At 60.7% G+C, this 57,260-nt stretch carries 52 protein-coding genes (2 of these 52 only partly in view); 26 read left to right on the top strand and 26 right to left on the bottom strand.

Annotation, left to right across the window (positions count from 1 at the left end):
* From KX729_RS10860 to KX729_RS10815, 10 genes are all read right to left on the bottom strand, one after another.
* On the bottom strand, positions 1–842 hold the 5' portion of the coding sequence (locus KX729_RS10860) for a glycosyltransferase family 4 protein (RefSeq protein ID WP_219742551.1). Its footprint begins 283 nt before the window's first position; only the first 842 of its 1,125 coding nucleotides appear in the window; its start codon is at positions 840–842; its stop codon lies beyond the left edge, outside the window.
* A 423-nt stretch (positions 843–1,265) separates the two neighbouring features.
* Positions 1,266–2,516, bottom strand: coding sequence for a glycosyltransferase family 4 protein (locus KX729_RS10855; protein ID WP_219742438.1), 1,251 nt, complete (start codon positions 2,514–2,516; stop codon positions 1,266–1,268).
* Positions 2,513–3,334: a polysaccharide deacetylase family protein gene (locus KX729_RS10850; RefSeq protein ID WP_219742437.1), complete on the bottom strand. Its 822-nt coding sequence runs from the start codon at positions 3,332–3,334 to the stop codon at positions 2,513–2,515. Before KX729_RS10850 ends, KX729_RS10855 begins: the two co-directional genes overlap by 4 nt.
* Entirely contained in the window at positions 3,279–4,631 is a 1,353-nt protein-coding gene (locus KX729_RS10845; protein ID WP_219742436.1) for an O-antigen ligase family protein, read from the bottom strand. The genes KX729_RS10850 and KX729_RS10845 overlap by 56 nt, the downstream gene beginning before the upstream one ends.
* An 11-nt stretch (positions 4,632–4,642) precedes the next feature.
* The gene (locus tag KX729_RS10840) at positions 4,643–6,505 is read right to left on the bottom strand and encodes a GumC family protein (RefSeq protein WP_246617510.1); all 1,863 of its coding nucleotides are present in this window, start codon (positions 6,503–6,505) and stop codon (positions 4,643–4,645) included.
* 102 nt (positions 6,506–6,607) lie between these two features.
* Positions 6,608–7,759, bottom strand: coding sequence for a GNAT family N-acetyltransferase (locus KX729_RS10835; protein ID WP_246617509.1), 1,152 nt, complete (start codon positions 7,757–7,759; stop codon positions 6,608–6,610).
* A complete protein-coding gene (locus KX729_RS10830; RefSeq protein ID WP_246617550.1) occupies positions 7,756–9,069 on the bottom strand; it encodes a lipopolysaccharide biosynthesis protein in 1,314 nt (437 codons plus the stop codon). The genes KX729_RS10835 and KX729_RS10830 overlap by 4 nt, the downstream gene beginning before the upstream one ends.
* A 2-nt stretch (positions 9,070–9,071) precedes the next feature.
* Positions 9,072–11,039 carry an asparagine synthase (glutamine-hydrolyzing) gene (gene asnB, locus KX729_RS10825; RefSeq protein ID WP_219742435.1) on the bottom strand — a complete coding sequence of 656 codons (1,968 nt, stop codon included), beginning with the start codon at positions 11,037–11,039 and terminating at the stop codon, positions 9,072–9,074.
* A gap of 103 nt (positions 11,040–11,142) precedes the next feature.
* Positions 11,143–12,510, bottom strand: coding sequence for an FAD-containing oxidoreductase (locus KX729_RS10820; protein ID WP_219742434.1), 1,368 nt, complete (start codon positions 12,508–12,510; stop codon positions 11,143–11,145).
* Entirely contained in the window at positions 12,507–12,983 is a 477-nt protein-coding gene (locus KX729_RS10815; protein WP_219742433.1) for a DUF4126 family protein, read from the bottom strand. Before KX729_RS10815 ends, KX729_RS10820 begins: the two co-directional genes overlap by 4 nt.
* Positions 12,984–13,211: 228 nt before the next feature.
* Between KX729_RS10815 and KX729_RS10810 the strand changes: the two genes are divergently transcribed.
* Together KX729_RS10810 and KX729_RS10805 are read left to right on the top strand one after the other, a co-directional pair.
* Positions 13,212–15,041 carry a sensor histidine kinase gene (locus KX729_RS10810; protein ID WP_246617508.1) on the top strand — a complete coding sequence of 610 codons (1,830 nt, stop codon included), beginning with the start codon at positions 13,212–13,214 and terminating at the stop codon, positions 15,039–15,041.
* A gap of 13 nt (positions 15,042–15,054) precedes the next feature.
* Complete coding sequence (locus KX729_RS10805; RefSeq protein WP_219742431.1) at positions 15,055–16,437, top strand: sigma-54-dependent transcriptional regulator; 1,383 nt, start codon at positions 15,055–15,057, stop codon at positions 16,435–16,437.
* A gap of 4 nt (positions 16,438–16,441) precedes the next feature.
* On the opposite strand, the gene KX729_RS10800 is transcribed toward KX729_RS10805, so the two are convergent.
* Complete coding sequence (locus KX729_RS10800) at positions 16,442–17,815, bottom strand: FAD-dependent oxidoreductase (protein WP_312990751.1); 1,374 nt, start codon at positions 17,813–17,815, stop codon at positions 16,442–16,444.
* A 328-nt stretch (positions 17,816–18,143) separates the two neighbouring features.
* Between KX729_RS10800 and KX729_RS10795 the strand changes: the two genes are divergently transcribed.
* From KX729_RS10795 to KX729_RS10785, 3 genes are all read left to right on the top strand, one after another.
* A complete protein-coding gene (locus KX729_RS10795) occupies positions 18,144–19,127 on the top strand; it encodes a tripartite tricarboxylate transporter substrate-binding protein (RefSeq protein WP_219742430.1) in 984 nt (327 codons plus the stop codon).
* A 201-nt stretch (positions 19,128–19,328) separates the two neighbouring features.
* Positions 19,329–19,790, top strand: coding sequence for a tripartite tricarboxylate transporter TctB family protein (locus KX729_RS10790; RefSeq protein WP_219742429.1), 462 nt, complete (start codon positions 19,329–19,331; stop codon positions 19,788–19,790).
* A 25-nt stretch (positions 19,791–19,815) separates the two neighbouring features.
* Positions 19,816–21,321 (top strand): tripartite tricarboxylate transporter permease, encoded by a 1,506-nt coding sequence (locus KX729_RS10785; protein ID WP_219742428.1) that lies wholly within the window; start codon positions 19,816–19,818, stop codon positions 21,319–21,321.
* 176 nt (positions 21,322–21,497) lie between these two features.
* Here the strand turns inward: KX729_RS10785 and KX729_RS10780 are convergent, their stop codons facing one another.
* Positions 21,498–22,562 (bottom strand): LacI family transcriptional regulator, encoded by a 1,065-nt coding sequence (locus tag KX729_RS10780; RefSeq protein ID WP_219742427.1) that lies wholly within the window; start codon positions 22,560–22,562, stop codon positions 21,498–21,500.
* Between the two features lie 265 nt (positions 22,563–22,827).
* On the opposite strand from KX729_RS10780, the gene KX729_RS10775 reads away from it, so the two are divergent.
* From KX729_RS10775 to KX729_RS10735, 9 genes are all read left to right on the top strand, one after another.
* Positions 22,828–24,078: an ABC transporter substrate-binding protein gene (locus tag KX729_RS10775; RefSeq protein WP_219742546.1), complete on the top strand. Its 1,251-nt coding sequence runs from the start codon at positions 22,828–22,830 to the stop codon at positions 24,076–24,078.
* Positions 24,079–24,170: 92 nt separating this feature from the next.
* Entirely contained in the window at positions 24,171–25,100 is a 930-nt protein-coding gene (locus tag KX729_RS10770) for a carbohydrate ABC transporter permease (RefSeq protein ID WP_376775950.1), read from the top strand.
* On the top strand, positions 25,097–25,978 hold the full coding sequence (locus tag KX729_RS10765) for a carbohydrate ABC transporter permease (protein WP_219742425.1): 882 nt from the start codon (positions 25,097–25,099) through the stop codon (positions 25,976–25,978). The genes KX729_RS10770 and KX729_RS10765 overlap by 4 nt, the downstream gene beginning before the upstream one ends.
* Before the next feature lie 6 nt (positions 25,979–25,984).
* Positions 25,985–27,079 (top strand): ABC transporter ATP-binding protein, encoded by a 1,095-nt coding sequence (locus KX729_RS10760; protein WP_219742424.1) that lies wholly within the window; start codon positions 25,985–25,987, stop codon positions 27,077–27,079.
* A gap of 124 nt (positions 27,080–27,203) precedes the next feature.
* A complete protein-coding gene (gene treZ, locus KX729_RS10755) occupies positions 27,204–29,072 on the top strand; it encodes a malto-oligosyltrehalose trehalohydrolase (RefSeq protein WP_219742423.1) in 1,869 nt (622 codons plus the stop codon).
* Between the two features lie 88 nt (positions 29,073–29,160).
* Positions 29,161–29,958: a BON domain-containing protein gene (locus KX729_RS10750; RefSeq protein WP_219742422.1), complete on the top strand. Its 798-nt coding sequence runs from the start codon at positions 29,161–29,163 to the stop codon at positions 29,956–29,958.
* A gap of 63 nt (positions 29,959–30,021) precedes the next feature.
* Positions 30,022–30,237, top strand: a complete 216-nt coding sequence (locus tag KX729_RS10745; RefSeq protein ID WP_219742421.1) for a hypothetical protein — start codon at positions 30,022–30,024, stop codon at positions 30,235–30,237.
* A 230-nt stretch (positions 30,238–30,467) separates the two neighbouring features.
* Positions 30,468–32,171 carry a sensor histidine kinase gene (locus KX729_RS10740; protein ID WP_219742420.1) on the top strand — a complete coding sequence of 568 codons (1,704 nt, stop codon included), beginning with the start codon at positions 30,468–30,470 and terminating at the stop codon, positions 32,169–32,171.
* 83 nt (positions 32,172–32,254) lie between these two features.
* Positions 32,255–33,274 (top strand): DNA topoisomerase IB, encoded by a 1,020-nt coding sequence (locus KX729_RS10735; protein WP_219742545.1) that lies wholly within the window; start codon positions 32,255–32,257, stop codon positions 33,272–33,274.
* Between the two features lie 106 nt (positions 33,275–33,380).
* Here KX729_RS10735 and KX729_RS10730 read toward each other — a convergent pair whose 3' ends face one another.
* Together KX729_RS10730 and KX729_RS10725 are read right to left on the bottom strand one after the other, a co-directional pair.
* Complete coding sequence (locus KX729_RS10730) at positions 33,381–33,941, bottom strand: type 1 glutamine amidotransferase domain-containing protein (RefSeq protein ID WP_219742419.1); 561 nt, start codon at positions 33,939–33,941, stop codon at positions 33,381–33,383.
* A gap of 36 nt (positions 33,942–33,977) precedes the next feature.
* A complete protein-coding gene (locus KX729_RS10725; protein WP_219742418.1) occupies positions 33,978–34,175 on the bottom strand; it encodes a hypothetical protein in 198 nt (65 codons plus the stop codon).
* Positions 34,176–34,367: 192 nt separating this feature from the next.
* On the opposite strand from KX729_RS10725, the gene coxB reads away from it, so the two are divergent.
* From coxB to KX729_RS10700, 5 genes are read left to right on the top strand one after another with little or no spacing between them, the layout of a single operon-like run.
* Positions 34,368–35,432 (top strand): cytochrome c oxidase subunit II, encoded by a 1,065-nt coding sequence (gene coxB / locus KX729_RS10720; protein WP_219742417.1) that lies wholly within the window; start codon positions 34,368–34,370, stop codon positions 35,430–35,432.
* Positions 35,429–37,945, top strand: coding sequence for a cytochrome c oxidase subunit I (gene ctaD / locus KX729_RS10715; RefSeq protein WP_219742416.1), 2,517 nt, complete (start codon positions 35,429–35,431; stop codon positions 37,943–37,945). Before coxB ends, ctaD begins: the two co-directional genes overlap by 4 nt.
* Positions 37,942–38,325 carry a hypothetical protein gene (locus tag KX729_RS10710; protein ID WP_219742415.1) on the top strand — a complete coding sequence of 128 codons (384 nt, stop codon included), beginning with the start codon at positions 37,942–37,944 and terminating at the stop codon, positions 38,323–38,325. Before ctaD ends, KX729_RS10710 begins: the two co-directional genes overlap by 4 nt.
* Positions 38,326–38,381: 56 nt before the next feature.
* Complete coding sequence (locus tag KX729_RS10705; protein ID WP_219742544.1) at positions 38,382–39,167, top strand: cytochrome c oxidase assembly protein; 786 nt, start codon at positions 38,382–38,384, stop codon at positions 39,165–39,167.
* 12 nt (positions 39,168–39,179) lie between these two features.
* A complete protein-coding gene (locus tag KX729_RS10700; RefSeq protein ID WP_219742414.1) occupies positions 39,180–40,247 on the top strand; it encodes a c-type cytochrome in 1,068 nt (355 codons plus the stop codon).
* A gap of 234 nt (positions 40,248–40,481) precedes the next feature.
* Here KX729_RS10700 and KX729_RS10695 read toward each other — a convergent pair whose 3' ends face one another.
* Positions 40,482–40,748 carry a hypothetical protein gene (locus KX729_RS10695; RefSeq protein WP_219742413.1) on the bottom strand — a complete coding sequence of 89 codons (267 nt, stop codon included), beginning with the start codon at positions 40,746–40,748 and terminating at the stop codon, positions 40,482–40,484.
* A gap of 122 nt (positions 40,749–40,870) precedes the next feature.
* Here KX729_RS10695 and KX729_RS10690 point away from each other — a divergent pair, with 122 nt between their 5' ends.
* Positions 40,871–41,167 (top strand): hypothetical protein, encoded by a 297-nt coding sequence (locus tag KX729_RS10690; RefSeq protein WP_312990745.1) that lies wholly within the window; start codon positions 40,871–40,873, stop codon positions 41,165–41,167.
* Positions 41,168–41,262: 95 nt separating this feature from the next.
* Complete coding sequence (glgX, locus tag KX729_RS10685) at positions 41,263–43,341, top strand: glycogen debranching protein GlgX (RefSeq protein ID WP_219742411.1); 2,079 nt, start codon at positions 41,263–41,265, stop codon at positions 43,339–43,341.
* A gap of 68 nt (positions 43,342–43,409) precedes the next feature.
* On the opposite strand, the gene glgA is transcribed toward glgX, so the two are convergent.
* A complete protein-coding gene (glgA, locus tag KX729_RS10680) occupies positions 43,410–44,891 on the bottom strand; it encodes a glycogen synthase GlgA (protein ID WP_219742543.1) in 1,482 nt (493 codons plus the stop codon).
* Between the two features lie 289 nt (positions 44,892–45,180).
* Entirely contained in the window at positions 45,181–45,555 is a 375-nt protein-coding gene (locus tag KX729_RS10675) for a DUF2934 domain-containing protein (RefSeq protein WP_219742410.1), read from the bottom strand.
* 177 nt (positions 45,556–45,732) lie between these two features.
* Here KX729_RS10675 and KX729_RS10670 point away from each other — a divergent pair, with 177 nt between their 5' ends.
* On the top strand, positions 45,733–45,981 hold the full coding sequence (locus tag KX729_RS10670; protein ID WP_219742409.1) for a hypothetical protein: 249 nt from the start codon (positions 45,733–45,735) through the stop codon (positions 45,979–45,981).
* Positions 45,982–46,171: 190 nt separating this feature from the next.
* Here KX729_RS10670 and KX729_RS10665 read toward each other — a convergent pair whose 3' ends face one another.
* Both KX729_RS10665 and KX729_RS10660 read right to left on the bottom strand, forming a co-directional pair.
* Positions 46,172–46,669: a YciE/YciF ferroxidase family protein gene (locus KX729_RS10665; RefSeq protein WP_025554325.1), complete on the bottom strand. Its 498-nt coding sequence runs from the start codon at positions 46,667–46,669 to the stop codon at positions 46,172–46,174.
* Positions 46,670–46,758: 89 nt separating this feature from the next.
* Positions 46,759–47,145 carry a BON domain-containing protein gene (locus KX729_RS10660; RefSeq protein WP_219742408.1) on the bottom strand — a complete coding sequence of 129 codons (387 nt, stop codon included), beginning with the start codon at positions 47,143–47,145 and terminating at the stop codon, positions 46,759–46,761.
* Between the two features lie 154 nt (positions 47,146–47,299).
* Between KX729_RS10660 and KX729_RS10655 the strand changes: the two genes are divergently transcribed.
* Positions 47,300–47,629 (top strand): hypothetical protein, encoded by a 330-nt coding sequence (locus KX729_RS10655; RefSeq protein WP_219742407.1) that lies wholly within the window; start codon positions 47,300–47,302, stop codon positions 47,627–47,629.
* A gap of 33 nt (positions 47,630–47,662) precedes the next feature.
* On the opposite strand, the gene KX729_RS10650 is transcribed toward KX729_RS10655, so the two are convergent.
* Both KX729_RS10650 and KX729_RS10645 read right to left on the bottom strand, forming a co-directional pair.
* The gene (locus tag KX729_RS10650) at positions 47,663–47,839 is read right to left on the bottom strand and encodes a hypothetical protein (RefSeq protein ID WP_219742557.1); all 177 of its coding nucleotides are present in this window, start codon (positions 47,837–47,839) and stop codon (positions 47,663–47,665) included.
* Between the two features lie 191 nt (positions 47,840–48,030).
* On the bottom strand, positions 48,031–48,234 hold the full coding sequence (locus tag KX729_RS10645; RefSeq protein WP_219742406.1) for a hypothetical protein: 204 nt from the start codon (positions 48,232–48,234) through the stop codon (positions 48,031–48,033).
* Positions 48,235–48,359: 125 nt separating this feature from the next.
* Here KX729_RS10645 and ku (KX729_RS10640) point away from each other — a divergent pair, with 125 nt between their 5' ends.
* Positions 48,360–49,163, top strand: a complete 804-nt coding sequence (ku, locus tag KX729_RS10640) for a non-homologous end joining protein Ku (RefSeq protein WP_219742405.1) — start codon at positions 48,360–48,362, stop codon at positions 49,161–49,163.
* 159 nt (positions 49,164–49,322) lie between these two features.
* Here ku (KX729_RS10640) and ligD read toward each other — a convergent pair whose 3' ends face one another.
* On the bottom strand, positions 49,323–51,824 hold the full coding sequence (ligD, locus tag KX729_RS10635; protein ID WP_219742404.1) for a DNA ligase D: 2,502 nt from the start codon (positions 51,822–51,824) through the stop codon (positions 49,323–49,325).
* 2 nt (positions 51,825–51,826) lie between these two features.
* Positions 51,827–52,693: a non-homologous end joining protein Ku gene (gene ku / locus KX729_RS10630; RefSeq protein WP_312990797.1), complete on the bottom strand. Its 867-nt coding sequence runs from the start codon at positions 52,691–52,693 to the stop codon at positions 51,827–51,829.
* A gap of 187 nt (positions 52,694–52,880) precedes the next feature.
* Between ku (KX729_RS10630) and KX729_RS10625 the strand changes: the two genes are divergently transcribed.
* Complete coding sequence (locus KX729_RS10625; RefSeq protein ID WP_312990739.1) at positions 52,881–53,387, top strand: sigma-70 family RNA polymerase sigma factor; 507 nt, start codon at positions 52,881–52,883, stop codon at positions 53,385–53,387.
* A gap of 145 nt (positions 53,388–53,532) precedes the next feature.
* Here the strand turns inward: KX729_RS10625 and KX729_RS10620 are convergent, their stop codons facing one another.
* Positions 53,533–54,258 (bottom strand): glutathione S-transferase, encoded by a 726-nt coding sequence (locus KX729_RS10620; RefSeq protein WP_219742402.1) that lies wholly within the window; start codon positions 54,256–54,258, stop codon positions 53,533–53,535.
* Positions 54,259–54,452: 194 nt separating this feature from the next.
* Here KX729_RS10620 and KX729_RS10615 point away from each other — a divergent pair, with 194 nt between their 5' ends.
* Entirely contained in the window at positions 54,453–56,795 is a 2,343-nt protein-coding gene (locus KX729_RS10615) for a glucose/quinate/shikimate family membrane-bound PQQ-dependent dehydrogenase (protein ID WP_219742401.1), read from the top strand.
* A gap of 78 nt (positions 56,796–56,873) precedes the next feature.
* Here the strand turns inward: KX729_RS10615 and KX729_RS10610 are convergent, their stop codons facing one another.
* Entirely contained in the window at positions 56,874–57,176 is a 303-nt protein-coding gene (locus tag KX729_RS10610; RefSeq protein WP_219742400.1) for a BON domain-containing protein, read from the bottom strand.
* 54 nt (positions 57,177–57,230) lie between these two features.
* On the bottom strand, positions 57,231–57,260 hold the final stretch of the coding sequence (locus KX729_RS10605) for a hybrid sensor histidine kinase/response regulator (RefSeq protein ID WP_219742399.1). It continues 1,911 nt past the right edge of the window; the window shows 30 of its 1,941 coding nt (coding positions 1,912–1,941); its start codon lies beyond the right edge, outside the window; the stop codon is at positions 57,231–57,233.

The raw sequence follows: 57,260 nt of genomic DNA, 5'->3' as shown, positions 1-57,260 counted from the left end.
ATCGGCATGCCTTCATGGAGCGAAGGCAGCACGAAAAGGCCGGCCTGCGAGAAGAGCGCCGCCAGATCCTCGCCGCTCTGGAAACCGGTCAGCACGACATTCGGCACGCGGGCCGCCATCGTCTCGATTTCCTTGGCATAGGCGGTGCGCTGATGATCGGCGCCGCCGACAAGAACGAGCTTCCAATCCGGCCGGTTGAGCTTCTCGAAGGCGGCGATCAGGTCCGTCTGGCGCTTTTCCGGCACGAAACGGGCAACCATGACGATATAGCGGCGGCGTTGCAGCTCGAAACGGTTCAGCGTGTCCTTGCCGACAAGGCTCGGCCGCACGGTGACGCCGTTCGGGATATGCGCGACGCTGCTGCCGTAACGGTTCTTCATCGTATCGGTGACGTCGCGGGACACGGCGATGCGGCCGTTCGCAAACATCATCGACAGGCGTTCGCCAAGCCGCAGGATGCGCTTCGCCAACGGGCTCCACTTTTCACGGTCGTAATCGTAGCCGTGATGGGTGATGATGACCTTCAGGCCGAACAACCGGGCGAAGGGCGCCAGAAGGCCGGGACCGATCGCGTGGATGTGCAGCACATCCGGCCGGTGGACCGCCGCATGCAGCACGCCCATGAACGTATGCGCGATCGCCTCGAACAGGATGGATTTCGGCGCCCATAGCGGAGTAACGCGGATGCCGCGCCAGACGATCGACTTGGTCTTTTCCGGCAGATATTGCCGGCGGCCGAGGACTTCGACATCCCAGCCGCGCACCGCGAGTTCCTGGCCCAGCATTTCCACATGCTTCTCGATGCCGCCCTGCAGGTTCGGGACACCGCGCAGGCCGAGCATCATGACACGGCGGCGGACGGCATCCCGGCCGATGATTTCGACCGGCGGAGCGATTTCGGGAAGATGTGGAGAAAGGCGGGGCGTCTGGCTGAGGATGACGCGCTCGACGCGTTCCGCGCCGGCCTGGTTGGCATGCGGCAGAGGCTGTGCCTGCTGCAGAGGCGAATGGATAGGTTCCAGCGACCCCAAATTGCCGGGGAGCTTCCGCGCAGATTGCGGATGCCTTTTCTTCGAAACGTGGGTTTTCTTTTGCATATCTGCGGTGCCCAGAAATCATTTCCTGGGTACCGGTTCTACGGAAGGAACCTTCCTGCACTCGTAAGTAATTCGGTAGGATTTTATCGAAGCTGTTCGGTTATTGGGCAAACGGTTAGAAAAATTTGCGGACACCCGACCTATTTCGGGAATCCTTGTTTTTCAGCGTCAAAAGCCGGTAAGACTTTGGTAAAGATCAAGTGTCCTCTGGCGATACGCATCGCGGGAGAATTCCTTCGAGATCCATTGCCGGCCGGCAAGGCCCATGGTCTTGCGTTCTGCCGGCGAACGGGTGGCAAGTTCGGCCATTGCACGCGCGAGATCGTCCGGATCGCCGCTCCTTGCGGTCAAGCCCGTCTCGCCTTCGCGGATCATTTCCGGAATGCCGCCGATCGCCGTCCCGATCACCGGGCGGCCGAGCGCATAGGCCTCCAGAACGCTGATCGGAGCATTCTCGAACCATTCCGACGGCAGGATCAACCCGCGCGACTGACCGATCAGGCCAAAGAGTTTCTCGCCCGTGAGATAGCCCGCGAAATTAACGTTTGCACCCGTCGAGGCCGCCAATTCCTTAAGCATGGTCTCTTCCGGCCCGGTGCCGGCGATGACCAGTTTCGTGCCTGCCTTGGCGGTAGCGCGGATCAGCGTGGCGATGCCCTTTTCCGGTGCCAGACGTCCGGCAAAGACGAAATAGTCACCTTCCGTCCATTCGGTCGAGAAAGCGTCTACATCGACGAAGTTCGGCACATGCACCAGCTTTTCGGCCGGCCAGCCCCATTCTATCAGCTTTTCCCGGTAGAACCGGCTCGGCACGGCGATGCGATCGACCTTGTTGCGGTAGAGGCCGAGCGTCCGGTGCAGCATGGTTTCGGCAAAGACAACGGTGCTCAGGACCGTGGAGCCCTTGACGCAGCGGTTCAGCGCGACGTTGTGGATGCGGCCGCCCTTGCAGTCCTCGCAGATGCGGCCATCGCGCAGCATCTTGTAGGAGGGACAGGCGAGTTTCAGGTCATGCGCCGTCATCACCACCGGAATGCCGGCATCCTTCAGCGTCGAAAAGATCGACGGTGAGATATGGTGGTAGATGTTGTGGGCATGCGCGACGTCAGGCCGTGCCTTGTCGATCAGGCGCTTGAGATTGTTCTGCGCCTCGAAGGAATAGATGACCTTGGTCGCCTGGACGATTTTGTCCTTCAGGCCGATCTTGCGGCCGTATTCGATCTCCGAGACGAAATAATCCGACCAGGGGGAGGGCAGGTTGTCTTCGTGCTGCATGGCAAAGGGCACGACGTCCCAGCCGATCTCCTCGAACAGCGCGGTATGGTCGAAGAACACCGCCTCTGCGCCGCCGCGGCGGTAGAAGTAGTTGTTGATGTTCAAAAGGCGGCGCGTGGCCGAAATGGTGGAGTGGGCGTTCATCGCGATCCCGCCTGCCAGCCGAGCGCGTTGGTCGCTGCCGTCACCGTCATCACATCGCAGCCGCTTTTGACCGCATGAGCGACGAGGCGTTCGAAGGTTGCCGGCGTGCGGCCGTAAGGCGTCGGCTTGTCGGCGATGTCATGGGTGAAGAAGACCAGCCAGCCGGGGTTCTGGGCGACATCGTCGATCCAGCGGGTCAGGCCAAGCGAATGGTCTTCCGGCTGGCGGATTTCGACGGCTTTCAGCATCAACGGATCGACGGCGCCGCGATTGATCGCCTCGCCGCCAGCGCGGCAGGTGAGATAACGGCGGGCGAGTTCGCGGCGGGCGAGCGGCCATGCGGCGTTATAGGGAAAGGCGAAATTGTCGGTCGGGCGGGTGATGCCGGCGTCGAGCAGATACCGCGCATTGGTATCGAGGTCTTTCGCCAGCGCCGAGCCGTAGGAGCGGATGCGGTTATGCGAGAAGGTGTGGCAGGCGATTTCGTGGCCGCGCCGGAAGAGTTCACGGCAGCCCTTGCGGTCGATCAGCGTCCGGTCGGGCTCGACACGCGATTCCAGGCCGCCGGCAATGTAGAATGTGCCGTGAACGCCGTATTTTTCGAGGATCGCTGCGCCGTTGGTCAAAGCGGTATCGGGTACGTCGTCGAAGGTGAAGGTGACGATCGGCCGGGTCGTGGCGACGGTGCGGCTGCGCGGCGCCATCTTCCAGATCAGCCGGTTGCTGACGCGATCGACGAGGCCATCCACTTTTCTCAGAAGATCAGGCACGGGCGATTTCCCTTTTCGGCGATGCGGGTTCTTCCATATGGGCGGCATTGGCTTCGTAACGAATGCCGAACAGCGCCATGCAGAACAGGAACCAGCCGATGATGTAGCCCGCCGAGCTTTCGTAAAAGAGGCTTTCGAGGCAGACGGTAAAGATCATGTAAAGCCAGATGCGCAGGAAGAGCCGGCCGGTATGGGTCAGCTTGCGGCCTTCTCGGGTGATCTTGGCGAAACTCCTCAGCGGCACGGCGAAGAACCAGATCAGCGACAGGACCAGCGCCGGAATGCCGCCGATCAGCAGGATTTCGACATAGGAATTATGGGCATGCGAAGCCTGGATCGCCCAGGTCTCCAGACCTTGCCCGCCATAGACCATTTCCGTCGTACGCCAGAAGGATTTGAGCCCGAAGCCGGTCATCGGAAATTCGGAAATGGCATTGAAGGCGAGTTTCCAGATGTCCGACCGGTTCGTGAACGTGGCGTCGATCCCCATGTTCGTGACGATTTCCGAGAGGCTCGGGTTGAGCGACGAACCGACCGCAAAGAGATTGAGCGCCGCGACGCCGAGGAACGATAGCGGCATGCGCAGAAACGGTATTTTCTCGAACACCCACCCGACCAGGATGATCGCCGGCAGCATGGCGGACGCGGTCTTGCCGCCGGTATGCATCAGGAAAAACGTGGCGCTGGCGAGGATCACCAGGCCGACGATCCGCGACCATGTACGGAAGATGAAGATGCCGCAGAAGGAGAACAGGACCATGGCGGCGGCGGCATTGTTCTTGTGGGGGAAATACCCGCGCCACAGACCGGCATGCATGGGCTCGGCCACATCGGCGGCGGAGTGGATCGAATAGAAGGGCAGGAACTTGATGCCGTAATAGGCAAGCCCGATACAGGCGAGTGTACCGACGGCCAGAAGCTTGGCGAAGTGTTTTTCCGAACGCGGCAGGAGCAGGATTGCGTTGGCGCCGAGCACGATCAGCGAGGTGACGAACAGTGCCTTCAGGCTGTTGAACGAATGGTTCGAAACCAGCGAGACGAAGACCAGCCAGAGGAAAAGCAGCGAGAGCAACCAGCGCGGCTGTAGAAAGGTGCCGCGCATGGGCGTCGCCAGCCCGCAGCCGAGCGCGCCAAACGGCAGGAGGATGAACAGGAGCTGGTTGAACTTGTTGGAATTGTCCGTCGTGATGCTGGCCGAAGACAGGACCGTCAAGTCGTAGAACGGATTGAGGGAGATTGCCACGAACAGGAACAGCGCGATGAACAGCAGCGAGCCGATCACACCGCGGTAGTCGGCACGCGTGGTCTCCTGGATCGGTATCGCCGCGGCTGCGGGGCTGCGCATGGCTTTACCCCTCAGGCATATCTCTGTTCGTAAGCGAAGCGGCGGCGCGCCTGGGAAAGATGTCCGAGGCCGCCGAGCAGCAGGGCAAGGCCGGTGCCGAGCATGAAGCCGCCGACCGCGCCTGCAGCCAGCAGGATGATGGTGCGTGGCGGCCAGCTCTTGGTTTTCGGCGGAACCGGCGGCGAGATGACGCGAACGTTGCTGGTGTCGATCTGCTGGCGTTCGGTGATCTGGTGCGTACGGCCGAGATAGGTCTCGTAGACCGCGGCCTTGGCGCGCGCGTCACGCTCCAGCTCGCGCAGACGAACCTGCGCGTCGTTATTGGTATAGACGGTCGAGCGCTCCGTATCCGCCTTACCGCGCAGGCCGGCAAGCGTCGCGCGGGCCTGATCCGCGTCGGTCCTGGCGGTTTCGAGAATGCGGTTCGCCTCGTCGGCGATCGCTTTTTCGAGGGCTGCCTTTTCCGATTGCATCGAGATCAGCCGGGGATGGCGGGCGCCATAGGTCAGCGTCGTCGAGCCGATCTGCTGCAGCAGGGTGTTGTAGCTGGCGCGCAGCGTCTGCATGCTGACGGAATCGAAGATCGTAGCGGTCGCGGTACGCCGATCGGCGACGGCCGAGCGCATCTGGTTATAGCGGGATTCCGCCTGGATCAGCTGCTGCTGGGCGTCGAGAACCTGGGTGTCGAGTGCCGTCGAGATGCGGGCGCTGGCCAGTTCGCCGGTATTGGATTCCTGGATATTGTTGTCGCGCTTGAACTGCTCGACCTTTTCCTCGGCGTGGGTCACCGAGGACCGCAGCTCGTCGAGGCGGCTCGTCAGCGTTGCGGCGACGCGGCCGGCGCTGTCTGCGGAGGAGGCAAACAGTTCCTTTTCAAAAGCGCGGACGATTGCTTCGGAAATCTTGATCGACTTTTCGGGATCTTCGGCCCAGACGGCTAGGGTGACCACGAAGGAGCGCTCCTCGCGCATCGCCTTGACGCGATCCGACAGCTCCATCAGGACGGCGAGTTCCTTGTCGCCCGGCGGCTTCTCGCCGGAGAACAGTTTCATCAGGGGCGCCAACGGGCTCTGCCTGGTGAATTCCGGATCGTTGGTCAGGTCAAGATCGGCGATCGCCTGGCGCAAGACGTTGCCGGAGGTCAGCACGCGAAGCGTGCTTTCAACTTCCAGCAGCTGGGAATCCCGCTGCGGATTGGACGAGAACACGTCGTCGTTGACGACGTTGAGGTTCTGCGGGTCGATGATGATGTCGGTATAGACGGTGTAGCGCGGCGTCGCCATGGTCGAATAGAGGAAGGCCGAGATCATGCCGATGATCGTCAGCAGGATGATCCAGCGCAGGCCGCGGCGCAGCCACAGAAGAATATCGCCGATACCGATCTCGGAAAGGCTGCGCATCTGGGCGTTCAGCAATTCGTTGAAGGAATTTGTCTGCGGCTCGGGAGCTGCATCGTAACGGGCAGCTGCCTTGGGCTCTTCCTGCCGGCGATCGCGATAATCCGGTGCTTCATCGTGATAGTCACGACGATCATACCGTTCGTTGCGGTTCCAGCGGTCTTCGCTTTGCAAGGAATGGGTTTCCGGCCGAGCGGATCGCTCGGCGGGGCGGTCGTCTTCCGGCCACTGATCGTTCGCACTCCAGCGATCGCGAATGGCCCGGCGCTCGTCAGCCATGCGACGCTCGTCCGCGGCGCGGCGGGCTTCTTCTTCCGCCCAGCGATCGGCTTCAAGGCGGCGGTTTTCCTCGGCCTGCCATTCATCTTCGATGCGGTCGAGAAGGGAGCGACGGGACGGGGGCGCACTGCCGCCACGGGCGGTATCGCTCGCATACGACGCCGGCCGTCGGTTTTCAGGCTCCCTGGGCCGGTACATGCACACCTCCAGCCGATCGGCCTTAAACCTAAGGCCGTATTCCCAAACAATAAACTCACCCATCTCTAGGCTAGCAGGGTGAATATCGAGTTAATTTTAGCTTTATCGAAAGTCCGTAAGGAGACGGCTCCAGCTTTCCGAAGCAAGTCCTCCGACAAAGATATCGCCGCGCATTGCCGCCTCGCGGATGTCGGCGTGCCGGGTGACCATGCAGAAGTAACCGCGATGGCGGAAAATCATCTGCCTTTGGCGCATCAGCGCATTCATCAGGAAGGGTTGTGCCTTGCCCTCCGCGGCGGCATAACCGGCTTCGGCGAGATCGGCGAACATCTGCGAGACCACGTCGAGCTCGCGGCCCTCAAGGCAGAGCACGTTCAGCACATGCGCCATTTCGCCTCGGCGGCCGAAAAACAGGTAACAGCCGATCGTCTCGCCACGCGCATTGGAGACGGTGCGGCAGCGGAGTTCACCGAGCGAGGTGTTCTGTGCCGCAATCTCCATCAGCCAGGCAAGGTCGTCGCGTGACCAGTCCGGACGGATGGAAAACCGTTCCGTCATCGGCCCGGTGCAGGCAAAGAACTCGTCGATCCCGGCATCGGACGAAACGATGCCGACCGGCCGTTCGGGCATGAATGTCTTGAAAACCTTGCGGAGCAATGCGTCGACGGGTGCGAGCAGAGGCGAGAGCGGCAGGCGCCGCAGGAGCGGCAGCTTTTCGCGCAGCCTGTCGAGGCCGGCCTGAAGCGGCCGGAAGGTGCGGCGCCATTCGAGGCTGAGGATGGGAAGCGTGACGCCGCCGGCAATCGTCGTATGATCGGCGCTGACGGGAGAGGCATTGTCGGTGAAGCAGAGATCGGGCCGCAGGCGGATTTCCCGGGCCAGCCGAGCGGCACCCGCAAAGCCGAGCTTGCCATCGGCCATGAAGGCGCACATCAGCCGCGCGGTAATCCGGCGGCCGCAGGCATAAAACGGCATGGGCAGGGCGAGCAGCGCGCTGTCGACGCGGCCGGACTTATCCTGATGCACCATGCTGCCGTATTCGGGCGTATAGCCCGGATTTTTCATGAAAACATTGTCGAGATAGTCGAGGAGGTCCGGTCTCGGCTCCTCGTTCCGGCCTCGAAAGGCTTTGTTGAACAGCCTGCCGACCGACTTCAAGTCCGCCTCTTCCATCGCCCGGACGCCGCGCGATGGTTCGCAGGTCTGCGGCGCGGGCTCTTTGTCGGAGATGGAAGGGCTGGGAACGAGGCTCATGCGGCAACGTCTCCGGCAGTGCCGGTCTGGGAGGCGACTTTTCGGCTTTTGGCGACGACGCGGAAATAGACGGCCCAGGCCGCGAGGGCCATGAGGGTCTCGATGACGTAATACGAGATGAACGTGCCGGTCGGCGGCGCATACCAGGTGGCCCAGGCCGCAACGCCGGCGCCGATCAGGCTGCCGAGGCCCATGACGGTGGCGCGGGCGCCCTGATTGCCGGAGGCGCCGAGCGCTTCGACCGCGATCGCCCAGCAGCCGACCGGGATAACGACCCAGCAGAGTGCGCGCACGAACAGCACAAGCGAGGTGTAATCATGCCCGAAGAGATAGGGCAAGATCGGCGCGCAGATGAAGACGGCTGTCGCTGCAGCGATGCTGATCGCCAAAGCCGCAAGGAAAAGTTTTTTGACGCGGTCCGTCGCCTTGTGGATGCCGCCATGGCTGGCCTTTGCCGTGCCGGGATAAACAATGCGATTCATGGCATCGACAGACAGATAGCTGCTTTCGATAATGCGGCGGGCGACGCTGTAACTCGCCATGATCTCGGCGCTGGCGACGATGCCGAGGACCAGAAGGTCGGCATTTTGGCGGGCGGCCTTCAGGATGAAGGGGATCGAGAAGAACAGGCCGAGACGCAGCTCTTCCCGCACCAGCTTGAATTTCGGGCGGCCAAGTTTCCTGAGCGCCAGATAGCAGAAGAACAGCATGACAGCATGGGCGGCAAACTGCCAGACGATCCAGCCTGCGAGCGTCGAGACGCCGAAGGCAAGGCAGGCGAGGACTGCGGCAGCCGTGCGGATCAGCGCAAAACCCATCACCACCTTGTTGGCGGAGCCGAAATCGGAGAACGCGATGAAGACCTGTTCGGAAAACAGGATGCAGCGCACCAGCACGATATTGGTGATCAGCATCGCCGTGATTTCGAGGCCGTTGACCGCGCCGTTCGTCGAGATGTCGAAGAAATAGGGCAGCGCGATCGCGCCGATGATCACCAGCAATACGCCGCTGACCGAGATCAGCAGGATATTGTGGCCGAGCATCGCCGGATACATGGAATGGTCGCGTGCGACGCGACGCACCAGGCATTCGGTGCCGCCGACGCCGCAGAGATGCACGGCAATCGCCGAAACGGCGGAAATCGCCACGAACAGGCTGAATTCATGCACGCCGAGGAAACGGGCGAGGATCGCGAAGGTCAGAAGCTGCGCGGCCGACGAAACGATCAGGCTGCCGCCGGATGCCGCATAGGACATCACCATCGGCAGAAGCGCGCGATAACGCGGCAGTTTTCCGAGTGCGCTTGGCATGGTCATGCCCGGCCTCCTCTGGCTGTATTGAGATTGCGGACATCCGTCTGCCGCCGGGCGGCAAAATTCTGGAGCCACAGCTGGGTCGAGAGGATGCCGACGAAGGCGGCGTTATCACGGAAGCCGGAAACCGGCTGCGTGCGGCATTTCTGGTGCAGCTTGGCGACGGCGCGGCTGTTGAACAGGCCGCTGGAGGCAATCGCCTGCTCGCCGAGAAGTTCGGCGACGTAGGGCTTTTCGTTGTTGCCGGCGAAAGAGCGGCTGTCCGGTGCGCGATAGGGCTGTTTCGGCCGCTGGCTGATGATCTCGGGCAGCACGTCCTTGGCGACTTCGCGCAGGATGTGTTTTTCGCGCAGACCTTTCAGCTTCATGCCCGGTGCGAGCTTGCCCGCAAATTCCACGACGCGGTGGTCGAGGAAAGGAAAGCGGCCCTCGATGCCACGCGCCATCGCCACCCGGTCACCCTGGCTGGAGAGGATGTAGCCCGGCAGCAGGAAGCGGCTTTCGAGATATTGCGCCTGATTGAGCGGATGCCAGCGGCGGAAATTGTCCGGCAGGCGGGAGGCGAGGTCTTCGGCGGCGTCGTAATTGCCCAGCGTCGAGCGCAGGTCGTCGGAATAGAAGATTTTCGCCGCAGCCGTGGAGCGGAAGCGCGGACGGTGCGAGAAGAGCGGATCATCGAGCCTGTCGCTGCCGGTGGCGAAGAAGGCGGCGAGATATTCTGCCGATTGCTGCTGCAAGCCGGGCAGGTAAGGATAAAGTTTGCGGAACAGATGCGGTCTGACCTTCGAATCCGGCTGGCGGACGGAAAAGCGGCGCACCTGCGCCTCGCGAAAAATGTCGTAGCCGGCGAAGATTTCGTCGGCGCCTTCCCCGGTCAGCACGACCTTCATGCCGGCGTCGCGAACGAGGCCGGAGAGGCGGTAGAGCGGGGCAGGAGCGGTGCGCAGGACCGGGCGTTCGGTGGCGCGGATGACATCCGGAAAACTGCCAGCGATGTCTTCCGAGCCGCTCAGGACGGCGCGGTGATTGGTGCCGAGTGCGCGGGCGACAGCCAGCTGGAATGCGCTTTCGTCATGCTCGGCATCGTCGAAGGTGACGGAAAACGTATTGAGGCCGTTCGGCGCCATCGGGGCGGCGAGCGCGGTGATCAGCGAGGAATCGAGGCCGCCGGAGAGATAGGCGCCGACGGGGACATCGGCGCGCATGCGAAGCCGCGTTGCGTCGGTGAGAAGGGCGCGAAGTTCTTCTTCCGTTGCCTGCTGGTCCAGCGGACGATGATCGCCGGCATCGGGGTAATCGAGCTGCCAATAGGGGCGGGTTTCGATATGTCCACCGACGATAGTCATCAAATGGCCGGGTTCAAGCTCGGAAATACCCTTGAAGGCGGTGCGCGGTGCGATTGGCGCCCAGAGCGTAAAGATCTGGTCGAGTGCGATCGGATCGAGTTCCGCCTCGATGCCCGGCACTTCCAGCAGCGCCTTTACTTCGGACGCGAAGTAAATCATGCCTCTATGCTCTGTGTAAAAGAGCGGGCGAACGCCCATGCGGTCGCGTGCTGCAAACAGCCGACGCTCTTTCGCATCCCAGATCGCGAAGGCGAAATCGCCATTCAGCCGGGCCATGCAGGCCTCGCCGTCAAGCGCATAAAGCTGCAGCAGGACCTCGGTATCGCTGCCGGTGCGGAAGGTAACTCCGCGGGCTTTCAGCTCTTCGCGCAACTCGACGTAATTGAAGATTTCGCCGTTAAAAACAATCGTGTAGCGGCCTTCAGCCTCCGTCATAGGCTGCTGGCCGTCGGCGAGGCCGACGATCGACAGGCGGACATGGGCCAAGCCCGCGCCGGGCGTGGCAAATACGCCCTGACCGTCCGGGCCGCGATGCGCAATCGCATTCGCCATGGATGACAACAGGGTTTCCGGCTGACCGGAAGACCATGCTTCACCAACGAAGCCCGCAAAACCGCACATCTGTTTCCATCATGAACCAGGGACAATACCCAAGCTCATAGACGGAAATGCTTGCTGCTTTCCTTAAGCGATCGGTAAAATTTGAATCCTGTGCAAAAGAGGTTCACACCGGCTTCATGCCGAGCACCACCGTCGGCCAGAATTCCGAGACGGTCGGATGGATCGGAACCGCCCAGCGCAGCTGATCATAGGTCGCTTTCACATTCATCATGTCGAGCACGCCGTGGATCGATTCATCGCCGCTGGTGCCGAGAATGGCAGCGCCGAGAATCTCGCGTGTATCTGCATCGGCGATGAATTTCATCAACCCCTGCGTCTCGCCCTTTTCGACGGCACGTCCGACACGCTTCATCGGCAGGCGGCTGACCAGTACCTTTCTGCCAGACTTCTTCGCCTCGGCCTCGCTCATGCCGACGCGGCCGAGCGGCGGGTCGATATAAAGCGCGTAACCAACCAGACGGTCTGAAACCTTGCGGTTCTCGCTATCGAAGAGGTTAGCGGCGACGATCTCGAAGTCGTTATAGGCGGTGTGGGTAAAGGCGCCGCGGCCGTTGCAGTCACCCAGCGCCCAGATGCCCGGAACGTTGGTGGCAAGGTGGTCGTCGACCTTGATGTAACCACGGGCATCCAGTTCGACGCCGGCCTTGTCGAGGCCGAGATCGTCGGTATTCGGGCGGCGGCCGACAGCGAGAAGCACGTCGGAGCCGATCACTTCCGGTGCTCCGGCGCTGACATGCACGACGATGTCCTCGCCATCCTTGCGGAAGCGGATGTCGTCTGAGCCGGTGCGGACGGTGATGCCCTCGGCCTCAAGGATTTCGCGGATCGCGTCGGAAATATCCTCGTCCTCACGGCCGACGAGGCGGGAGCCTTTTTCGACGACGGTGACTTCAGCACCGAAGCGGCGGTACATCTGTGCGAATTCCAGGCCGATATAGCTGCCACCGATGACGATCAGGTGTTTCGGCACCCGGTCGAGCATGACGATGTCGCTATTGGTCATATAGGGAATATCGTTGATGCCCGGAAAATCCGGGATCGTGGCGCGGCCGCCGACATTCAGGAAGATTTGCGGTGCGGTGAGGATTTCGTCGCCGACGCGGATGGTGTTCTTGTCCTCGAACCTTGCATGTCCGCGGATCAGCGTGCAGTTCGGCATGCCTTCCAGCCAGCTTTCATTGCCCTTGCGGCTGTCGAGCGTCACCTTGTGGGAGCGGCGCATCACCGCCGGCATGTCGATCTTGACGGCGCTGTCGAGCACCACGCCGTAATCGGCGCCGCGGCGGGCGAGGTGGGCGGCATAGGCGCTGGCGACCAGCGTCTTGGTCGGTTTGCAGCCGGTGTTGACGCAGGTTCCGCCGACATGTTTGCGCTCGATGATGGCAACCTTCTTGCCCGCGTCGTTGAACCGGCCGGCAAGCGAAGGGCCGGCTTGACCGGCCCCGATGATGATCGCGTCATACGCCGTCATGCGGCGACCGGTGCTACGATGGACGAGATGATCAGATAGGCGCCGATGATGGCGACGGCGTCTTCAATGAAGGCGGCCGGCGGGTCCTTGCCGAAGCTGGCGGCCAGCCTGCTACGGACAGCCGCGCCGCCATAGGTGCCGATCACGGCGCCGATGATACCGGCGATCAGGCCGACGATCCAGCCGCCGGACGGAATGCCGATCACAGCACCGGTCAGCGCACCCATGATCAGGCGGGCGCCGAATTGCTGCGGCACCTTGCGGCTTGGCGTCGAGGGCAGCTGGTCGGTAACGAGTTCGACGAGTGCGAGAATGGTGAAGATGCCGACGGCCCAGACGGAACCCATGAAGGCGAGCCAGGAGCCGGAAAGATTGAGCCAGCCGAGATAGGCCGCCCAGGCGATTGCCGCAGGCGCGGTCATGGCGCGCAGGCCGGCGATCACGCCGATCAGAAGTGCAAGTACATATACCATAAAATACCCCCTTGATGTGCCGTTGCCGGCATTTGATCTGGCCCCACCCGGGAGACTGTTCCCGCGTGGGTTCCCGGTCAAGTAAAACTTGTATAAAGGCCGCTCAGGCGCGTTTCTTGTAAATCCTTGCAGTCTGATGCAAATTTTTGTGGCAGCCATTAAAATGCGCGAGGCGATCTCGCCATGGATTACAGCTTGAGATCGCGACCTGGGGAGGAGCCGGCCGTTTTGAGATATCGCATTCTTCTGCCTCTGATCGCGCTTCTGGCGATCGGCGTGGCGCTGGTCTCCAAGGGCAGCGACATCGTCGCGCGCAGCTATATGGAAGAGGCGGAATTGCAGGCCGGCACGACGTTGCGCCTGGCAGTCTCGGCGCTCGACGGGCATCTGAAGCGATATGAGGCGCTGCCGGCACTGATCGCCGACCAGAACAATATCGAGGCGCTGATCTTCGATCCGAAGAACCCGGGCCTGCGCGCCTGGACGAATGCCTATCTCAAGGACATCAACACGCTGCTGAAATCCTCGGACATCTATGTGATGACCATGGACGGCGAGACGATCGCGGCCAGCAATTACGATTCCCCCGTCTCCTTCATCGGCGAAAATTTCATCTACCGGCCGTATTTCCAGGAGGCCGCGGCGGGCAAACAGTCCCGGTTCTATGCGCTCGGCACTACGTCGCTGAAGCGCGGCTATTATTTCGGATCGCCGATCGAGATCGACGGCACGATCCGCGGCGTCATCGTCTTCAAGGTGGATATCGACAATATCGAGGATAGCTGGAGCGGCGGCGGGGACGACCGGATTTTCGTGTCCGATCCGGAAGGCATCATCTTCATGACCGGCAGTCCGGAATGGCTTTATGCCAGCATCCTGCCGCTGACGCCGGATAGGGTCGCCCGCACGGAAGCCTCGCGGCGGTATGCGGATGCCAAGCTGCGGGAACTGCCGGTTCGAACTGGTTCCTTTGCCGGCCGTGACGTGATGATGATTTCCGACGGCGGCGTGGAGAAGGAATATCTCGTCGTTTCGCAGCCGATGCCGGATGCCGGCTGGACGGTGAACGTGCTGATGGATACCGGTTCGGTCCATTCGCAGGCGACCACGGCGACGATGGCTGCGGTGCTGACGCTCTGCCTCGCTTGCCTGGCATTGGCGATCATCATTCAGCGGCGGGCACGGCTCAACGAGCGCATGTTGCTGCAGGCGGAAGCGCAGAGCGAGCTGGAGCGCCGTGTCATCGAGCGCACCGCCGATCTTGCCCGCGTCAACAGCCGCATCGAGGAAGAGATCGCCGAGCGGCGGTTGACGGAGCAACGGCTACGGCAGACCCAGGCGGACCTCATCCAGGCCGGCAAGCTCGCAGGCCTCGGGCAGATGTCGGCTGCGCTGTCGCACGAGCTCAACCAGCCGCTGGCTGCGGCAAAAACCTATTCCGAGACGACCGGCGTGCTGATCGATCTCGGCCGCACCGAAGAGGCGCGGGACAATGTGAAGCGCATTTCGGCGCTGATCGACCGCATGGCCTCGATCAGCAAGCACCTGCGCAATTTCGCCCGCAAGCCGAACGAGAAGCTCGGTGCCGTGGCGATCGATGATGTGGTGCGCGATACGCTGGAGATTGTCGCGGCGCGGCTGAAGACGGCGGATGCGGAGCTGGAAGTGAATATTCCGGCGACGATACCGGCGGTGAAGGCCGGCGCGGTACGTCTGCAGCAGGTGCTGGTCAATATCATCACCAATGCCGCCGATGCTGTCGAAGGGCTGGATGACCGGCGCATCAGCGTTGCAGCCGTCCAGCAGGACGGCAAGTTGACGATCTCCGTGCGGGATCGCGGGCCGGGCGTGGCAGGGGCGATCCGGGAGCGTATCTTCGATCCGTTTTTCACCACCAAGGGCGTCGGCAAGGGGCTGGGGCTCGGCTTGTCGATCTCCTACAATATCATCAAGGATTTCGGTGGCAGCCTTTCGGTTACCGATCATCCGGAGGGCGGGGCAGTCTTCCTGATCGAGCTGGATGTGGCGGATAGCAGTCTTCTGGAAGCGGCCGAATAATGGAAAAATCAAAGTGACTGTTCAGAGGGTACTCCTGGTCGACGATGAAGAGGAACTGCGCCGTTCGACGGCCCAGGCGCTGGAGCTGTTCGGCCTCGAAGTCCAGACCTTTTCGAACGCCGACCACGTGCTGGAGTTGATCGGTTACGGTTTCGACGGCGTCGTCGTCAGCGATATCCGCATGCCCGGCATAGACGGCATGACGCTGATGCAGCGGGTGCGGGAGCTTGATGCGGAAATCCCGGTCATCCTGGTCACCGGCCATGGCGACGTGCAGCTTGCGGTCAAGGCGATGCGGGAAGGGGCCTATGACTTCCTCGAAAAGCCGTTCACGCCGCAACATCTCGCCGGCATCATCCGCCGCGGGCTGGATCGGCGCGGGCTGGTGCTGGAGAACCGGCGGCTGAAGGCGGTTGCCGGTAAACGGGACGACCTCGAGACCCGGCTTCCCGGCAGAACGCAGGGCATGGTGGATCTGCGCTACCGCATTCGTGCTATCGGCGCGGCGGATGCGGATACGCTGATCATCGGCGATACGGGTGTCGGCAAGGAAGTCGTGGCCCGGGCGCTACATGATGTCGGGCCGCGCGCCAACAAATCGTTCATCGCCATCAACTGCGCGGCGCTGCCGGAAAATCTGATCGAGAGTGAGTTGTTCGGCCATGAGGCCGGGGCTTTCCCCGGTGCGCTCAGGCCGCGTTATGGCAAGTTCGAGCATGGGCGGGGCGGCACAATCCTGCTCGATGAGATCGGTTCGATGCCCTTCGACCTGCAGGCGAAGTTTTTGCGCGTGCTGCAGGAGCGGGTCATCACAAGGCTCGGCTCCAACGAGACCGTGCCGCTCGACGTGCGCTTCATCGCGACCAGCAAGGTGGATCTGGAGGCGGAAGTGGCAGCGGGACGTTTCCGGGCTGACCTGCTCTATCGGCTGAATGTCGCGACGATCCATGTACCGGCGCTCTCTCAGCGGCGGGCGGATATTCCACTACTCTTCCTGCAGTTGGTTCGAGAAGCAGCGGCGCGCTATGGCCGCGAGGACATGGACGTGCTGCCCGACGTGATCTCGTTGATCGCTCAACGCGACTGGCCGGGCAATGTACGTGAGCTGCGCAACGCCGCCGATCGGCTGGTTTTGGGGCTTGATGCCAAGCCCGCCGATACAGCTGGCCTGCCGGGTGCGGTGAAGGACGGCGCGGGCCGACTGGCGGACAAGGTCGCCGCCTTTGAGCGTAACATCATCGCCGGGGAGATCGCCGCGCATGGCGGGGCGTTGAGGCCCGTCTACGAATCCCTCGGCATTTCCCGCAAGACGCTTTACGAAAAGATGCAGAAATACGGGCTCGACAAGAAGATGCACGGTTTTGAGAATTTGCTTCAGGACGAACGCGACGGCTGATCCTTCAGTGAATCCGCACGCCTTGGCGCGTCAGTTCCTGCTGGACGGCAGTGATATCGACATCGTTCAGCGATCGGCCGGAGCGTAGCGCAAGGGCTGCGGCAACCCCCGCTCCCTGACCGGCGACCGCGCAGCAAGCCATGTTGCGGGTGGCGGCATGGGCGATGCGGTCGCCGCCGATGGCGCGGCCGGTGACGAGCAGGTTTTCCACGCCCTTCGGCAGCATGCTGCGATAGGGAATATGCATGTAGCGGCCGGTGGTCGGCAGGATCAGCACGCCGTAGCCATCGATGAATTCCGGATAGATGCCGATCGTATCCTCGAAACGAGCTTCGTTGCGGACGTCGTCCTCCGTCATGTTGTAGGCGGCATCCAGCTTGCGGGTGTCGCGGATGCCGATCGTCATGCCGAAATTGCGCAGACGCGCACCTTCGCAGCCAGGCGTGTAGCGGCGTAGCGCTTCGATCGCCAGCATGGCCTGTTTGCGGCCCTCGATCTCGAAGCGGGTCATGCTGTCGGGATCGGTGCCGTCGCAGCCGGCCAGATGCACGAGGTTCATATAGGTGAGTTCGCCGGTATCATGCATGGCGCCCCAGGTGCCGGCGATGGTGTTGAGATGGGCCGGGATGACGCCTTCGCGGATCGCCTGGGCGAAGGGTTTTCCAAGGAAGGGCGAGAACATCTTGTCCTCCTTGCCGGAGGTCTCGATCTGCCATTCGCCGGTCGACCAGTCGCCATAGGTCTGCGGGTCGGAGCGGACGCCGGCGAGGAAGGCGCGCTTGTCGACGCCGGCGAGATGGAACATCACCGAAGCCGCCTGCATGGCTTCGACCGGCGTCTTCATCACGGGCGCGCCGGCTGCTGTGGCGATGTCGGCATCTCCCGTCGCGTCGATCACGTATTTTGCTAGGATCGCCTCGCGGCCGGCCTTGGATTCGGTGATGATGCCGGTGATGTGGTTGCCGTCCATGATCGGCGCCACGAACTGGCGATGCAGCATGGGCGTGATGCCCGCTTCCTCCACCAACCTGTCGGCGACCACCTTGAAGCCTTCCGAATCCAGCTCGTAGCTCAGCGACTGGCTTTCCGGCACGGCAGCGCCCATCGCCTTGGCGCGCTCTTCGAATTCACGGCCGATGCCGCCTGCCTCGACGGTCTTTTCGTGTCGGTACCAGGCAAACCCTTCGACGCCCACGACGGTGATATTGCCGCCGAAACAGCCGAAGCGTTCGACCAGCGTCACCTCCGCGCCGGCACGGGCGGCGGCGAGTGCGGCGGCAAGGCCGCCGGGACCGGAGCCAACCACCAACACCTCGGTCCGGCGGATAACCTCTACGCGGCGGGCGGGCTCGGTAATGAAAGCGGCTGGATCGGACACGCTGGTTTCGCCTGTGAAATGGACAAAAGGCCGGTCATGAAAATGTAACATAAGCCAGCCGGGCAAGCGCTTCGGGTCGCGAAGCGCCACGCCTTATCCCAGGATCGGCATGAGCTTTGCGAGGTGATGGGTGGAAATCCACCCGCGCTTTTGGCGTGTTGTTTCCGAATCCACCCATGCTGCGGCGCGTCATCCGCAGAAATCCGAATTTAAGACTTCCGCAACGATTGCACGCGCTGCGGGCGTTCCGGCAAATGACTGGCAGAGTAGCGCCGGAGGAGAAACGTGCGCCCGCTCTGGCCATTCGTTTCATCCTGGAGGACCCCCGATGAAAATCCTGAACGCCGTTCTCGGCGCTACCGCTCTTGCGGCGCTTTCGCTCGTTTCCGCCGTTGCCAATGCAGCCGGTTATCCCGAGCGCCAGATCACCATGATCGTGCCGTTTGCGGCCGGCGGCCCGACCGATACGGTTGCCCGTCTCGTGGCTGAAAACATGTCAAAGACGCTCGGCCAGCAGATCGTCGTTGAAAACGTCGGTGGTGCCGGCGGTACGCTGGGTGCAGCCCGCGTCGCCAATGCGGACAAGGACGGCTACACCGTTCTCCTGCACCATATCGGCATGGCGACCAGCGACTCGCTTTACCGCAAGCTGCCCTACAAGACGCTCGAAGCCTTCGATTATGTCGGTCTCGTCACCGACGTTCCGATGACGTTGCTCGCCCGCAAGGACATGCCGGCGAATGACCTCAAGGGTCTCGTTGAATACGCCAAGGCCAACAAGGACAAGGTCACCGTCGCCAATGCCGGTATCGGTGCCGCTTCGCACCTTTGCGGCATGCTGTTCATGAGCTCGATCCAGACCGCGCTCGTCACCGTTCCCTACAAGGGCACGGGCCCGGCGATGACCGATCTTCTCGGCGGCCAGGTCGACATCATGTGCGACCAGACCACCAACACGACGAAGCAGATCCAGGGCGGCACGGTCAAGGCTTACGCCGTGACCTCGCCGGCTCGCCTCGACGTCCTGAAGGACGTTCCGACCGTCAAGGAAGCCGGCCTGCCGCAGATGGAAGTCGGTATCTGGCACGGTATCTACACGCCGAAGGGCGCGCCGAAGGAAGCACTCGACAAGCTTTCCGGCGCTCTGAAGGTCGCTCTGGCCGATAAGAACATCGGCGCCCGCTTCGCCGAACTCGGCACCAAGCCGTCGCCGGAAAGCGATGCGACCCCGGCCGCGCTGAAGGCCAAGCTCGAAAGCGAAATCGCCCGCTGGAAGCCGGTCATCGAAGCTGCTGGCCAGTACGCCGACTAAGCTCCTGCCTGGGCTGCCTGCTGAAAAGCGTGACTCGCGGATAGAGTTTGAGACGCAGCAGCACTCTTAACCCTCCCCCTTGTGGGGAGGGTGGCCGGCAGGCGGGAGGGGTTTTCTCTAAAAGAAAGATCCCCTCCCCAACCCCTCCCCACAAGGGGGAGGGGCTTACCCGCAGCACCGCTCCATTCCTTCGGAGACACCATGAATTCCCAGAAAATCGACACAACCAACCTCATATGCGGCCTGTTGCTGATTGCGACGGGCATTTTCTTCGCGCTGGAATCGCTCGATCTCGAGCTCGGCACGGCGTTGCGCATGGGGCCGGGGTATTTCCCCTTCATTCTCGCCTGCGTGCTAATCGTGCTCGGCGGCGTCATCCTCTTCCAGGCCTTTCGGATACAGGGCGAAGCCATGGGCTCGTTCGCCTGGCGGGGCATGCTGTTCATCCTGCCGGCGCCGGTCATCTTCGGCATGACCGTGCGTGGGCTCGGCTTCGTGCCGTCAATCTTCATCTGCGCGTTGATCGCATCCTTCGCGTCACAACGCATGAAGCCGTTGATGGCGGTCATCCTCTCCGCGGGGCTGACGGTCTTTTCGCTGCTGGTCTTCAGCTATGGCCTCGGCCTGCCTTTCCGCACCTTCGGGCCTTGGTTGGGCTATTGAGCTCGACGTCTGGGATTATTGACACATGGAACTGTTTCATAACCTCGCGCTCGGGTTCTCGACCGCAACTTCACTCGCCAACTTGTTCTTCTGCCTGATCGGCGTGCTGCTCGGAACGCTGATCGGCGTTCTGCCCGGCATCGGCGCCACGGCGACCATCGCCATGCTCCTGCCGATCACCTTCCAGCTTGAGCCAGTCTCGTCGCTGATCATGCTCGCCGGCATTTATTACGGTGCGCAATACGGCGGCTCGACCACGGCGATCCTGATCAACATGCCGGGCGAATCCTCGTCCGCTGTGACGGCGATCGACGGTTACCAGATGGCCCGCAAGGGCAAGGCCGGCGTTGCTCTGGCGACAGCCGCCATGGGTTCGTTCTTCGCCGGCACGGTCTCGACTTTCCTGGTCGCGATCTTCGCGCCGCCGCTGACCACCATCGCGCTGAAGTTCGGTGCAGCCGAATATTTCTCGCTGATGGTTGTCGGCCTCGTGTCGTCGATCGCTCTGGCACACGGTTCGATCATCAAGGCGCTGGCCATGGTGGCGCTCGGCCTGTTGCTTGGCCTGGTCGGCACTGACATCTATACCGGCACGCCGCGCTTCACGCTCGGCATTCGTGAATATGCGGACGGGCTGAACTTCGTGGCGGTCGCGGTCGGTGTCTTCGGTATTGCGGAAATCCTCCGTAACCTCGAAAACGAGCAGACGCGCTCGGTGCTGATGTCCAAGGTCAGTGGCCTGATGCCTTCGAAGGAAGAGTTCAAGGCGATGGTCGGGCCGGTGCTGCGCGGCACGGCGGTCGGGTCCATCCTCGGCATCCTGCCGGGCGGTGGCGCGATCCTTGCGGCCTTTGCCTCCTATACGATCGAAAAGAAGGTTTCCAAGAACCCGCAGGAGTTCGGCCACGGCGCGATTGCCGGTGTCGCAGGTCCGGAATCGGCCAACAATGCCGGTGCGCAGACCTCGTTCATCCCGCTTCTGACCCTCGGCATCCCGGCCAATCCGGTCATGGCGCTGATGATCGGCGCGATGATCATCCAGGGCATCGTGCCCGGCCCGAATGTCGCGACCGAACAGCCGGCACTGTTCTGGGGCATCATCGCCTCGATGTGGATCGGCAACCTGATGCTGGTCGTCCTCAACCTGCCGCTGATCGGGCTGTGGGTGAAGCTCCTGACGATCCCGTATTACGTGCTCTTCCCGATCATCATGGCCTTCTGCGCCATCGGGGTCTACAGCGTCAATTCCAACGTCTACGACCTCTATTCCGTTGCCTTCTTCGGCCTCATCGGCTACGTGCTGTCGAAACTGCGCTGCGAGCCTGCACCGCTGCTGCTCGGCTTCGTGCTCGGTCCGCTGCTCGAAGAGAACCTGCGACGGGCGATGATCCTGTCGCGCGGCGATCCGATGACGTTCGTCACGCGGCCGATCAGTGCAGGGCTGCTGATTTTTGCGGCGCTGGTTCTGGTGGTCGTGTTCCTGCCGAGCGTCAAGAAGAAGCGCGAAGAGGTGTTTGTCGAGGAGGAGTGAGAAGTCTGGTTCCCCTTGCCGGGAGCCTTCAATCTCCCCCCTTGCGGGGGAGATGTCGCCTGCGGCGACAGAGGGGGGGTCAACAATCTCCCCCGTCGAATTTGGAGCACCACCCCCATCTGTCAGCTCCGCTGACATCTTCCCCGCAAGGGGGAAGAAGGGTGGATGCCGCACCCTCACACCGTCTGCAACGCCTGCAACTCCCCGACCGGCGCCGGCCCGCCGATCCGTTTCAGCAATAACTGCCCCATCAGCAACCCCGCCTCGGTCAGATCCTCATAGATCGTCTCGACCCGCGGCCTGATCTGGTCGAACAGTCCTGACGTCTGCTTGGCGACCAACTGGATATCCTTGCCGAGTTCCAGTTTATGGTCATAGGCGGAGGCCATGACAGCAAGCGCGGAAACCTCACCGCCGCAGATATAGCCGTCCGGCCGCTCCGGCTCGCCCATGCGCCTATAGAGATAGTCCCGGATATCTTCGGACTTGCTGTCCAGCGTCACGCCCTTGGCGATCTCGAAACCGATGCCTTCCTCGCGCACTGCCGTCATGAAGCCATGGCGCATGTGCTGGGCGAAGGTGAAGCGGTCCGGTGGCAGGATGATCGTCAGCTTTTTCGCGCCGGCCTCTATCAGCTTGCGGGCCGCCTGGTAGGCGAAGGCGTAATTGTCGTAATCGACATAGGGGTGGGCGGTCGCAAGCTCCGTGCGGCCATGACAGATGAATGGAAAGTTGTTTTCCATCAGAAGCTTGACGCGCTCGTCGCTGGGCTCGGTGCGAGTGAAGATGATGCCGTCGGCCATGCGGTTGCGCATGATGTGGCGCACCGGATCGATCTGCGGCGTGTTGAGGAAATGCGGGGTGATGACGAGGTGGTAGGCGGTGCCGCGTAGCGCCTCCGTCAGACCGTTGATCATCGACGTGGCATAACCGAGGATTTCCTCGTGCGGGTCGAGAACCAGGCTGATGACATTGGTGCGGCCGGTGCGCAGGCGTTGTGCGGCCCGGTCCGGCAGATAGCCGAGCTCTTCCGCCACCTGCCGGACGCGCTGTCGCGTTTCCAATGCGATCTGCGGCGCATCGGCGAGCGCGCGCGACACGGTCGTGACGGCAAGTCCCGTCAACTCGGCAATCGTCTTCAAGGTCGGCTTTGCTTCCGCGCCGGTTTTTTCGGTCGCCCGATCCGGCTGCGCCCGCAGACGCCTGTCCTCCCCCTTGTCCTCTGGATCATCCAGCGACATATGCTCTCCTCCTCCGACCGCTCCCAATTCGGAGCGGGCATTATCTATATCGTTACAAATTTTTCAAATCCCGCCAGAAAATTTTCTCGTTTATCGAGGAAAACTTTTGGAATTGAAAAAAATCTTCTGTAATTCAATAGGATAGCGTTGTTGCAGTGTTCTGCAAAAATCTCCCAGGAGCGGGTTGACACCACCCGTATTTATATCGTTATAAATCGCCATATCCGGAGAGGAGCCCGGATGCAAAGGGAGATTCTCGATGAATATTCGAATGATTACCAAGCTCGCTGCCGGTGCAGCGTTGATCGCAATGACGGCAGGTGCCGCCAAGGCTGCCGAGCAGGTCGAAGTCCTGCACTGGTGGACTTCGGGCGGTGAGGCAGCTGCTCTCAACGTCCTGAAGGAAAACCTGCAGAAGCAGGGCGTTGCCTGGAAGGACATGCCGGTTGCCGGTGGTGCAGGTTCCGCTGCCATGACCGCGCTTCGCGCTCGCGTTACAGCCGGCGACCCGCCGACCGCTGTCCAGCTTCTCGGTTTCGACCTGAAGGATTGGGCCGAAATGGGCGTTGCGGCAAACCTCGACGACCTCGCCAAGAAGGAAGGCTGGGACAAGGTTATTCCTGCTGCTCTCCAGAACTTCTCCAAGTATGACGGCCACTGGATCGCTGCTCCGGTGAACATCCACTCCACCAACTGGCTGTGGATCAACAAGGCTGCTCTCGACAAGGCCGGCGGCAAGGCCCCGACCAATCTCGACGAGTTCCTCGCTCTGCTCGAAGCATTCAAGGGCCAGGGCCTGACCGCGATCGCTCACGGTGGCGTTCCGTGGCAGGACGGCACGATGTGGGAAGCCGTCGTTCTTTCCGTCGGTGGTCCGGAATTCTACAAGAAGGCCGTTCTCGACCTCGATCCGGCTGCCCTTTCCGGCGACCAGATGAAGAAGGTTTTCGACACGATGTCGAAGATCCGTACCTATTTCGACCCGAGCTTCTCCGGCCGCGAATGGAACCTCTCGACCGCCATGGTCATCGAGGGCAAGGCCGGTATGCAGGAAATGGGCGACTGGTCCAAGGGTGAATGGCTGCGCGCCAACAAGAAGCCGGGTTCGGACTTCGTCTGCATCCGCTTCCCGGGCACCCAGGGCTCCGTTCTGTTCAACGCCGACCAGTTCATGATGTTCGACGTTGGCGGTGACGCTGAAAAGGCACAGCTCAAGATGGCTTCGGCCGTCGAAGATCCGGCCTTCCAGATCGCTTTCAACACGGTCAAGGGTTCCGTTCCGGCCCGTACCGACGTCTCGAACGAAAAGTTCGACGATTGCGGCAAGAAGGGCATGGCGGACCTCGCCGAAGCTTCTTCCAAGGGTACGCTGATGGGCTCGCTGGCTCACGGTTACGCTCAGCCGGCTGCCATCAAGGAAGCCATGCTCGACGTCATCACCCAGCACCTGAACGGCCAGCTGACCACCGAAGCAGCGCTGAAGCGCCTGCCGGAAGCGGTCAAGGCTGCCAAGTGATCGGCTGAAGTTGCCAATCTGAATTGTGAGTGGTCGGGAGTTGCTCCCGGCCACTTTTCGAATTTTTTCCTGTCTGGTTTTTACCGGAGGTCATGATGACGACAATCGAGCCGGCGCCTGTTATTGCGCCGCAGAGACAGAGCCGCGGTTTTGCGGATGGATTGCGCGATGCGCTGCCGAAGATCGTGCTGGCGCCGTCGTTCGCGGTGATCCTGGTGTTCGTTTACGGCTTCATCCTCTGGACCGTCTATCTATCGTTCACGACCTCGCGCATCCTGCCGGTCTATAAATGGGGCGGTTTCGACGCCTATTATCGCCTCTGGGGGCAGCCGAACTGGTATGTCGCCATGCAGAACCTGGCGATTTTCGGTGTTCTCTATATCGGCATCTGCATCGCGATCGGCCTGTTCCTGGCGATCCTGATGGACCAGCGCATCCGCGCCGAAGGCGTGCTGCGGCCGATCTTCCTTTATCCGATGGCGCTGTCCTTCGTGGTCACCGGTACGGCCTGGAAGTGGTTCCTGAACCCCGGCCTCGGGCTTGAGCACACGATGCAGAACCTCGGTTGGACCAGCTTCAAGTTCGACTGGCTGGTCAATCCGAACATGGCGATCTACACCGTCGTCATCGCCGGTGTCTGGCAGGCTTCCGGTTTCGTCATGGCGATGTTCCTCGCCGGCCTGCGCGGCATCGACGGTGAGATCGTCAAGGCGGCGCAGATCGATGGCGCGTCGACCGTGGCGATTTATCGCCGCATCATCATTCCGCTGCTGCGCCCGGTCTTCCTGTCGGCTTTCATCGTGCTGGCGCATATGGCGATTAAATCCTACGACCTGGTCATCGCGCTGACCGGCGGCGGACCGGGTAACGCGACCGAACTGCCATCCACCTTCATGTATTCCTACACGTTCACCCGAAACCAGATGAATGTCGGCTCAGCCAGCGCCGTGATGATGCTGATGGGCATTACCGCAATCATCGTTCCCTATCTCTATTCGGAACTGCGGGAGAGAAAACAATGAGCGCCGGCAACGAAACCGTCAGCGCCGGCCAGGCCAACGCCGCCCGCTACTTCATCTATGCAGCGCTGATCGTGCTTGCGGTCGTCTATCTGCTGCCGCTTTACGTCATGCTCTCGACGTCGCTGAAATCGCTCGACGAAATCCGCGGCGGCGACATGCTGGCGCTGCCGAAGGCCCCGTCGATCTCCGCCTGGGTGAAGGCCTGGGGCGAAGCCTGCATCGGCGTCTCCTGCGTCGGCATCAAGGGTTATTTCTGGAACTCCATCAAGATGGTCATTCCTGCCGTTTTGATCTCGACGCTCCTGGGCGCGCTGAACGGCTACGTGCTGACGAAATGGCGTTTCCCGGGCCACAAGATCATCTTCGGCATGATGTTGTTTGCCTGCTTCATTCCGTTCCAGGCGGTGCTGATCCCGATGGCGCGCCTGCTCGGTCTGATGGGCCTGTCGAACTCGACGACCGGCCTCGTCATGGTCCACGTGATCTATGGTCTCGGCTTCACGACGCTGTTCTTCCGCAACTATTACGAAGCTTTCCCGGATGAACTCGTGAAAGCCGCGATGATCGACGGTGCCGGTTTCTTCCGGATCTTCTGGCGCATCCTGCTGCCGACCTCCGGTCCGATCATCGTCGTGACGATCATCTACCAGTTCACCAATATCTGGAACGACTTCCTGTTTGGCGTCTCGTTTGCAGGCGGCGAAGCCTCGCCGATGACGGTGGCGCTCAACAACCTCGTTTCGTCTTCCACCGGCGTCAAGGAATACAATGTCGACATGGCGGCAGCGATCTTCGCGGCCCTGCCGACCCTGTTCGTTTATGTCGTCGCCGGACGCTATTTCGTGCGCGGTCTGATGGCCGGCGCCGTGAAGGGATAACCGCACATGAGCTTTCTTGAAATCAAGGACATCCGCAAGAAAATCGGCAGCAACGAGATCCTGAAGGGGATCAATATCGAGCTGGAAAAAGGCGGCTTCCTGGTGCTCGTCGGCCCGTCCGGTTGCGGCAAGTCCACATTGCTCAACGCGATCGCCGGCCTCCTGCCGCCGTCCTCGGGTGATATCGTCATCGATGGCCAGGTCGTCACCGATCTGCATCCGTCGAAGCGCGATATCGCCATGGTCTTCCAGTCCTATGCGCTCTATCCGAACATGACGGTCGAGGAGAACATCGCGTTCGCGCTGGAAATGCGGGGCGTTGAGAAGGCGCAGCGCGAAGCGGAAGTGAAGAAGGTCGCCAAGACCCTGCAGATCGAGCACCTGCTGAAGCGCCGCCCGAGCCAGCTTTCCGGCGGCCAGCGCCAGCGTGTCGCCATGGGTCGTGCGCTGGTGCGCCAGCCGCGCGTCTTCCTGTTCGACGAGCCGCTCTCCAACCTCGACGCCAAGCTGCGCGTCGAAGTCCGCGCCGAAATCAAGGCGCTGCACCAGAACACGCATGCGACGATCGTTTACGTCACCCACGACCAGATCGAAGCCATGACGCTCGCCACCAAGATCGTCGTGTTGAAGGAAGGTCAGGTGCAGCAGGTCGGCACGCCGGCGGAGATCTACAATCGCCCGGCCAATCTCTTCGTCGCGGACTTCATGGGGTCGCCGGCAATGAACATGCTGAAGGGCAAGGTATCCGGCGGCGGCATTGCGCTGTTCGGCAATGACGGTATCAAGGTCGCCATGCCGCCATCCGTGACGGCTAACCTGCCCGACGGCAAGGAAGTTATCCTCGGCCTGCGCCCGGAGGCGATCACCGATAGCGGTCTCGTCGATCCGAAAGTGGTGTCCGTCGCGCAGATCGAGGCGGATGTGACCATGGTGGAGCCGACCGGCTCCGACACGTTCGTGACGGGCAGGATCGATGGTGCGAGCTTTACCGCCCGCACCCGCGCCGATCTGCATGTGGCGCCGGGTCAGAAGTTCGCCTTCTCCTTCAATCTCGACAAGGCTGTCGTCTTCGATCCGCAAACGACCCAGCGGATCGATTGATAATTGACGATCGTCAATTATGGAACATTTTTTATCGATTTAAATCAATGACTTGAGAATCCGTGGGGAACAATTCCTCACGGGTTCGTATTTTCCCGGTCCTGTTTGAAACCGAGGAGAAGTCATGTCGCTGACCCGAGATTTCACGCCGTTCGACTCGCGCAACGAACCGTCTGCGCATCCCGCCCGCCGCGCGTTTCCCAAGTCCTGGGGCGCTGAATATCTGGGCAATTCGGAAGTGTCGTTCCGTGTCTGGGCGCCGGAAATCGAGCGGTTGCGCCTGCGCATTCATGGCCGCAATCGCGAGATGCTGCCGGCCGGAGACGGCTGGTTCACGCTGACGACCGAAGGCATCGAGCCCGGTACGCACTATCAGTTCATCATGCCGGACGGTCGACTGGTCGCCGATCCTGCGTCCCGCGCGCAGGGTGGAGGCATAGATGGCCCGTCTCTGGTCGTCGATCCGGCTCATTATCACTGGAGCCGTCGCGACTGGAAGGGGCACGCCTGGGAAGAGGCGATTCTCTATGAGATCCATATCGGCACCTTCACCAAGGAGGGTACCTTTCGTGCGGCGATGAACCGTATCGAGGAGCTGTCGGCTCTCGGCATCACCATGTTGCAGATCATGCCTGTCGGGCAGTTTCCGGGAGAGCGGGGCTGGGGTTATGACGGTGTTTTGCCCTATGCGCCGCATCATGCCTATGGATCGCCGGACGACATGAAGGCCTTCATCGATGCCGCACACCGGCACGGCCTGTCTGTCATGCTGGACGTGGTCTACAACCACTTCGGCCCGCGCGGCAGTATGTTTGACCCCTATGTGCCATCGTTCTTCGATCCGGATCGCGATACGCCTTGGGGACCGGCGATAAATTTCTCGCAGCGTCAGGTACGACAGTTCTTCATCGAGAACGCGCTCTACTGGCTGGAAGAATACAATCTCGACGGGTTGCGGTTCGATGCGGTCGACCAGATCGTTGATGATGTCGCCGACATGCATTTTCTGGCGGAACTCGGAGAGCGGGTTCGCCGTGAAGTGACCGGCCGTCGCCGCCATCTGGTGATGGAGGATCATCGCAATATCACCGGCTATCTGGAGCGGAACGTCGCTGGCGAAGCATTCTCCTATGACGCGGTGTGGAACCACGATGTCCACCATGCGGCCCATGTCGCCGCGACCGGTGAAACGGTGGGGTATGTCTCGACTTTTGCGGACAATCCCGTGGCGCATATGGCAAAGGGGCTGGCGGAAGGTTTCGTCCAGCAAGGTCAGGATTTGCGCGGCGAACAAAAAGGTGAACCGAGCGGCCGTCTCTCGCCCGTCGCCTTCGTCAACTTCCTGCAGAATCACGACCAGATCGGTAACCGCGCCGAAGGTGAGCGGCTGATTTCGCTGGCCGATCCTCAGATGTTGCGGGTGATGACGGCGATGCTGATGCTGTCGCCGCAAATCCCCATGCTGTTCATGGGCGAGGACTATGGCGAGCGGCAGGCCTTTCGCTTCTTCAGCGACTATTCGGACGCGCTCGCCAAGGCGACCTGGGATAATCGCATCAACGAGGCGGCGCATTTCGGCGGCGTGCCGGCGCATGTCTTGAAGCCCGAGGATATTGCCGATCCTAACGATCCGAGGACATTCGAGGGTTCGAAGCTGCAATGGGAGCATAGCCGCGATGGAGACGCCGTCATTTTTCGGACGAAGCTGGCCGAGTTGATCGCCAAGCGCCGTACGCATGTCATCCCCGGCCTGCGCGCCGTGCGTCCTCATTCAGGCCAGATATTCGAAACGGACAGGGCGGTCATCGCCATCGACTGGCAGCTGGCTGACCGGATACTGCAGCTGCGTGCCAATCTTTCCGGTCAGCGGAAATGGGTGCCACCGGTGCGAGGCGACATCTTTCACGCAGAACCCTGGAATCTCAGCGCCATCGAGGGTCTGCCGGGTCATTCCATGATCATGGCCGTTTCGCGGACAGAACGGGAGCGTTGATCGGAAAAGGCGGAACAATCCCGGCAAGGGGTGGTTCTGTTTATGTCTCGCGGCTGGCGGGACCAATCCAAATCCGAGGAGACAAACAATGGCGAATGGCAATTTTCCCCAATCGGGTGGGTATCGAAACGATCGCTCCTCCGGGGAGCGCGACTTTTCCCGCGACGCGTCAAGCGAATATCGCCCCGGTGATACCGGCTACGTGCGTGATGACGACCAGCAGCGCGGTCGGGATCGATTTGCCGGTAACCGCAATGCGGGGCGCGACGAGAGCGATCATTCACGTTTCTCCCGCTATGGCCGCGGTGAACAGTGGGCGAATGATGATTTCGGCCATGAAACCGGCTACGGCGATACGGAGCGGTCTCAGGTCTGGGCGCGCGAATCCTATCGCGGCCGTCCGTCCTCCTTCAGCTACGAGCCTGACCGCAACCGGGTGAACCAGGCCTACGGTGATCGTTATGGCTCCGATGACCGTTACGGCAGCGATCGCAGCCGTGGATCGGACGATTACGGCCGCAAGCGCGGCTTTATGGAGCGCGCTGGCGATGAAGTCGCATCGTGGTTTGGCGACGAAGATGCCGAGCAGCGCCGGATGATGGATGCTCACCGTGGCAAAGGGCCGAAAGGTTATCAGCGTTCCAATGCTCGTATCGAGGAAGACGTCAACGATCGCCTCAGTGACGATCCGATCCTCGACGCCTCGAACATCACCGTCACGGTCAAGGAGGCCGAGGTAACGCTTGACGGCTTTGTTTCGAGCCGTTGGGACAAGCGCCGCGCGGAAGACATCGTCGATGACATTTCCGGCGTCAAGCACGTGCAGAACAACCTGCGTGTCAATCTTTCGTCGACCGATACCCTAACAGGGTCCACCACAATCTGATCTCTAACCATGCTGCCGCGGGGGGACTGCCCCGCGGCCGAGGGAGAGCAGGCAGGAGAATACATGAAGACCAGTACGGAAGAGATTCATAAGGACGCGCAGGGTCAATTCGCCGTTTCCAAAAAAGGTGCGACGAATGATGGCGTCTCGAGCGCCAAGCCGAGAGTGATCACCGGTTCTGATGACGCGACCATCCACAGAAATCCGCCCGGCCAGAAAAAGCCGGAAAAGGATTGGTCGGCGGGCTTTGATCCGACTGAAAACCGCCGGAACGACTGATTTGGCCGGTCCAAAATCGCATTTGCCGGTAAAAACCGGCTGCAGAATATCAATTCTGCAAGGCGAAGTGTGCATTGCGCAGACGCATCGCTGGCAATCAATTGTTGGCCACGGTTGTAAAACAAGCTAGAAATGCCTCGCTGCTGAAAAAGCAAAGGGCGGGACATTGGAATGCATATGCTGGCGGGTGGTACAGGCCCCGCTGCAGGCAGTTATGGTAAGTGCGTGAAATGTTGAGGATTTCACGCTTCTTTCCGACCGCGCCCATCGGCGCTTATCTGGTCGCGCTCGCGGCCGGTATCGCTCTCCCCTTGTTGATTTTCGTCGCCTACCTGATGTTGGAACTGGAAGCCAACGAGCGCGAAATCCTTGCGAACGAGACCGCGGAAGACGCCCAGCTCATCGCGCGATCGGTCGATCGCGAGCTGCAGGACATGACGACCACTCTTCGGCTGCTGTCCAATTCTCCTGAGCTCGAACGCGGCGATCTGCGATCATTTCACAATCGCACGCAAAACAGCCTTCGATCGAATTCCCTTTATGTACTGGTGGTGAATGAGGACGGACAGCAGCGCCTCAACACCCGTGTGCCGTTCGATACGCAGCTCGGCAAGACGTCCAATATGGCTTCGCTGGGATCGGCGCTCAAAACCGGCGTCACCGAAGTTTCGGATGTGTTTTACGGCGTCACGAGCGGCAAACACGTGTTCAACGTCACCATGCCGCTGCCGAAGGAGATTTCCTATTCCGGCGCTGCGATGATCATGACGCAGAATTCCGAAGACCTGCAGAAACTGATCTCCACCGAAGGGCTTTCCGCCGGCTGGACCGTTGCCGTCGTCGATGGGTCCGGGCAGGTCGTGACCTCGGTCGGCGCGCATGCCCCTGCTGCGGGGTCGCCATTCCCGCCAGACACCTTAAAGCTGATGACCGGCTTCAAAGGCACGATCGAGGATGTGGGCGGCAAGAGCAAGCAGATGTACGGCTATTCGCAGATCACCGGCTGGACCTGGAAAGCCGTGGTCTGGGGGCCGATCGATGCGGCGCAGGCTTCGATCCTGACCACCTGGCGCCAGCTGATTGCCGGCGGCGTGATCTTCCTGACCGTCGGCATGCTCATTGCCTGGCTGGTCGGCCGCCAGTTGCGTATCCCGATCCGGCAGATCGCCGAAATGGCGGAGCGGATGGGCAAGGGCGAGATCGTCCCGCCGGTGGAAACCAAGATTCGTGAAGCCAATCAGGTCGCCATCGCGCTCTCCAATGCTTCATTCGACCGAAGCCAGGCCGAAGATCGTATCCATCTGATCCTGCATGAATTGGTCCATCGCACAAAAAACATCCTGACGCTGGTACAGGCGATGATGCGCCAATTGGCGCGGCAGGATACGACGATGGAAGAGTTCCAGAAGGCGATCGGCAATCGCCTGCAGGGGCTTGGTAAATCGATCGAGGCGCTTGCCAAGGAGCAATGGGCCGGGGTTTCCATCCGTCGCGTTGTTGAAATTCACATGAGCACTTTTGCCGAGGTGGCTGACCGCGTCGAGCTTCAGGGGGCAGATTTTACCCTCAAGGCTGAGGCGGTGCAGAATCTCGGCCTCATCCTGCACGAGCTTGCGACGAATTCGGTCAAGTATGGGGCGCTCTCTGTGCCGCAGGGAAAGGTCCGGATCGCCTGGAAGGACGTGATCGGGGAAGGCGAGGAGGAGACGCTTCTTCGCCTTGTCTGGGAAGAGAAGGACGGACCGAAGGTGCTGAGCGAACCGTCGCGCACCGGCTTCGGTACGACCATCATCAAGCGCCATGCGGCCGCAGCCTTTTCCGGCCATGTGGATGTCGATTTCCGGACGAACGGCCTGTGCTGGATCCTGACAGCGCCAAGATCCTCCTTCGAGCGCGGCGAAGGAGCTGAAAGCCTGAAAGACATCGCGATTTGAACCGCTTGTGATCGCCGCTTGCGGAACCTGGAAGCCGTCCTGCCGTTAAAGCGGCCATGGACGCGATGCTCACGACGATCGATATCGATCAGGATTCTCTCGAAATCATTGGCCTTACCTATGTCAGCGACGCGGAGCCCGGCATTCGCCGTCTCAAGCGCGGCAAGGGGTTCGCCTACCGCCTGCCGGATGGAGCGTTGCTGAACGATCCGGAAGACCGGCTGCGGATATCGGCGCTTGGGCTGCCGCCAGCCTATGAGAATGTCTGGATCTGTCTCGATCCGCGCGGCCATCTGCAGGCGACGGGTTATGACAGCCGCGGCCGCAAGCAATATCGTTATCACCTCGACTGGCAGAATTTTCGCAGCGAGCGGAAGTTCGATCAGCTGGCGCGGTTCGGCGAGGCGCTGCCGCGCATCCGCAGCAAGGTGAAGCGCGATCTGGCGCTGGGTCTCGACAAGTCGGATGCGGTTATCGCCGCACTGGTGGCGCTGATGGACGCCACGCATCTGCGCGTCGGCAACCGGCTTTATGCCAAGGAAAACAAGACCTATGGCGCCACGACGCTCCTGAAGCGGCATATGAAGCTCTCCGGCGATGCCATCCTGCTGCGCTTCACCGCCAAGGGCGGCAAGCGGGTGCAGCACACGCTCAAACATCCGCGGCTGCAGCGCATTCTGGAAGAGATTTCCGACCTGCCTGGTCGCCAGCTCTTCTCCTGGCCCGATGAACAGGGCGTGCCGCATCCGGTCGATTCCGGCCGGCTCAACGCCTATCTCGCCAAGGCTGCGGGTTTCGCCGTCTCGGCCAAGACTTTTCGCACCTGGGGAGGCAGTCTTGCAGCCTTCATGGGCGCCTGGGATTGGGTCGAGAGGGAGGAAAAGCGTCCAAAGATCAAGATGATGGCGAAGGTCGCGTCGGAAGCTTTGCACAACACGCCGGCCGTTTGCCGGTCGAGCTATATCCATCCGAGCATACTGGCACTCTCGGAGGATATTTCCCCACTTGAGAAGATCATGAACGATAAGACGGTCCTGAACGGGCCGCGTGGGCTGCGCGCCGATGAGCGGCGGCTGATGGCTTTTCTGAAAGAAGTTTCCTGAAACGCTTTTTCCGGATGGCCGCCCGCGAGGAGAAGCGGGCGGCCTACAGCGCCATGGACCATGCAGGGCGCTGTAGAACTTTAAGGGAAGATGGGGCTGGCCTAAATCAAGCCGCCCGGCGATTGTGGCGTCCTTCGCGGACCTCTTCGACGATCTTTTCGACGAATTGCGGCAGGTCCTTGGGCGAGCGCGAGGTGATGATGCCGTTGTCGACAACGACCGCCTCATCCTTCCAGGATGCGCCGGCATTGCGGATATCGGTGCGGATCGAATGATAGGAAGTTGCCTTGCGGCCGCGTAGTGCATCGGCTTCCACGAGCAGCCATGGTCCATGGCAGATGGCGGCGACCGGCTTGCCGCTCTTGACGAAATCGCGCACGACCTTCACGGCATCCTCGTTGACCCGCAGGAGGTCCGGATTGATCTGGCCACCGGGCAGGACGAGTGCATCGAACTCCTCGGCGTTGACGTTTTTCGCCTCCAGATCGACCGTAACGGTATCGCCCCAGTCCTTTTCATCCCAGCTCTTGATCTCGCCGGTCTTGATCGAGGCGATCTTCACGTTGGCGCCGCGCTTTTTCAGCTCTTCCAGCGGCACGCGCAATTCTGACCTTTCGTAACCGTCGGTCGCGAGAATCAGGATGGATGCGGATTGAATGTCGGTCATGCTCGTTCCTTTCGTCAGTTTCTTATAGGCCCGGCCTTAAAGGCGGCCGGTGGAGAGGTCCCGGCCATTGATGGAGGCGGGGACGGAGATTTCTTCGCGAGGCGCCTTGGGCAGCGGAAGGACGACGGCGTCCGGCACCACGACCTGCAGTTCTTGCGGGCGCGATACGGCAAAAGTCTTTTTCTCGGTCGAACCGGTAATCCGGTTTCTCAGGATCTTGAAAAAGTGTCGCATGATCGTTCTCCCGTCGCGAAACGAGGGCGTCATGCCCTCTCACAGGAAGCAAACCCATCGCTTTCAAAATCGTTCCAAGTTTTATCGAGCTGTAACGGAAAGTTACTTTGGGACTCGGAACAAAATCATAGGTGGTACGTTTGCCGCCGAATATTTCGCGGCACAGGTCGCCGCTCTCCGGGTGAGTGCTGAATGGATGATGACCGCTTGACCGGCGCGTGCCGGCCAATCCGATCAGAAGAACGTATCGTCCGTCAGGGCTCAGACCGGAATGGCCGCACGAAGGCGGTTGCGAGCCTCTTCCTCCTCTGTCCGTTTCTTGTCAGCTGTTCCGGCATCCAGTCGGCGCTCGATCCCGCCGGTCGCGAGGCAGCCGATGTGGCGACGCTGTTCTTCACCATGCTGCTCGGCGGTGCGATCATCTGGGCCGGCGTGGTCGGCCTGCTGTTTTATGCAGCCCGCAAACGGCGTGTTCATTCGGAAAAGAATGCTGGCCGGCTGATCCTCTGGGGCGGCGCGGTGTTTCCGAGCGTCGTCCTGCTGGCGCTTCTCTCCTATGCCGCCTGGTTGATGCCGAATGTCCGACCGTGGTTTCAAGGAGCGGATGGCGGCATGCGGCGTATCGAGGTAACCGGCGAGCAGTTCTGGTGGCGGGTGCGATATCTTGATGCCGGCGGCGCAGTGGCCTTCGAAACGGCCAACGAGGTGCGCGTGCCGGTCGGCGAACGGGTCGTGTTCTCACTGAAATCGCCGGATGTCATCCATTCCTTCTGGATTCCTGTTTTGGGCGGCAAGATGGACATGATCCCCGGCCGCGAGAACCGGCTGACGCTGCAGGCGGAAAAGCCCGGAACCTATCGTGGCGTCTGTGCGGAATTCTGCGGGACCAGCCACGCGCTGATGGCTTTTACCGTGCATGCCATGCAGCCGCAGGATTATGAAGCCTGGCTTTTGGCGCGACGGGCTTCGTCCGGCGTGCAGGATGCGGAAGGGCTGGCACTGTTCCTCAAGCATGGTTGCGCTGCCTGCCACACGGTTGCCGGCACCGAGGCGCAGGGCAAGATCGGGCCTGACCTCACGGCCTTCGGCGAGCGCGGCTCGGCCGGCGCGGGCACGCTGGCGAACGAAGTAGAACATGTGGCGCGTTTCCTGCGCGATCCCGGACGCATCAAGCCGGGGGCAAAGATGCCGCATTTCACCATGTTGCCTGAAGCGGAGACCGACCGGATCGCCGCCTATCTGACGGGGCTGAAATGACGGTGGAGCTCGGCAACTTTTCCCCCGAAGAGCGGGCAGCGCAGGAGGAGAGGCTCCGCAAGGTCTGGGAGACGCCGAAGGGGCTGCGTTACTGGACTTCGGTCAACAATAGCGAGATCGGCCTCTGGTATGGCGTGACCGCCTTCGTTTTCATGCTGTTTGCCGGGTTGCTCGGGCTGTTGATGCGCCTGCAGCTCGTCGTGCCGGAGAATGATTTCATCTCGGCGGAGCTCTTCAACCAGGCGTTCACGCTGCATGGCACCGTAATGATGTTCCTGTTCGCCGTGCCGATCTTCGAGGCGGTGGCGATCTTTCTGCTGCCATCGATGCTTGGCGCGCGCGAATTACCGTTTCCGCGGCTTTCCGCCTTCGGCTTCTGGAGCTTCCTGCTCGGCGGCGTGTTCGTCTGCGGCTCGATCTTCTTCAACGCCGCGCCGAATGCCGGCTGGTTCATGTATCCGCCGCTCGCCACCGACCACGAATATGCCGGCATCGGCGCGGATATCTGGCTGCTTGGCCTTTCCTTCATCGAGGTGGCGTCGATCGCGGCGGCCGTCGAGATCATTGTCGGCATCATGAAATGCCGGGCACCCGGCATGCGCATCAACATGATGCCGATGTTCGCTTGGTATCTGCTGATCGTCGCGGGGATGATCCTCTTCGCATTCCCGCCGCTGATCGCCGGCGACATCCTGTTCGAAATGGAGCGGATGTTTAACTGGCCGTTCTTCGATGCGACGCGCGGTGGCGATCCGCTCTTGTGGCAGCACCTGTTCTGGATTTTTGGCCATCCGGAGGTCTACATCATCTTCCTGCCCGCCATCGCGCTGATGGCGATGATCGTGCCGACCTTCTCGCAGCGGCCGATCGTCGGATATTCGTGGATCGTGCTGGCCGCCGTCGGTACCGGCTTCCTGAGTTTCGGGCTCTGGGTGCACCACATGTTCACCACCGGCTTGCCGCAGATCTCGCTCGCCTTCTTCTCGGCAGCGTCGGAGGCGGTGGCGATCCCGACCGGGGTACAGATCTTCGTGTTCATCGCCACCATGCTGGCCGGCCGGGTGATCTTTTCCGTGCCGATGCTGTTCGGCGCTGGCGGGTTGATCATCTTCGTCATCGGTGGACTGACGGGCGTGATGGTGGCGCTGGTGCCGTTCGACTGGCAGGCGCATGACACCTATTTCATCGTCGCGCATTTGCATTACGTGCTGATCGGCGGCATGTTGTTTCCGGTCGTGGCCGGCATCTATTATTATTTCCCGTTCGTAACGGGAAAGACGCTTTCCGATGCCTGGGGCAAGGTATCGTTCTGGCTGATGTTCATTGGCTTCAATGTCGCGTTTTTCCCGATGCATTTTTCCGGCCTGCGCGGCATGCCGCGGCGGGTCTTCACCTATCCGGCGGATATCGGCTGGGACTGGTTCAACCTGATCTCGACCATCGGTGCCTTCATCTTCGCAGCCGGCGTCGCGACCTTCGTCATCGATATCCTGCGACCGAAACCGAAGCCGAAGGAGCGCAACCTCAATCCGTGGAATTCCGGCACGCTGGAATGGACCAACGATCCGTCGGAAAGCTGGGGCATGCGCTCCGTGCCGATCATCACCAGCCGCTATCCGCTCTGGGACCAGCCGAACCTGCAGGCGGATATCGAGGCGGGGCGCTTCTATCTGCCGGACGCGAAATCCGGCAAGCGCGAGACGCTGGTCACCTCGGTACTGGATGCCAAGCCGATCCAGTGCATGCGGGTGGGTGGCGTTTCCTATGTGCCGATCATTGCCGCTCTCGCACTCGGCGGGGTCTTCATCGCGCTGACCTTCCACTGGTGGATCGCGACGATCATCTCGGCGGTCATAACGTTCATCGCCATCATCTGGTGGCTTTGGACCGGCACCGCACAGATCCCGGAAATGCCGGAAACCGATGTCGGGCTCGGGCTGAAACTGCCGATCTATGTTTCCGGCCCGGCCTCGGTCGGCTGGTGGGCGATGTTCATTACCATGGTCGGCGACGGGACGGCGTTTGCGAGCCTGATCTTCGGTTATTTCTTCTACTGGACGATCCACTCGGATTTCACCGGTGCAGGTCCCGGACCGGGCGTCTTCTGGCCGATGGCGGCGCTTGTCCTCTATCTCCTCGCCTGGGTACTGACATTGCTTGCCCGCCAGCTGAACGAGAAGGGGTCGCTCGGTGCTCAGGCGGCGCTCGTCGCTGCGGTGATCATCAGCCTTGCTGCATCTGCAGCCGGTCTTGCGGGACCGTATTTCAGCGGTATGGACCCGACCGCCAATGTCTATCCCGCGACAGTCTGGATCGTGGCGATCTGGACCGTTACGCATGGCGTGGTCGGCGCGATCATGCAGCTTTATTGCCTCGCCCGCAGCCTCGCGGGGCGGATGACGGCGGAATATGACCAGGATATCCGCAACGTCACGCTCTACTGGCATTTCATGGCCTTCACTGCCGTCGTCACCTTCGCGGTGATCGGCCTGTTTCCGCTGGTGGCATCATGAAGAGCTTCATCCCGCGCGAGGTCGAGACGCTCTGGACGCTGTTTACCGCGCCGGTCGTCTGGGCACTGCATTTCGCTGCCTGCTATGCGACGGTCGCGGTGTTCTGCGCCAAGCGGCTGCCGGCATCGTTCAGCTTCGATAGCGTACGGATCGTGCTTTTCGTCGTGACGTTGATGGCCTTGGGTGTGATCGTGTTTGCTGCCTGGCTTGCATGGCGACAATGGGGGTTCGGCGACGATGATCCGCCGCATAACGAGCCGACACGGGATTCCCGCTTGCTGTTTCAGGGGTTTGCGACGCTGCTGCTTTCGGGGCTGAGTTTTCTCGCGGTGGTCTATGCGGCGGTACCGTTGATGTTCATTGCGGAGTGTCAGCCGTGAGGGATGAGGGACGGAAGGTGGTGCGGCAACCTCCTCTCTCCCCCCTTGCGGGGGAGATGTCGCTGGAAGCGGCAGAGGGGGGTGGTTCAGCACACTCCACTGTCGGGTTCGTGGCACCACCCCCCTCTGTCAGCTCTGCTGACATCTCCCCCGCAAGGGGGGAGAAGGGAGATCGCGGCTCTGCCGAACTTTCGCATCGCCCGTCGCGGCTTGCAGCTCTGATCATGGGTTCAACTGTTCTTCTCGCCCTCTGGGCAATCCTCCTCCCATTCTCCGACCGTTCATCCTTCTCTATTCACATGATCGCCCATATGGGCGTCGTCGCCGGTGCCGCTCCCCTGATCGCCATCGGCCTTGCCGGCACCCGGTTCGATTTTACCGCCCGCCAGATCTGGCTCAGCCCCTTGCTCGCATCGGTCATCGAACTCTTTGCTATCTGGGGCTGGCATATCCCGGCGATGCGGGCGCTGTCGGAAAGCTCGCTTCCGTTCGCCTTTCTCGAGCAAGTCGTCTTCCTCATCGCCGGGCTGACCCTCTGGCTCTCCTGCCTCGGCGGTTGGCAAGCGGGGCGCGAGGAGCGGCGGCTTGCCGGGACGTTCGGGTTGCTGTTCACCTCCATGCATATGACGCTGCTCGGCGCGCTGCTAGCGCTTTCGCCGCGACCGCTTTACGGTGAGGGGGAGGTGAGCTGTTTTGGCGTGACCCTGTCCGCGGCAGCCGACCAGCAGGCGGGTGGCGTTGTCATGCTGCTTGTGGGGGCCGTCGTCTATCTTGCCGGCGGCGTCACCCTGCTTGCGCGCACGCTGAATGCGCCGCAGCCGATGGAAGACAGCAGCCGATAGGGGAGGGAAGCCATGACGATCCGTTGGAAATACCTGATCATTCTCATCGTGCTCCTGCCGCTCCTCGGTCTCGGTTTTGCGTGGTCGGGGCTGATGGGCGTCAGGGCCAGCACCGGTCATTGGGCGGCGACGGACTGGTTCCTGCATTGGGTGATGAAAAACTCGGTGCGCACGGCGGCCCTTTCGGTCGACGTGCCGTCGCTCGACGATCCGGCGCTGGTGCCTGCCGCGGCCGGGCATTTCGAAAGCGGATGCGCCATCTGTCATGGCTCGCCGGCGCAAGGCCGGTCTGATGCGGTGCTGGCCATGCTGCCACCGCCGCCGGATCTGAAGGAGAAGGTGCCGAGCTGGAGCGATGCTCAGCTTTTCGAGATCGTCAAGCATGGCGTCCGGTTCACAGGCATGCCGGCCTGGCCGACGCAGATGCGTGACGACGAGGTCTGGGCCATGGTCGCCTTCCTGCGCAAGCTGCCTCAGATGGATGCCAATGCCTATTTCCAGGCCTCGGGCCTGCACGGTATCGGTCATGCGGGCGAGGTCTCGCCGCTGCCGATCACCTGCGAGAGCTGTCACGCCGACAAGAAGCTGAACAATGGCAGCATCATTCCGCGCCTCGCCGGCCAGTCGGAAGCCTATCTGCTCAACAGCCTGAAGGCCTATGCGGCGAAGCAGCGCCCAAGCGGCATCATGGAAGTGGCCGTCGGAACTTTGCCGGAGGAGGGGTTGCCGGAACTGGCCAAATATTATGCGGGGCAGAAATTGCCGCTGCGTCCGGCTCAGCCATCCGTTGATCCGACGCTTGTCGCCAAGGGCCAAGAGCTTGCCGAAAAGGGAAGGCCGGCGGACAAGGTGCCGGCCTGTCTCAGCTGTCACGAGAAGCCCGGCGGCAATCCGGCCTACCCGCGCATTTCAGGACAGAACACCGCCTATATTGCGCGGCAGCTTCATCTTTTTCAGACGGGTGTAAGGGGTGGTTCGCAATTCAACCACCTGATGACCGAGGCGGCGAAAAATCTGAAGGAGGAGGATATCACGGCTCTCGCGACCTTCTTTGCCGGCCGCGAGAGCGTGGGGCCTTGAAGGACAGGCCGCTCTCCTCCCCAGGAGCTCAGTGCGGGCGCTAAACCGGAATGACCATCATGTAGCAGACGGCGATCATCAGAACGAAGCCTGCGGCTTCAACCCATTCCTTGACCATAGACGCCTCCCATTGCATCGCTGGTGATTGAACGCAGTCAAAACATTCTAGTTCCACGAAATAGCCATAAACGTGGCAGGTTTGCCTTAAATGTGAAATGGCATAGTTAACAAGGACTAACGGCTATCTGCCTCCGCCCTGGCACGGGCGGCCTCCAGGATCGAACGGACCTCGCGGGCCGCGGCATTTTCAATCGCAAAAGCACTGTCCGGCGACAGGCCCGGATCTTCCTCATTGTCCTTGAATGTCGCGTCGTCGCGAAGCCGTTTCAGGAATGTGGTGATCGTCACTTCGCCGCCGATCATGGCAGCCAGCATCTCGATCATCAGCTCCCGCTGGGCGTTCAACCTGCCCTCCAGTTCCTCCAAAGTCTGCGTTGACATGGGCTTCCTCCTTGTCCGGTTCGTCGGTTCTGACGGAGATAGGGGAGGGAGGTCGGGAGGGAACAATCGGCTGGACCGAAAGTTGAACCTTGCGAAAAAGATAGAGACTGGAGGCGAGCATGATGGAATTTGCCAGATCGGGCGGCGAAAATGGCGGGCGCGACGTGCGCGACAGGCTGATCCTTGCGCTCTATGCCCAGCTGAAGGCCGAGCGCCAGACGCGTGAGGCGCTGGAATATGTCATCCGTAAGGGCGCCATCTCGCCTGAGGTCTTGGAAGCGATCGCCGGTGACCCGGTACCGGTGGCGACTGCGGAAGACGTCGCAGCAGTCGAAAAGGTCATCGCACTCGATGCCCGGCGCAGGACTTCCGCATCGGCTCAGGGAAGCGATCAAGGAGACGCGCCGCCGGCCGGTTAGCAAGGAGGCAACTGCCTGCCTTTACTGTTGAAATGTCACGGAACGAAATGCTGTGCCGCAGCATTGTGAGGGAAATTTCTCTCAATGGGTGTGGCATGGACGCGAAATCAAATCACTTCGTCGTGGAATCCGGCTCCTGGCAGCAGCTTGGCGCGAATTATGACGGGGAGGGCGTAAATTTTGCGATCTTCTCCGCGCATGCGGAACGGGTCGAGCTTTGCCTCTACGATCCCAGCGGCAAGATCGAAATCGCCCGCCTGACCCTGCCGGAATACACCCACGAGGTCTGGCATGGATATGTACCCGGCTTGAAGCCCGGCGCTCTTTATGGCTATCGCGTCCATGGTCCCTACGACCCGGAAAACGGCCACCGTTTCAACCCCAACAAGCTGTTGATCGATCCTTACGCCCGCGAACTTGCCGGCGACGTGGAGTGGAATGAGGCGCATTTCGCCTACGACCTGCTGCATCAGGACAAGGACCTGACCTTCGACAGCCGAGACAGCGCGCCGTTTACCCCGAAATGCCGGGTGATCGATCCGAACGAATTCGACTGGCAGGACAACAGCCGGCCGAACGTGCCGTGGTCGAATGCCATTGTCTACGAGACCCATGTGAAGGGCTTCACCCAGCTCAATCCAGGTATTCCGAAGGAGCTTCGTGGCACCTTCGAGGGCATGGGGCACAAGGCGTCCGTCGATTATATCAAGAGCCTGGGCATCACCTCAGTCGAACTGATGCCGGTGCATGCCTTCCCGGACGACCAGCATCTGCTCGACAAGGGACTGAAGAATTTCTGGGGCTATAATACGCTTGGCTTCTTCGCACCGGCCTCGCGTTATTACGGTCCGCGCGGTATCCAGGGTTTCCGCGACATGGTGCGGAGTTTCCATGATGCCGGCGTCGAGGTCATTCTGGATGTGGTCTACAACCACACGGCCGAGGGCAACGAGCTTGGGCCGACGCTCTCCTTCAAGGGCATCGACAACTTCTCCTATTATCGCACGATGCCGGACCAGCACCGGTATTACATCAATGACACGGGCACCGGTAATACGGTCAACACCTCGCATCCGCGGGTGCTGCAGCTCGTCATGGATTCGCTTCGCTACTGGACCGAATACATGCATGTCGACGGTTTTCGTTTCGACCTCGGTACGATCCTGGGCCGTGAACCGGAAGGGTTCGACCAGCGCGGCGGTTTCTTCGATGCGGTGACGCAGGATCCGGTTCTGTCCAAGGTGAAGCTGATCGGCGAGCCTTGGGATATTGGTCCCGGCGGTTATCAGGTCGGCGGTTTCCCGCCCGGCTGGGCCGAGTGGAACGACAAGTATCGCGATACGGTGCGCGAATACTGGAAGGGCACCAATGTCTCGACGGATTTTGCCGCCCGCCTGCTCGGCTCCGGCGATCTCTACGACCAGCGCGGCCGCCGGCCCTGGGCGAGCGTGAATTTTATCGCCGCCCATGACGGTTTCACCATGAACGACCTCGTCTCCTACAATGAGAAGCACAACGAGGCGAATGGCGAGGACAATAACGACGGCCATAACGACAACCATAGCTATAACTACGGCGCCGAAGGCCCGACCGAGGACGAAGGCATCAATGCGGTCCGCGACCGGCAGAAGCGCAATCTGCTCGCCACTCTATTGTTTTCGCACGGCACGCCGATGCTGCTTGCTGGCGACGAGTTCGGCCGCAGCCAGATGGGCAACAACAATGGTTATTGCCAAGACAGCGAAATTTCCTGGGTACATTGGGAAAACCTGCCGGAAACTTGTGAGGAACTGCGCGAATTCACGCGCCGGATCATCGAACTGCGCCACAAGCAGCCGCTTCTTCGCCGCGAGAACTGGCGCGACGGCATGGATATCAAGTGGTTCAATGCCGGCGGCGGTTTCCAGCAGCCAGAACAGTGGGACGACGGCTCGACGCTCGGCGTCTATATCGGCCGGCCGGATCTCGAGCAGGAAGAGGGCATCTGGCACGACGTGCTGATCCTGTTCAATCCGTTCGAAGGCAATGTACCGTTCCGCATTCCGCAGTTCGGCGAGGGTGGCTGGGTGCTTGAGCTCACCACGTCCGATCTCGCCAAGCGGGGCCTGACGATCACCAAGGAGAAGGACTTCGAGCTCGAAGGCCGCAGCCTGGCTCTGTTCCGGAGGCCGTGAAAACGGCCTTCAGCTCTCAAAGAAAAACCGGCTGAAAAGCCGGTTTTTTTGTTCTCTATAGTGGAGTTTTAAAGCGCTGAGCGGCGTATCTCGCCAGTCGATGTCACCTGGCCGGATTTGCGCACGAGGTTGGCGTAAACCGCCGCATATTGCTGGGCGCTACGTTCCCACGAGAATTTTGCCTTCATGCCCTGGTTCTGCAGACGCGCCCACATCTTAGGTTCCTGATATGCGTGGAGAGCGCGGCGAAGCGCCAGCCGCAGGCCGTCGGTCGTGACGGGATGGAACTGGAAGCCGGTTGCCACGCGGGCGGACATCGCCGCGTCGTTGGCGTCGATAATCGTTTCCGAAAGCCCGCCGGTGCGCGAGACGACCGGAACGCAGCCATAGCGCAGGGCATAAAGCTGGGTCAGGCCGCAGGGTTCGAAGCGGGAAGGCTGGACGATCGCGTCCGATCCGCCGTGGATCAGGTGGGCGGTCGGTTCGTCGTAGCCGATATGCACGGCCATCCGGCCCGGGAAGCGGGCGGCGGTATCGCGCAGCAGCTTCTCGACGTCACGGTCGCCCTGGCCGAAGACAATGACCTTGCCGCCATTGTGGATCACCTCGTCAGCGGTTTCGGCAAACATGTCGAAACCCTTCTGCCAGGTCAGGCGGCTGACGGCGGAAAAGACCGGTCCGTCGCCGGAAGGGTCGAGGCCGAATTTCTCCAGAAGCACATCGCGGTTCTCGCGCTTGCGGCGAAGCGTGCCGATGTCGAAATTGCGCGGCAGATGCGGATCGGTCGCGGGGTCCCAGACATCGAGGTCGATGCCGTTGACGATGCCGCGCAATACGGAAACGCGGGCGTTCAGAACGCCATCCATGCCCATGCCGAAACGCGGGGTCAGGATTTCGCGGGCATAGGTCGGGCTGACCGTGGTGATCGCGTCCACCGTCTGCAGGCCGCCCTTGAGGTAGCTGATATCGCCGAAATATTCCATGAGGTTCATGGAATAGGCCTGCGGTGGCAGGCGCAGTTCGGGCATGATGTTTTTGGAATACTGCCCCTGGAAAGCGAGGTTGTGGATCGTCAGGACTGCCGGTGTCATGCAGCCGCGGTCGCGCATGTAGACAGAGGTCAGTGCCGATTGCCAGTCATGGGTATGGACGAGATCCGGCACCCAGCCGGGCAGGACGCCGCAGGCGATTTCCGCCGCCGCCAGCGAAAGGGCCGCAAAACGCTTCCAGTTATCGGGATGATCGACACCCTTTTCGTTCACATAAGGCCCGCCCGGCCGGTTGAACAGCGCCGGGGCATCGAGAACAAAAAGGCTCAGGCCTTCGATACGGGTGTGGAGAAGAGAGGCGCGCTCTCCCAACAGATCGTCGAAGACGACGAGCGGCATGGCGCTTTTCAATTGCTGGAGAACGCCGGGATAACCAGGGATCAGCGTCGTGGTTTCGATGCCGAGCGGTTCGAGGGCCTTCGGGAGGGAACCGGTAACGTCACCCAACCCGCCGGTCTTCACGAGAGGGAAAATCTCTGAAGTCACCGACAGGACTTTCATTGCCGGAATTCCCCCCTTTGCATAAGCAGTTTCGCGCTTCCGACCGGTGGCGAATTTCGGTTCCTCGATCGAAAACAGCGCATTCATCATAACGTCCTCAGCTTTGGGTCAACGTTCTCCATTCGAACATCCGGAAGCATGCCGGAGTTCCTGAAGGAGAGCGGATCAAGACGACGCAGGAACGCAACAGTCATTTCTGTAAATCCAGGAAATACGAATCCGCATCGCGGCGAGGATGAATCGCCGCGAGTGACGAGATTGCTGAAAATGTTTGGTGTTCCGGGCGACCCTACTCGCCGGCCGGAACTTTCTTGGAGCTCTTCTTGGCCGGCTCGACGGCCGCCGGCATGGCTGCCGGTGTTTTGGAAGCCGTCTTGTCGGGCGAAGCTTTCGAAGCTGTTTTTGCTACAGGCTTTGCTGCCGTCTTCACTGGCTTGGAAGTGTTGGCAGGTTTGGAAGCCGCCGCCTTTGTCGCCTTGGGTTCAGCCAGAGCCTTTTTGGGCTTTACGGCTGCCGGTGCCTTTAAGGAAGCGGTTGGAGCCTGCGTCGCATATTCAAGCTTCGCCTGTTCCCAATGTTCCCGATCCTTGCCGGTCGGATAGCCTTCCTGCTCCCACAAGGCGTATGCACGCCTTCTGATCCATTCGTCTTCGGATTCCGCCATTATTGTCTCCATTCGCCCAATCGCCCCAACGAGTGCGGCGCGGAAAAGTTCCTAGGTGAAAAAGAAAAACACGAACACGGCCAAGGGGACGCGGCCTTTACCCGTAAAAAATCAAACCCGGCGGGAACCTTAGGCTTGTGAGTTTGTTTGTAGCCGCCGGGAAGGAGACACATTACAATGGAAAAATACTGCGATATTGTTCCACACGCAACCGGGTGGGTGTATGTGATCGACGGCGTTCAGTCCGTATCATATTATCACACCTATGACTTGGCGATGGATGCCGCGAAGGCAAAACTGGCGCGAGATGGCCTGTTTGAAGGCAAGATATTTCGCCGACAGGCCCTGAACGGGGACATGCTTCCAATAACCGTGATTGCGACGGGGCAGGGAGCGGCCCGGATCAAGCCGGGATTCCACGCCTGACACGCATCTGTGAAGTGAAAAGCCCGGTTGTGACCGGGCTTTTTTATTGCGCTGCGGCGAAATGTCTTTGCTGCGCAGCATCGATTTTTCCGAAACAGCCCCCAAAATCACCAGATGAGGCTGTCCCGGTTTCGTTACCACGCGGTTCGACTGCAAAACCGCCATCCACCTCGGCTCAGAGATTCGCCGTTCAGGCTGCCTTCTGAGCGGCAGTGTTGACCGCGGATTTGGCAAGCGTGGTGAGCGCTTCGTCGGTCTTCGACTCTTCGGCCAGCGTCTGCTCCAGGAGAGCTGCCGCGTCCTTCAGGCCGAGCTGCTGAGCCCAGGCGCGCAGCGTGCCGTAACGGCTGATCTCGTAATGCTCGACAGCCTGGGCCGCAGCAAGGAGGCCGGCATCGAGGGCCGGGTTGCCCTTGAACTCCTCCATGACTTCTTCGCCTTCCGACAGGATGCCTTCGATGGCATCACAGGTCTTGCCCTGGGCGCGTTTGCCGATCAGCTCGAAAACCTGTTTCAGGCGATCGATCTGGCCTTCGGTTTCTTCCTTATGATGCTGGAAGGCTGCCTTCAGCTTTTCGTCCTGTGCCGCCCGGGCCATTTTCGGCAGCGCCTTCACGATCTGGCGCTCGGCATAATAGATGTCCTTGAGGGTCTCGTAGAAAAGGTCGTCGAGGGTCTTGCTGGCCATTGCTCTCTCCTTGGTTTTTATGGGTTTTTCAATGGTAGGCATTGCGAGGCATCTAACTGGATAGATGCCTCACAGGTTCCTCAAAAAAATCAGTGCCTCTCAGGTGCGATGCGCAGATTGTTATGGAAGGCGGTCACACCTTCGATCTCGAGCACGATCTCTTCGGCACGAGTCTTGTCGGCGAGATGGGCAACATACCCCTCCAGGGTCACGTCGCCCCCATCCACCTTCAGGTTCAGCCCTTCGGGATTGAACGAAGTATCCTGGTTGAGCTGCTCTTCCACATCATGCGCAATCAGATCGTCGGAGCGCTTGGCGGCTCCTTTATTGATCTTCCTGTCCTGTTCCGGTCCCTCTGCGAAGATGTTTGCTTCGCCTTGAAGATAACCGTCCGGGCGGCTTTCGGCGGGACCTTCCCAACGAGGCCATTGCGAGGTCTCGCCGGGGCGGCCGGCTTTCGGCTGCTCATTTTTCATTCGGCTTCTCCTTGTCAGGGCATGATCGCCCGCGTCCGGAAAACCCCCGGTTGTCGCAAAGGTTCCGTGGAAAAGCGCGGAACCTAATCGCATAGCGTGCGTTTCAGCGTAAACTAAAAGAATGCCTTCTTATGGAATGCCTAGGGAGACTGACATGCAGGACCGGTTAAAGATTTATCGTCTGGTGCCGATTGCGCGGGCAAAAGACCCCAATTGGCAGAATGCGACATCGCATGGCGAAGTGATCGTCAGGGCGAAGACGGCGGGCGATGCGCGCATCGTTGCGTGCCAGGCCGAACTTGATTTCATGGAAATCGATGCAGCACCCTGGGAGGGGACGTCCACGGATATGGCGAGCGCATTTCGCAGCGACAAGCTCTATTCCGTCATCGAAGACAATAGCGGCCGCTTCGTGCCAAATGGGCCGCGCGAAGTGATCGGCGGCCGCGTACGCGTCGACAACCTGATTTCAACGCAGCTTTGACAGGGCAGCTTTGACAGGGAAGTGAGGAAAGGGTCAGTCGGCGTTTTCGAGCTTGTCGCCAAGCGCCTTTTGCAGGTCCTTCACAAGCTCGAGCAGCCGATCCGGAACCTCTTCCTTCTCGATTTCGGTAAGCAGGACGGAAACCTGCCGGCTGACCCGGCGGCCCAATCTTGCTTCCTTTTCCGCAAACGGAGTGTTCTGCTTCGCCATCCCGACCTCTGACGCCATATCCATCGGCAAGTCTGCCGTACCTAAAGTCCGCCCCGAAACCCTATCTCCATCCTCCATACAGCAAGACCGTTAACTTGCGATATCTCGAAAAAGTCACAGGCAATAAATGAAATAGGGCACCCTCCTATCAAGGAAGGCGCCCTATTTGTTCCAGAAAAAATGGAACAGTGTCAGTGTTTCGGCGGCCTGGGGGTGCCGGTTGGAATAGACGTGACGGTTGCCGAGACTGGATCGCTGGCCGGGAATGTATCTTCCAGGCCCTCGTCGAGCTGCTCTTCCAGATCACCCGCATGGCCCTTTTCACGGGCCGATTGCTCGGCTGTCTTCTTGTCCCATTCCTTCTGCGGCGCGTTCGGTGTGTTGTTCATGCCCATGGAAATGCCCTCCTGTGCTGGCGTTGCGGGGGAAACGGTTTGCTCCGACGGTTTGTTCCGGAACCGTTCGGCACCCGCATTGGTTATTCGATGAAAATCAGGTATTTCGCTTCAGGAGTGGGTTGATGGCGCCGCGCGTTTTCTGGAAAGGCTATCTCAAGCTTTCGCTGGTCACCTGCAAGGTGACGATGACGCCTGCGATCTCCGAAGGTGCCAAGGTTCGTTTCCACAACATCAATGCCAAGACCCATAACCGGGTGATGAGCATCTATGTGGATTCTGTGACCGGCAAGGCGGTCGACGACGATGACCAGGTGAAAGGTTATCCGAAGGGTGAGGATGATTACGTCCTGCTGGAGGATGAGGACATCGAGGATGTCGGGCTCGAGAGCACTCGAACGATCGATATCGAGACGTTTGTCCCGGCCGATTCGATCGGCTGGATCTGGTACGACAGGCCGCATTATCTGGCGCCGGACGACGAGGTGAGCGCCGAGGCCTTTGCCGTCATCCGTGAGGCGATGGCCAAGACAAAGACCGGCGGCATCGCCCGGCTCGTCATGTACCGCCGCGAACGCGCCGTACTCCTCCTGCCGAAGGACAAGGGCATCGTTGTCTGGACGCTCCGGTATGGCAACGAGGTGCGCGATGCGGATGATTATGCTGCGGACAAGCCGAAGCAGAAACCGGAATCCGACCAGCTGAAGCTGATGATGAAGGTGATCGACGAGCGGACGAAGACATGGTCACCTGCCATGGCGGACGATCCGGTGCAGGACCGGCTCTTGGAGATAATCTCCAAACGCAAGAAGGGTCGAAAGACGAAAAAGGTCGAGGACAAGGCGCCGGAGCGGAGCAGCAATGTGATCGATATTACCGCGGCGCTGAAGAAGAGTTTGGAGGCGGAGAGAAAATCGCCGAAGCGGTGAGGGGAACTCCCTCTCCCCCTTGCGGGGGAGATGTCGCCAGCGGCGACAGAGGGGGTGGTTCAACATATTCGACAGTCGGGTTCGTGGCACCACCACCCCATCTGTCAGCTCCGCTGACATCTTCCCCGCAAGGGGGAAGATGGGGCGCGCCGCAGCGCTTTACTTTCCCTTGAACTTCAACACCACTTCCGCCTTGCGAAAATCACCCCAGGGGTCTCGTGTCTGCTGCGCGATCCGCGCCGGCGTGTTCGCCACCGTGAAATAGTTAGGCCCGATGGCGCCACCCAGTTCATCCCATTCGAGCGGCATGGAAACCGGGGCGCCGGGGCGGGCGCGGCTGGAGTAGGGGGCGACGGCAGTGTTGCCTCGGCCGTTTCTCAGGTAGTCGATGAGGATCTTGCCCTTGCGTTTCGACTTGGTGATGGTCGAGACGTATTTGTCCGGCGTATCGCCGGCCATGCTGTCAGCCAATGCCTTCATCGCGTCCTTGACCTCCGGCCATTCGGCTTTCGGCTTCAGCGGCGCCACCACATGCAGGCCCTTGCCGCCGGAGGTTTTGACGAAGGCGGTGAAGCCCATATCCTCGAAGCGCCGTTTCACCTCGTGGGCGGCAGCAATGATCTCCGTCCAGGAGACGCCATCGCCGGGATCGAGGTCGATATTGACCATGTCCGGCTTTTCCCAATCATCCAGCGTCGAACCCCAGGGATGGATTTCCAGAGCCGCGCCCTGGACAAGCCCGAGCAGGCCGTCGAGGTCGCGGATAGTGATATATTCATCGGTCTTGTCGGTCGGGTCTTTGACGAGGACCGCATTCTTGGTCATGCCTTTCCAGCCGTGTTTCTGAAAGAAGAGCTGGCTGGTAATGCCATCCGGCCCGCGCAGCAGCGCCAGCGGCCGGTTGACGACGAACGGCGCCATCAGCCGCCAGACTTCAGTGTAATAGTCGGCCAGTCCCGCCTTCGTCACGCCTGCATCCGGCCAGTAGACCCGGTCGGGATGGGTGAGATTGACCGTCCGCTTCGGCGGTTTCTTTTCCTCGGTGGTATTCACAGGCCCGCCCTCCCGGACGATCTCCTTGGGATCCTTGTCTTCCCGAATGCCGCGGAAGGAAGCATGCCGGATATGGGCATCCGCCGTCCAGCCGCGAAATTCGACTTCCGCCACCGTTCCGGGTTCGACGAAAACGACATCCTTCTTTTCCAGGCCGGTGAGCTTTTCATCGAAGGGGTTCTTGCCGGTACTCAGGATATCAAGACGCTTGAACAGCGATTGCGCCACCGCATTGGAATAACCGGTGCCGACGCGGCCGGCGTGGCGCAGCTTGCTCTTGTCGTAGTAACCCATGACCAGCGAGCCGATCGCCTTCGAATTGACCGAGGACGGTACATAACCGGCAATGACGAATTCCTGCCGTGCGGAGCATTTCGACTTCACCCAGTCGCGGCCGCGGCCTGGGCGATAGGGTGCGTCGGATATTTTCGAAATGACGCCTTCGAGGCTCAGCCGACAGGCGTGTTTCAGAACCAGCCCGCCTTCGTCATCGAAATGTTCGCTGTAGCGCAGGATCGGGCCGGAGCCCTTCAGAAGGGTTTCCAGTGCTTCCTTGCGTTTGACGAGCGTTGCGCCGGTGAGGTCGTATCCGTCGAGATGCAGAAGGTCGAAGGCGAAGAAGGTGAAGCGGTCATCGCGTTCCTCGCTCAGGTCCTGCTGCAGGAGGGAGAAATCCGTGGCGCCGGAGCCAGCTTCGACCGCCAGTTCGCCATCGATGATCGCCTGTTTCAGAGCGAGCTTTTCGAAGGCGGAGACGACGTCCTTGCCGAATTTATGAGTCCAGTCGAGGCCCGTGCGGGTGAGAAGCTTCACCTCGCCGTCGGCGATATGCGCCTGGAGGCGATAACCGTCGAGCTTGATTTCGTGTACCCAGCGCTTGCCGGAGGGGGCGGCCTTGACCAGGGTTGCCAGCTGCGGCTCGATAAAGTCGGGAAGTTTGGCTTTTTTCGCGCCCCTGACTTTCGAAGTTGCGACCTTCTCCGCTTCCGGCGCCGGCGCTGTCTTGGCGCTCGCCTTGACCACCTTCTTTTTGGCGGTGGGTTTGCGGCCCCAGATTTCATCGAGCGTCTTGCCGGTCTTCACCGAAAGCGGCAGTTCCTCGAGAATGTCTTGATCACCTTCGGTGCGGGCAAATTCGTCTTCGCCCTTGATCAGCAGCCAGTTTTCGCGCTTCTCGCCTTGCTTCTGGCCCATGCGGACCAGATGCCAGCGACCTTCGAGCTTCTCGCCTTTGAGCGCAAATTCCATATGGCCTTTCTTGTAGGCCTTGTGCGGATCGCCGATCGGCTCCCAGGTGCCGCGGTCCCAGAGCAGTACCGCACCGGCGCCGTAATTGCCCTTGGGGATCTGACCTTCGAAACCGCCATAGTCGAGGGGATGGTCTTCTACATGTACAGAGAGCCGCTTGTCGCCCGGCACGAGGCTCGGGCCGCGGGTCACGGCCCAGCTTTTCAACACGCCGTCCATTTCCAGCCGGAAATCATAATGCAGGCGGGTGGCGTCGTGTTTCTGGATGACGAAACTGTTGCCGCCGGTCTTTGCTTTTTTCCCGCGCGGCTCCGGCGAGACCTCGAAATTACGCTTCTCGTGATAGGTTTCGAGCGCCATGCTCAGCCGGCCTTTCTCTGCGGTGAGGCAGTTTTACGCGATACAGTTTTCTTGGCGGCGGTCTTCTTCTTCGACGTCTTCTTGCCGGTGGACGACGGGCCGGCGCTCTGACGCAGGGCATCCATCAGGCTCGAAACCTTTTTTGGCTCGGGCTTCGGCTTCTTCTTCAGCTTACGACCTTCGATCTTCGCCTTGATCAGTTCGGCGAGAGCCGCCTCGTAGCGATCGTCGAATTTCTCCGGATCGAACTTGCCCTTCTTGGTATCGATGATGTGCCGGGCGAGATCGAGCATTTCGCCTTCGATCTTGAAGCTCTTGATGTCGGAAAAGATCTCCCTGGCGGGTCGTACCTCGTAGTCATAGTTCAAGGTACTGGCGACCATGCCTTCGTCGCTCGGGCGGATCAGCAATGTGCGGTAGCGCCGGAACAGCACGGTGTGGGCCAGTGCCGCGACGCCTTTTTCCTGCAGGCCCTTGCGGATCAGTTCGAACGTTTCCTGGGCGGGCTTGTCAGCCGGCGCCAGATAATAGGGGCGGTCGAGAAAGATCGTGTCGATGCCGTCGCAGGGAATGAAGGCTTCGAGCTCAAGCGTCTTGTCGCTTTCCGGTACGGCCGCCTTCACCTCATCAGGGTCGAGGAAGACATATTCGCCGCTCGCGACCTCATAACCTTTGACGATATCGTCGTTTTCGACCGGTTTACCGGTGTCCGAATCCAGCATCTGGCGGCTGACGCGATGGCCGGTTTTCCGGTTGATGATGTGGAAGCTGACCCGATCCGATGTGGAGGCGGCTGTATAAAGTGCCACGGGGCAGCTCAATTCACCGATTTTCAGATAGCCCTTCCAGTTTGCACGCGGTGCCACGATCACAACTCCGGCTGAAACTTCTCACAAGCTCTATCAACAGGCCGTTGTGGCGCTTTGTTCCGGCAGGTGGATCGCGAAATCCTGCGTTGCTTATGAACACACGTTCATCTTCTTGGAACCAAATCGCCGGGGCCTGCGTTTGCCACCGAAATTCCAGGCCATGTAGACTTCGGAGGGGTAGGCAACGGTGTCTGAATCACAGTTGAACAGCGATCCCGCCCGTGCAGATATAGTGAAGCTTATTCCGGCTCTCCGCGCATTTGCCCGTACTTTCTGCCGCAATCCAACCGATGCGGACGATCTTGTGCAGGAAACCTTGATGAAGGCGCTTGCCAATCTCGACAAGTTCGAGCGCGGCACCAAGCTGAAAAGCTGGCTCTTCACCATCATGCGCAATACCTTCTACACGCGTGCGAAAGTGCTGGGGCGTGAGGCCCCGGGTATAGAGGATAACGTCTCCGGCGATACGCCGATCGCAGCCAACCAGGAGATGGCGGCCCGGGCGCGGGAGGTGCAGCGGGCGCTGCAGAAGCTGCCGGCGCATTATCGCGAGGTGCTGACGCTGGTCGCCATCCTCGGTGAAAGTTACGAGGCGACGGCGGAAATTTGCGATTGCGCGGTCGGTACGGTGAAAAGCCGGCTTAACCGCGCCAGGCACCAGATATTGCAGGAATTGGGAGAGGAGGCGGGCTGAGCCATGATGGCAAGGCCGCCGCTCACACGTGGAGGACACCCCCATGAAATTCACTCTTATCGCAGCGGCCATCGTTCTGGCGACGATCGCGCCGGTCTTTGCCTTCATCTAGATGTCTTTGCCTTCATCTAGATAAAGACCCCGCTCACGCAGGGTCCTGATCCAGTTCCGGATAATGCCGGAATATGCCCGACTCGTTAAAAGCGAGCCGGCGTTTTGATGCGAGATAGGCTTTGATATTCGGCCGCTCCCGCACCACGTCGCGCAGTTTGGCGACGTTCGGATATCTGTCATCGAAATTCTTCATCGCCCGCGGGAATGCGTAGGAGAGACCTTCGGCGATCTGGAACAGCGATAGGTCGACATAGGTCAGCGCGCCACCGACCGTATAGCCGCTGCCAGTCGGGTTGGCCGCGATGATGCGCTCGAAATAGCCGACGAATTTCGGCACCCGGTTCTTGAGAAAAGCTTTCGAGCGCGCCTTGGCCTCGTCTTTCTGGTCCTCGTAATAATCCATGGTGCTGATCGGATGATGGGTATCATGCACTTCCATCATGAAATCAGCGATCGTCAGTTGCAGGCCGTTGGCAAAGATGCGGCCGTTTTCGTCCTTTGGCGCGAGGCCGAGTTTCGGGCCGAGATAAAACAGGACGTTGGCGACATGCGAGACGACCAGGTCGCCATCCTTCAGGAACGGCGGCGCAAACGGCATTTCAGAACCATGTTTGCCATGCATGAAATCCATCATCTTGTCGCTGCCGCCATCTGTGCGCGCCACATCGACATAGTCGGCGCCCGCGTCTTCCAGCGCCAGGCGCACATATTCGCCGCGGCCCTGAAGGCCATCCCAATAATAGAGTTCGTAAGCCATTATCTCTCCAAAACGTCTGCGATTTTTGTTTATGTCTTCAATGATGCGGGTTCTGTTCAGTTCCCTATCCGTGTGACAGTTCCGTTAAATTTGCATGGCAGCCCTGCGGCCTGGAACCTTTGCGCAAAGCTTGTGTTGACGGGCAGGACGCAGGGTTCCCACGCGCCCGAAATCCATCCGGACAGGGTTCAATCATGGCAATCAATATCACGGCGGTCCTTTTCATTCTGATCGGGCTCGCATTGGCCGTTGGCGGCGGCCAGTTGGTGCTGCTTGGCGGCAGCGCCTATTATCTCATTTGCGGGCTGGGTTTCGTGCTCACCGCTGTGCTTCTTTTCATGCGCAAGGCGATCGCGTTGCGCGTCTATGCGGTCCTTGTGATTGCCTCGCTCATCTGGGCGGTATGGGAGGTCGGTTTCGACTGGTGGCAGCTTGGGCCGCGCGGCGGCCTCATCATCATTCTCGGCCTCTGGCTGCTGACACCCTGGATCCGCAGACCTCTCGGTTTCGTAAGCCCGACCGGCATGCGCTACGGTGCAAGTGCTGCGCCGCTGGCGATTTCCGTCGCGATTGCGGTTGCGGTCGCCGTGCTGTCGATGTTCTTCGATCCCTATGACCAGAGTGGTGACCTGCCGGAGCAGTCGGTTGCAGCCGCGCCGCCAATGGGCGGCAATGTCCCGGCCGGTGAATGGCATCAATATGGTCGCACGCCCTACGGCCAGCGTTATTCGCCGCTCGACCAGATCAAGGTGGAGAATGTCGCCAATCTCAAGGAGGTCTGGCGTTACCAGACCGGCGACGTGAAGCGGCCTGACGATGTGGGCGAGACCACCTATCAGGTAACCCCGCTGAAAGTCGGCAATTCGCTTTATCTCTGCACACCGCACAATCTTGCCATCGCGCTCGATGCGACGACCGGCAAGGAAAAATGGCGCTACGATCCGAATTCCGGAATGAACCCGGACCGGCAGCATCAGACCTGCCGCGGCGTCAGCTATTACAAGGATCAGGCCGCCGCTCCCGGCAGCGCCTGCGCCGAGCGTGTCTATCTGCCGACATCCGATGCCCGGCTGATTGCACTCGACACCAAAAACGGTCAGGTCTGCAGCAATTTCGCCGACAAGGGCACACTGCAGCTTACCAGCGGCATGAAATACAATCCCGCCGGTTATTATTACTCCACCTCGCCGCCGGCCATCGTCGGCAACAAGATCATTATCGGCGGTGCGGTCAACGACAACTATTCGACGCAGTCTCAGTCCGGCGTCATCCGCGCCTTCGACGTCAATTCCGGACAGCTGATCTGGAACTGGGATGCCGGCAATCCAAGCCAGACCCAGCCTCTGCAGCCGAGCCAGACCTATACGACGAACTCGCCGAACAGCTGGTCGGTGTTCAGTGTCGATGAGGATCTGGGCCTCGTCTATATCCCGCTCGGCAACCAGGTGCCGGACCAGCTCGGCATGGGCCGCAGCGACAATGTGGAGAAATATTCCTCCTCAATCGTCGCGCTCGATATCAATACCGGTGCCGACAAATGGGTGCGGCAGTTCGTGCATCATGACCTCTGGGACATGGATGTGCCGGCCCAGCCGGTGCTGCTCAACTTGAGCAGGCCCGACAACTCCGTCGTGCCGGCGCTTGTCGGCCCGACCAAGCAGGGCGACATCTACGTCCTCGACCGCCGCACCGGTGAGCCGATCCTTCCGGTCACCGAAGAGCCGGCACCGGGCGGCGCTATCCCCGAGGACCGCACCGCGCCGACGCAGCCGACTTCGGCACTCACCTTCAAGCCGAAACCGCTGGAAGAGCGGGATATGTGGGGCGTCACGCTGATCGACCAGATGGTCTGCCGTATCTGGTATCACCAGTATAATTACGAGGGCCGCTACACGCCGCCATCGCTGAACGGCTCTATCATCTATCCCGGCAATTTCGGTACGTTCAACTGGGGTTCGGTTGCGGTCGATCCGGAACGACAGGTGATGTTCGGCATGCCGACCTATCTCGCCTTTACCTCGAAACTCGTGCCGCGCGCCGATATCCCGGCAAAGGGCCAGGGCGAAAAGGGCAGCGAACAGGGTCTGAACCGCAATGAGGGCGCACCTTACGGCGTCTATATGGGACCGTTCCTCGGTCCGCTGCAGATCCCCTGCCAGGCGCCGCCATGGGGTTATGTCGCCGGCGCGGATCTGCGTACCGGCAAGATCGCCTACAAGCATCGCAACGGCACGGTCTACGACATGACTCCGCTGCCGCTGCCTTTCAAGGTCGGCGTGCCCGGCATCGGCGGGCCTATGATCACCAAGGGTGGCATCGCCTTCCTCGGTGCGGCGGTCGACGATTACCTGCGCGCCTACGATCTCACCAACGGCAAGCAGCTTTGGGAAGCCCGCCTTCCGGCCGGCGGCCAGGCGACCCCGATGAGCTATGCAGTGGAAGATGGACGTCAGTTCGTGGTGATGGTTGCCGGCGGGCATGGTTCGGTGGGGACGAAGCCGGGCGATTACGTGATCGCCTATGCGCTGCCCAGGTGATTGATCGCATATAACGAAAAAAGGCCCGGAGCAGTTCTCCGGGCCTTTACTGTTCCACCATCCACCGGTAATCCGGTCCTATAACGGCCGCGGTTCATTATTGAAAAACGACGGCGACGTCGGGCGGATAAGGTTGCGGACATCCATCACGCCCGGAACGCCGCGTGCGACTTCCTCTGCCCGGCCGATTTCCTCCGGTACCTGGACCATGCCGGCAAGCGTGACTTCGCTTCCTTTGACGGTGACGGTCACATCGCTGGCATCGACGCCGCCGGCCGAGGCAAGGGCGTCGGAAACCGCGCCTTCGAGCGTTGCCTGAGGCGGAAATTCCGTTTCGATTTCGGGCAGTTCCTCATGGAAATGCTGATGTTTGAAAACCATTGTCGTTCTCCCGGTTGATACCGGGAAAACAACGCCCTTGCCGGGCGAAAGGTTTCAGCCGCCGCTGGCGAGCACGCTTGCGAT

This window comes from Neorhizobium populisoli (assembly GCF_019430945.1).
GTDB lineage: Bacteria > Pseudomonadota > Alphaproteobacteria > Rhizobiales > Rhizobiaceae > Neorhizobium > Neorhizobium populisoli.
The sequence above is the reverse complement of the archived record's forward strand: the minus strand, read 5'-3'. Positions and strand labels throughout refer to the sequence as shown.

Bases quoted from the DNA above. Each gene is read 5' to 3' on its own strand.
- KX729_RS10835 (WP_246617509.1), bottom strand. From the start codon at position 7,759: ATGAGCCTCGTTCCCAGCCCTTCCATCTCCGACAAAGAGCCCGCGCCG.
- coxB (WP_219742417.1), top strand. From the start codon at position 34,368: ATGGATGATGACCGCTTGACCGGCGCGTGCCGGCCAATCCGATCAGAA.
- KX729_RS10780 (WP_219742427.1), bottom strand. From the start codon at position 22,562: ATGTCGCTGGATGATCCAGAGGACAAGGGGGAGGACAGGCGTCTGCGG.
- glgA (WP_219742543.1), bottom strand. From the start codon at position 44,891: ATGAAAGTCCTGTCGGTGACTTCAGAGATTTTCCCTCTCGTGAAGACC.
- KX729_RS10705 (WP_219742544.1), top strand. From the start codon at position 38,382: ATGTCGCTGGAAGCGGCAGAGGGGGGTGGTTCAGCACACTCCACTGTC.
- KX729_RS10845 (WP_219742436.1), bottom strand. From the start codon at position 4,631: ATGCGCAGCCCCGCAGCCGCGGCGATACCGATCCAGGAGACCACGCGT.
- KX729_RS10645 (WP_219742406.1), bottom strand. From the start codon at position 48,234: ATGGGCATGAACAACACACCGAACGCGCCGCAGAAGGAATGGGACAAG.
- KX729_RS10695 (WP_219742413.1), bottom strand. From the start codon at position 40,748: ATGTCAACGCAGACTTTGGAGGAACTGGAGGGCAGGTTGAACGCCCAG.
- KX729_RS10750 (WP_219742422.1), top strand. From the start codon at position 29,161: ATGGCGAATGGCAATTTTCCCCAATCGGGTGGGTATCGAAACGATCGC.
- KX729_RS10765 (WP_219742425.1), top strand. From the start codon at position 25,097: ATGAGCGCCGGCAACGAAACCGTCAGCGCCGGCCAGGCCAACGCCGCC.
- ku (WP_219742405.1), top strand. From the start codon at position 48,360: ATGGCGCCGCGCGTTTTCTGGAAAGGCTATCTCAAGCTTTCGCTGGTC.
- KX729_RS10700 (WP_219742414.1), top strand. From the start codon at position 39,180: ATGACGATCCGTTGGAAATACCTGATCATTCTCATCGTGCTCCTGCCG.
- KX729_RS10690 (WP_312990745.1), top strand. From the start codon at position 40,871: ATGGAATTTGCCAGATCGGGCGGCGAAAATGGCGGGCGCGACGTGCGC.
- KX729_RS10745 (WP_219742421.1), top strand. From the start codon at position 30,022: ATGAAGACCAGTACGGAAGAGATTCATAAGGACGCGCAGGGTCAATTC.
- KX729_RS10730 (WP_219742419.1), bottom strand. From the start codon at position 33,941: ATGACCGACATTCAATCCGCATCCATCCTGATTCTCGCGACCGACGGT.
- KX729_RS10665 (WP_025554325.1), bottom strand. From the start codon at position 46,669: ATGGCCAGCAAGACCCTCGACGACCTTTTCTACGAGACCCTCAAGGAC.
- KX729_RS10725 (WP_219742418.1), bottom strand. From the start codon at position 34,175: ATGCGACACTTTTTCAAGATCCTGAGAAACCGGATTACCGGTTCGACC.
- KX729_RS10850 (WP_219742437.1), bottom strand. From the start codon at position 3,334: ATGCCGCCCATATGGAAGAACCCGCATCGCCGAAAAGGGAAATCGCCC.
- KX729_RS10610 (WP_219742400.1), bottom strand. From the start codon at position 57,176: ATGGTTTTCAAACATCAGCATTTCCATGAGGAACTGCCCGAAATCGAA.
- KX729_RS10740 (WP_219742420.1), top strand. From the start codon at position 30,468: ATGTTGAGGATTTCACGCTTCTTTCCGACCGCGCCCATCGGCGCTTAT.
- asnB (WP_219742435.1), bottom strand. From the start codon at position 11,039: ATGTGCGGTTTTGCGGGCTTCGTTGGTGAAGCATGGTCTTCCGGTCAG.
- KX729_RS10650 (WP_219742557.1), bottom strand. From the start codon at position 47,839: ATGGCGAAGCAGAACACTCCGTTTGCGGAAAAGGAAGCAAGATTGGGC.
- KX729_RS10675 (WP_219742410.1), bottom strand. From the start codon at position 45,555: ATGGCGGAATCCGAAGACGAATGGATCAGAAGGCGTGCATACGCCTTG.
- KX729_RS10660 (WP_219742408.1), bottom strand. From the start codon at position 47,145: ATGAAAAATGAGCAGCCGAAAGCCGGCCGCCCCGGCGAGACCTCGCAA.
- KX729_RS10840 (WP_246617510.1), bottom strand. From the start codon at position 6,505: ATGTACCGGCCCAGGGAGCCTGAAAACCGACGGCCGGCGTCGTATGCG.
- KX729_RS10760 (WP_219742424.1), top strand. From the start codon at position 25,985: ATGAGCTTTCTTGAAATCAAGGACATCCGCAAGAAAATCGGCAGCAAC.
- KX729_RS10790 (WP_219742429.1), top strand. From the start codon at position 19,329: ATGAATTCCCAGAAAATCGACACAACCAACCTCATATGCGGCCTGTTG.
- KX729_RS10855 (WP_219742438.1), bottom strand. From the start codon at position 2,516: ATGAACGCCCACTCCACCATTTCGGCCACGCGCCGCCTTTTGAACATC.
- ligD (WP_219742404.1), bottom strand. From the start codon at position 51,824: ATGGCGCTCGAAACCTATCACGAGAAGCGTAATTTCGAGGTCTCGCCG.
- KX729_RS10615 (WP_219742401.1), top strand. From the start codon at position 54,453: ATGGCAATCAATATCACGGCGGTCCTTTTCATTCTGATCGGGCTCGCA.
- treZ (WP_219742423.1), top strand. From the start codon at position 27,204: ATGTCGCTGACCCGAGATTTCACGCCGTTCGACTCGCGCAACGAACCG.
- KX729_RS10620 (WP_219742402.1), bottom strand. From the start codon at position 54,258: ATGGCTTACGAACTCTATTATTGGGATGGCCTTCAGGGCCGCGGCGAA.
- KX729_RS10830 (WP_246617550.1), bottom strand. From the start codon at position 9,069: ATGCCAAGCGCACTCGGAAAACTGCCGCGTTATCGCGCGCTTCTGCCG.
- glgX (WP_219742411.1), top strand. From the start codon at position 41,263: ATGGACGCGAAATCAAATCACTTCGTCGTGGAATCCGGCTCCTGGCAG.
- KX729_RS10770 (WP_376775950.1), top strand. From the start codon at position 24,171: ATGATGACGACAATCGAGCCGGCGCCTGTTATTGCGCCGCAGAGACAG.
- KX729_RS10710 (WP_219742415.1), top strand. From the start codon at position 37,942: ATGAAGAGCTTCATCCCGCGCGAGGTCGAGACGCTCTGGACGCTGTTT.
- KX729_RS10785 (WP_219742428.1), top strand. From the start codon at position 19,816: ATGGAACTGTTTCATAACCTCGCGCTCGGGTTCTCGACCGCAACTTCA.
- ctaD (WP_219742416.1), top strand. From the start codon at position 35,429: ATGACGGTGGAGCTCGGCAACTTTTCCCCCGAAGAGCGGGCAGCGCAG.
- KX729_RS10655 (WP_219742407.1), top strand. From the start codon at position 47,300: ATGCAGGACCGGTTAAAGATTTATCGTCTGGTGCCGATTGCGCGGGCA.
- KX729_RS10670 (WP_219742409.1), top strand. From the start codon at position 45,733: ATGGAAAAATACTGCGATATTGTTCCACACGCAACCGGGTGGGTGTAT.
- KX729_RS10820 (WP_219742434.1), bottom strand. From the start codon at position 12,510: ATGACGGCGTATGACGCGATCATCATCGGGGCCGGTCAAGCCGGCCCT.
- KX729_RS10795 (WP_219742430.1), top strand. From the start codon at position 18,144: ATGAAAATCCTGAACGCCGTTCTCGGCGCTACCGCTCTTGCGGCGCTT.
- KX729_RS10815 (WP_219742433.1), bottom strand. From the start codon at position 12,983: ATGGTATATGTACTTGCACTTCTGATCGGCGTGATCGCCGGCCTGCGC.